This window comes from Kribbella sp. CCNWLW201 (genome assembly GCF_037203805.1).
In the GTDB taxonomy this organism is placed as follows: Bacteria; Actinomycetota; Actinomycetes; order Propionibacteriales; family Kribbellaceae; genus Kribbella.
Map to the genome: position 1 here is coordinate 167,862 of NZ_JBBCBQ010000012.1, position 57,671 is coordinate 225,532.

General features: G+C 68.7%; 48 protein-coding genes, 1 tRNA gene, 1 pseudogene and 1 riboswitch (2 of these 51 cut by a window edge). Of the genes and pseudogenes, 41 read left to right on the forward strand and 9 right to left on the reverse strand.

Features of this window, described 5'->3' with window-relative positions:
* The 14 genes and pseudogenes from V9K99_RS37010 to V9K99_RS42835 form a co-directional block, all read left to right on the forward strand.
* Positions 1–71, forward strand: the 3' end of a protein-coding gene (locus V9K99_RS37010; protein WP_337010590.1) for a ubiquitin-like protein Pup. It extends 139 nt beyond the left edge of the window; the window shows 71 of its 210 coding nt (coding positions 140–210); its start codon lies beyond the left edge, outside the window; its stop codon occupies positions 69–71.
* Positions 72–79: 8 nt separating this feature from the next.
* Positions 80–919 carry a proteasome subunit beta gene (gene prcB / locus V9K99_RS37015; protein ID WP_337010588.1) on the forward strand — a complete coding sequence of 280 codons (840 nt, stop codon included), beginning with the start codon at positions 80–82 and terminating at the stop codon, positions 917–919.
* A gap of 38 nt (positions 920–957) precedes the next feature.
* Positions 958–1,797: a proteasome subunit alpha gene (gene prcA, locus V9K99_RS37020; protein WP_337010586.1), complete on the forward strand. Its 840-nt coding sequence runs from the start codon at positions 958–960 to the stop codon at positions 1,795–1,797.
* Positions 1,794–2,441, forward strand: a complete 648-nt coding sequence (locus tag V9K99_RS37025) for an NUDIX hydrolase (protein WP_337010584.1) — start codon at positions 1,794–1,796, stop codon at positions 2,439–2,441. Before prcA ends, V9K99_RS37025 begins: the two co-directional genes overlap by 4 nt.
* 167 nt (positions 2,442–2,608) lie before the next feature.
* Positions 2,609–5,233, forward strand: coding sequence for a beta-N-acetylglucosaminidase domain-containing protein (locus tag V9K99_RS37030; protein WP_337010583.1), 2,625 nt, complete (start codon positions 2,609–2,611; stop codon positions 5,231–5,233).
* A 15-nt stretch (positions 5,234–5,248) separates the two neighbouring features.
* Entirely contained in the window at positions 5,249–5,902 is a 654-nt protein-coding gene (locus V9K99_RS37035) for a GNAT family N-acetyltransferase (RefSeq protein WP_337010581.1), read from the forward strand.
* Positions 5,903–5,907: 5 nt separating this feature from the next.
* A riboswitch (ZMP/ZTP riboswitch) is annotated at positions 5,908–5,997 on the forward strand.
* 25 nt (positions 5,998–6,022) lie between these two features.
* The gene (locus tag V9K99_RS37040) at positions 6,023–6,892 is read left to right on the forward strand and encodes a bifunctional 5,10-methylenetetrahydrofolate dehydrogenase/5,10-methenyltetrahydrofolate cyclohydrolase (RefSeq protein ID WP_337010579.1); all 870 of its coding nucleotides are present in this window, start codon (positions 6,023–6,025) and stop codon (positions 6,890–6,892) included.
* A 31-nt stretch (positions 6,893–6,923) separates the two neighbouring features.
* On the forward strand, positions 6,924–7,292 hold the full coding sequence (gene aroH, locus V9K99_RS37045; RefSeq protein ID WP_337010577.1) for a chorismate mutase: 369 nt from the start codon (positions 6,924–6,926) through the stop codon (positions 7,290–7,292).
* Positions 7,289–8,353, forward strand: a complete 1,065-nt coding sequence (locus V9K99_RS37050; protein ID WP_337010575.1) for a prephenate dehydrogenase — start codon at positions 7,289–7,291, stop codon at positions 8,351–8,353. The genes aroH and V9K99_RS37050 overlap by 4 nt, the downstream gene beginning before the upstream one ends.
* A 72-nt stretch (positions 8,354–8,425) precedes the next feature.
* A complete protein-coding gene (cmk, locus tag V9K99_RS37055) occupies positions 8,426–9,112 on the forward strand; it encodes a (d)CMP kinase (protein ID WP_337010573.1) in 687 nt (228 codons plus the stop codon).
* A gap of 118 nt (positions 9,113–9,230) precedes the next feature.
* Positions 9,231–9,959, forward strand: a complete 729-nt coding sequence (locus tag V9K99_RS37060; protein WP_337010571.1) for a lysophospholipid acyltransferase family protein — start codon at positions 9,231–9,233, stop codon at positions 9,957–9,959.
* The gene (der, locus tag V9K99_RS37065; protein ID WP_337010569.1) at positions 9,952–11,331 is read left to right on the forward strand and encodes a ribosome biogenesis GTPase Der; all 1,380 of its coding nucleotides are present in this window, start codon (positions 9,952–9,954) and stop codon (positions 11,329–11,331) included. Before V9K99_RS37060 ends, der begins: the two co-directional genes overlap by 8 nt.
* Positions 11,332–11,400: 69 nt before the next feature.
* Positions 11,401–11,475: transfer RNA gene (locus V9K99_RS37070), tRNA-Pro, on the forward strand.
* A 482-nt stretch (positions 11,476–11,957) separates the two neighbouring features.
* Positions 11,958–12,221 (forward strand): annotated as a pseudogene (locus V9K99_RS42835) (group I intron-associated PD-(D/E)XK endonuclease); the annotation flags it as partial.
* 117 nt (positions 12,222–12,338) lie between these two features.
* Here the strand turns inward: V9K99_RS42835 and V9K99_RS37075 are convergent.
* Entirely contained in the window at positions 12,339–14,522 is a 2,184-nt protein-coding gene (locus V9K99_RS37075; protein WP_337010565.1) for an MMPL family transporter, read from the reverse strand.
* Between the two features lie 65 nt (positions 14,523–14,587).
* Entirely contained in the window at positions 14,588–15,136 is a 549-nt protein-coding gene (locus V9K99_RS37080; protein ID WP_337010563.1) for a TetR/AcrR family transcriptional regulator, read from the reverse strand.
* A 117-nt stretch (positions 15,137–15,253) separates the two neighbouring features.
* On the opposite strand from V9K99_RS37080, the gene V9K99_RS37085 reads away from it, so the two are divergent.
* Positions 15,254–16,198, forward strand: coding sequence for a S1C family serine protease (locus tag V9K99_RS37085; protein WP_337010561.1), 945 nt, complete (start codon positions 15,254–15,256; stop codon positions 16,196–16,198).
* Between the two features lie 25 nt (positions 16,199–16,223).
* The gene (locus V9K99_RS37090; protein ID WP_337010559.1) at positions 16,224–16,847 is read left to right on the forward strand and encodes a tetratricopeptide repeat protein; all 624 of its coding nucleotides are present in this window, start codon (positions 16,224–16,226) and stop codon (positions 16,845–16,847) included.
* Here the strand turns inward: V9K99_RS37090 and V9K99_RS37095 are convergent.
* Positions 16,836–17,969: a helix-turn-helix transcriptional regulator gene (locus V9K99_RS37095; protein WP_337010557.1), complete on the reverse strand. Its 1,134-nt coding sequence runs from the start codon at positions 17,967–17,969 to the stop codon at positions 16,836–16,838. The two genes, V9K99_RS37090 and V9K99_RS37095, sit on opposite strands and share 12 nt — an antisense overlap.
* Before the next feature lie 87 nt (positions 17,970–18,056).
* Between V9K99_RS37095 and V9K99_RS37100 the strand changes: the two genes are divergently transcribed.
* Together V9K99_RS37100 and V9K99_RS37105 are read left to right on the forward strand one after the other, a co-directional pair.
* Positions 18,057–18,545 carry a cupin domain-containing protein gene (locus V9K99_RS37100; RefSeq protein WP_337010555.1) on the forward strand — a complete coding sequence of 163 codons (489 nt, stop codon included), beginning with the start codon at positions 18,057–18,059 and terminating at the stop codon, positions 18,543–18,545.
* A gap of 8 nt (positions 18,546–18,553) precedes the next feature.
* A complete protein-coding gene (locus tag V9K99_RS37105; RefSeq protein ID WP_337010553.1) occupies positions 18,554–18,877 on the forward strand; it encodes a nuclear transport factor 2 family protein in 324 nt (107 codons plus the stop codon).
* A gap of 74 nt (positions 18,878–18,951) precedes the next feature.
* Here V9K99_RS37105 and V9K99_RS37110 read toward each other — a convergent pair whose 3' ends face one another.
* Positions 18,952–19,452, reverse strand: a complete 501-nt coding sequence (locus V9K99_RS37110; RefSeq protein WP_337324173.1) for an Imm7 family immunity protein — start codon at positions 19,450–19,452, stop codon at positions 18,952–18,954.
* Positions 19,368–20,027 carry an MBL fold metallo-hydrolase gene (locus tag V9K99_RS37115; protein WP_337010550.1) on the reverse strand — a complete coding sequence of 220 codons (660 nt, stop codon included), beginning with the start codon at positions 20,025–20,027 and terminating at the stop codon, positions 19,368–19,370. Before V9K99_RS37115 ends, V9K99_RS37110 begins: the two co-directional genes overlap by 85 nt.
* A 214-nt stretch (positions 20,028–20,241) precedes the next feature.
* Between V9K99_RS37115 and uvrA the strand changes: the two genes are divergently transcribed.
* From uvrA to V9K99_RS37185, 14 genes are all read left to right on the forward strand, one after another.
* Positions 20,242–23,268: an excinuclease ABC subunit UvrA gene (uvrA, locus tag V9K99_RS37120; RefSeq protein WP_337010548.1), complete on the forward strand. Its 3,027-nt coding sequence runs from the start codon at positions 20,242–20,244 to the stop codon at positions 23,266–23,268.
* A 139-nt stretch (positions 23,269–23,407) separates the two neighbouring features.
* A complete protein-coding gene (locus V9K99_RS37125) occupies positions 23,408–23,746 on the forward strand; it encodes a hypothetical protein (RefSeq protein WP_337324172.1) in 339 nt (112 codons plus the stop codon).
* A 16-nt stretch (positions 23,747–23,762) separates the two neighbouring features.
* Positions 23,763–24,068: a hypothetical protein gene (locus V9K99_RS37130; protein WP_337010544.1), complete on the forward strand. Its 306-nt coding sequence runs from the start codon at positions 23,763–23,765 to the stop codon at positions 24,066–24,068.
* A 93-nt stretch (positions 24,069–24,161) separates the two neighbouring features.
* Positions 24,162–24,608, forward strand: a complete 447-nt coding sequence (locus V9K99_RS37135) for a DUF6507 family protein (protein ID WP_337010542.1) — start codon at positions 24,162–24,164, stop codon at positions 24,606–24,608.
* Positions 24,605–24,886, forward strand: a complete 282-nt coding sequence (locus tag V9K99_RS37140; RefSeq protein ID WP_337010540.1) for a hypothetical protein — start codon at positions 24,605–24,607, stop codon at positions 24,884–24,886. The genes V9K99_RS37135 and V9K99_RS37140 overlap by 4 nt, the downstream gene beginning before the upstream one ends.
* Before the next feature lie 62 nt (positions 24,887–24,948).
* Complete coding sequence (locus V9K99_RS37145; RefSeq protein WP_337010538.1) at positions 24,949–31,467, forward strand: toxin glutamine deamidase domain-containing protein; 6,519 nt, start codon at positions 24,949–24,951, stop codon at positions 31,465–31,467.
* Positions 31,467–31,940, forward strand: a complete 474-nt coding sequence (locus tag V9K99_RS37150) for a hypothetical protein (protein WP_337010536.1) — start codon at positions 31,467–31,469, stop codon at positions 31,938–31,940. Before V9K99_RS37145 ends, V9K99_RS37150 begins: the two co-directional genes overlap by 1 nt.
* Before the next feature lie 273 nt (positions 31,941–32,213).
* Positions 32,214–32,552 carry a hypothetical protein gene (locus V9K99_RS37155; protein ID WP_337010535.1) on the forward strand — a complete coding sequence of 113 codons (339 nt, stop codon included), beginning with the start codon at positions 32,214–32,216 and terminating at the stop codon, positions 32,550–32,552.
* 16 nt (positions 32,553–32,568) lie between these two features.
* Positions 32,569–32,874 (forward strand): hypothetical protein, encoded by a 306-nt coding sequence (locus tag V9K99_RS37160; RefSeq protein WP_337010534.1) that lies wholly within the window; start codon positions 32,569–32,571, stop codon positions 32,872–32,874.
* Between the two features lie 97 nt (positions 32,875–32,971).
* Positions 32,972–33,346, forward strand: coding sequence for a DUF6507 family protein (locus V9K99_RS37165; RefSeq protein WP_337010533.1), 375 nt, complete (start codon positions 32,972–32,974; stop codon positions 33,344–33,346).
* On the forward strand, positions 33,343–33,618 hold the full coding sequence (locus V9K99_RS37170; protein WP_337010531.1) for a hypothetical protein: 276 nt from the start codon (positions 33,343–33,345) through the stop codon (positions 33,616–33,618). Before V9K99_RS37165 ends, V9K99_RS37170 begins: the two co-directional genes overlap by 4 nt.
* Before the next feature lie 130 nt (positions 33,619–33,748).
* A complete protein-coding gene (locus V9K99_RS37175; RefSeq protein ID WP_337010530.1) occupies positions 33,749–40,255 on the forward strand; it encodes a toxin glutamine deamidase domain-containing protein in 6,507 nt (2,168 codons plus the stop codon).
* The gene (locus V9K99_RS37180) at positions 40,249–40,776 is read left to right on the forward strand and encodes a hypothetical protein (RefSeq protein ID WP_337010528.1); all 528 of its coding nucleotides are present in this window, start codon (positions 40,249–40,251) and stop codon (positions 40,774–40,776) included. The genes V9K99_RS37175 and V9K99_RS37180 overlap by 7 nt, the downstream gene beginning before the upstream one ends.
* Before the next feature lie 6 nt (positions 40,777–40,782).
* Positions 40,783–41,058: a hypothetical protein gene (locus V9K99_RS37185; protein ID WP_020384847.1), complete on the forward strand. Its 276-nt coding sequence runs from the start codon at positions 40,783–40,785 to the stop codon at positions 41,056–41,058.
* Positions 41,059–41,098: 40 nt separating this feature from the next.
* Here the strand turns inward: V9K99_RS37185 and V9K99_RS37190 are convergent, their stop codons facing one another.
* The gene (locus V9K99_RS37190; protein WP_337010525.1) at positions 41,099–41,980 is read right to left on the reverse strand and encodes a hypothetical protein; all 882 of its coding nucleotides are present in this window, start codon (positions 41,978–41,980) and stop codon (positions 41,099–41,101) included.
* Between the two features lie 168 nt (positions 41,981–42,148).
* Between V9K99_RS37190 and eccCa the strand changes: the two genes are divergently transcribed.
* The 6 genes from eccCa (at position 42,149) to V9K99_RS37220 (ending at position 51,375) form a co-directional block, all read left to right on the forward strand.
* Positions 42,149–46,108, forward strand: coding sequence for a type VII secretion protein EccCa (gene eccCa, locus V9K99_RS37195; protein ID WP_337010523.1), 3,960 nt, complete (start codon positions 42,149–42,151; stop codon positions 46,106–46,108).
* Positions 46,109–46,226: 118 nt separating this feature from the next.
* Positions 46,227–46,631 carry a hypothetical protein gene (locus V9K99_RS37200; protein ID WP_337010521.1) on the forward strand — a complete coding sequence of 135 codons (405 nt, stop codon included), beginning with the start codon at positions 46,227–46,229 and terminating at the stop codon, positions 46,629–46,631.
* Between the two features lies 1 nt (position 46,632).
* A complete protein-coding gene (locus V9K99_RS37205) occupies positions 46,633–47,682 on the forward strand; it encodes a DUF6177 family protein (RefSeq protein WP_337010518.1) in 1,050 nt (349 codons plus the stop codon).
* Between the two features lie 28 nt (positions 47,683–47,710).
* On the forward strand, positions 47,711–49,033 hold the full coding sequence (gene eccD / locus V9K99_RS37210; protein ID WP_337010516.1) for a type VII secretion integral membrane protein EccD: 1,323 nt from the start codon (positions 47,711–47,713) through the stop codon (positions 49,031–49,033).
* Between the two features lie 12 nt (positions 49,034–49,045).
* Positions 49,046–50,638, forward strand: a complete 1,593-nt coding sequence (locus V9K99_RS37215) for a hypothetical protein (RefSeq protein ID WP_337010514.1) — start codon at positions 49,046–49,048, stop codon at positions 50,636–50,638.
* A 185-nt stretch (positions 50,639–50,823) separates the two neighbouring features.
* Positions 50,824–51,375: a Rieske (2Fe-2S) protein gene (locus V9K99_RS37220; protein WP_337010512.1), complete on the forward strand. Its 552-nt coding sequence runs from the start codon at positions 50,824–50,826 to the stop codon at positions 51,373–51,375.
* A 55-nt stretch (positions 51,376–51,430) separates the two neighbouring features.
* On the opposite strand, the gene V9K99_RS37225 is transcribed toward V9K99_RS37220, so the two are convergent.
* Both V9K99_RS37225 and V9K99_RS37230 read right to left on the reverse strand, forming a co-directional pair.
* On the reverse strand, positions 51,431–52,651 hold the full coding sequence (locus tag V9K99_RS37225; RefSeq protein ID WP_337010510.1) for a S8 family peptidase: 1,221 nt from the start codon (positions 52,649–52,651) through the stop codon (positions 51,431–51,433).
* A 150-nt stretch (positions 52,652–52,801) separates the two neighbouring features.
* Complete coding sequence (locus V9K99_RS37230) at positions 52,802–53,257, reverse strand: DUF6194 family protein (protein ID WP_337010508.1); 456 nt, start codon at positions 53,255–53,257, stop codon at positions 52,802–52,804.
* Between the two features lie 82 nt (positions 53,258–53,339).
* Here V9K99_RS37230 and uvrC point away from each other — a divergent pair, with 82 nt between their 5' ends.
* From uvrC to V9K99_RS37245, 3 genes are all read left to right on the forward strand, one after another.
* Entirely contained in the window at positions 53,340–55,370 is a 2,031-nt protein-coding gene (gene uvrC / locus V9K99_RS37235) for an excinuclease ABC subunit UvrC (protein ID WP_337010506.1), read from the forward strand.
* On the forward strand, positions 55,370–56,233 hold the full coding sequence (gene rapZ / locus V9K99_RS37240) for an RNase adapter RapZ (RefSeq protein WP_337010504.1): 864 nt from the start codon (positions 55,370–55,372) through the stop codon (positions 56,231–56,233). The genes uvrC and rapZ overlap by 1 nt, the downstream gene beginning before the upstream one ends.
* Positions 56,234–56,343: 110 nt before the next feature.
* Positions 56,344–57,258, forward strand: coding sequence for a gluconeogenesis factor YvcK family protein (locus V9K99_RS37245; protein WP_337010502.1), 915 nt, complete (start codon positions 56,344–56,346; stop codon positions 57,256–57,258).
* 1 nt (position 57,259) lies between these two features.
* Here V9K99_RS37245 and V9K99_RS37250 read toward each other — a convergent pair whose 3' ends face one another.
* A protein-coding gene (locus V9K99_RS37250) for a hypothetical protein (protein WP_337010500.1) crosses the window boundary here: on the reverse strand, positions 57,260–57,671 show its end. The gene runs 980 nt beyond the window's last position; the window shows 412 of its 1,392 coding nt (coding positions 981–1,392); its start codon lies beyond the right edge, outside the window; it ends in the stop codon at positions 57,260–57,262.

A 57,671-nucleotide genomic window follows, 5' to 3' on the forward strand; every position in this document is an offset into this window, starting at 1 on the left:
AGATCGACGAAGTGCTCGAGGAGAACGCCGAGGAGTTCGTTCGCGGATTCGTGCAAAAGGGTGGGGAGTGAACCGCTCGATGACTTTCGATGCCTCCGGCCGGTTGCCGGAAGCCTTCCTGACCCCAGGTGGCTCGTCGTTCATGGACTTCCTGGCCGGGCACGCGCCCGACCTGTTGCCGGGACGGCGCAGCCTGGGGTCGGCCGACTTCTCCGCCGACGTCCCGCACGGGACCACGATCGTCGCGGCCACCTTCCCCGGTGGCGTCGTGATGGCCGGCGACCGGCGCGCCACGATGGGCAACATCATCGCCCAGCGTGACATCGAGAAGGTGTTCCCGGCCGACGAGTACTCCGCGGTCGCGTTCGCCGGCTCGGCCGGTTTCGGGATCGAGATGGTCCGGCTGTTCCAGGTGGAACTGGAGCACTACGAGAAACTCGAGGGCACCACGCTCAGCCTGGACGGCAAGGCCAACCGGCTGAGCGCGCTGATCCGGGGCAACCTCGCGATGGCGATGCAGGGCCTGGCCGTGGTGCCGCTGTTCGCGGGCTACGACGAGGAGATCCAGGGTGGCCGGATCTTCTCCTACGACCCGACCGGCGGGCGGTACGAGGAGACCCACTTCCACAGTGTCGGCTCGGGTTCGCTGTTCGCCCGCGGCGCGCTGAAGAAGCTCTACCGCGAGGACCTGTCCGCGACCGAGTGCGTCACGGTCCTGATCCAGTCGCTGGTCGATGCCGCCGACGACGACTCGGCGACCGGTGGGCCGGACATGCTGCGGCGGATCTTCCCGGTGGTCGGCGTCGTCACCTCCGACGGGTACCAGCGGTTGCCCGAGGACGAGGTGGCCGCGATCGTCGACGCGGTGTGGGCCGAGCGGCACAACCGGCCCGACGGCCCGGCCTCGTCCCTCACCTGACCCCCTCCCCATCGACTGATTAGAGGACGACACCTTCGATGAGCGTTCCGTTCTACGTCTCGCCCGAACAGCTGATGCGGGACCGGGCCGACTTCGCCCGGAAGGGCATCGCCAAGGGCCGCAGCGCGATCGCCCTGCAGTACGCCGACGGCATCCTGTTCGTCGCGGAGAACCGGTCGCCGGCGTTGCACAAGGTGGCCGAGATCTACGACCGGATGGCGTTCGCCGCGGTCGGCCGGTACAACGAGTTCGAGAACCTGCGGATCGCCGGCGTCCGGCTGGCCGACATGCGCGGGTACTCCTACGACCGGCGCGACGTGACCGGCCGGGCGCTCGCCAACGCCTACGCGCAGACGCTCGGCGCGATCTTCTCCTCCGGCGGTGAGAAGCCGCTCGAGGTGGAGATCCTGGTCGCGGAGATCGGCGCCAGCGCCGCCGACGACCAGATCTACCGGCTCACGTACGACGGCTCGATCGCGGACGTCCGCGGGTACGCCGTGATGGGCGGGCCGGCCGAGCAGGTCGCGGACTACGTCGGCGAGCACTACCAGGAGGGCATCTCGCTGGCCGGGGCGCTCCGGCTGGCGGTGGACGCGCTCGGGCACGACAGCAACGAGGTCCGCGAGCTGACCCCGGATCAGATCGAGGTCGCGGTCCTGGACCGGACCCGGACCCAGGTCCGCAAGTTCAAGCGGATCTCGGAGGAGACGCTGGCGCGGATCCTGTCGGAGTCCAGCCCGGACACGACCCCGACGGAGCCGGCCGCCGACAAGGCGGACACGAGCCCGGACGCGACCGACGACACCCCGGTCGCCCCGGCGGAGGACGACGTACCGGTGGCTCCCCCGGAGGAGCCGGACGACAACCGACCGCTGTGACAGATCGCGAGCCGGCCGCCGTGGACACCACGTCCACGGCGGCCGGTGCCGTCCCGCCTGGCGACCGCGCGGTGGTAGATGACGTGCGGGCTGGGGATCCGGTGTCTTGGGAGTTGCTGGGGGAGCGGCCGGGGTTCAACGGGTTTTTGACGGTGAACCAGCGGCGGTATCGGCTGCCGGACGGGCGGGAGGTCGACTGGGATGTGTTCGGCCCGAAGACGGCCTCCGGGATCACGTCCGGGATCACCGTGCTGCCGCTGACGCCGGAGGGCCGGATCGTCACCATCCGGATCTTCCGCCCGGGGCCTGACCGGGTCGTGACGAACCTCCCGGGTGGCCTGGTCGAGGTCGGCGAGGATCCGGCCGTGGCCGGCGTCCGCGAACTCGAGGAGGAGACCGGCTACACGTGCGAGTCGTTCGAGCTCGTCGCCTGGAACTGGTCGGCGGCCTCCTCGGTCTATCGCAAGTACGTCGGGATCGCCCGCGGCTGCCGTCCGGACGGTCGCCAGGCCCTGGACGAGTTCGAGGACTGCATCCCGGTCGAGCTCACCGTGGCGCAACTCCGCGCCGAGCTCCGCACCCCCGGCGCCATGACCGGCATCGACGCGGCCTACATCGCCCTCGACCACGCCGGCCTGCTCTAACTGCCCGTTACGTCCGAAGAACTGTGGCCTATAGCCCTCACTTCTTCGGACGTTACGGAGGGGAGGGGAGGGAAGTGACTGGAAGTGGTCAGGGTTAGGGGTTGACGCGCAGGTCTGCGCACTGAGTGGATGGGTGGTGCAAACGCCTTCCGCCCGAGGAGTTGCTCATGCGCCGTCTCGCCCTGCCCTTGCTGCTCGCACTCGTCGTCCAGACCATGACCGTTCAGACTGCCGCGGCCGACACCACGGAAGCGCCCGTGACACCTGAGCCTCAACAGACCATCGGCCGCGGGGATGGGTTCGCCCTCGGCCGGACAGTCGGCCTGGTCCATGGCCCGACCACGGACCCCGACGCCGAGCGCCTCGTCCGCGAGACGCTCGAGCAGGCCGGCGTACGAACTGTTCGTGATCAGCCGGCCGCCGTGACGATCTGGCTGGGTGGGAGCGAGCAGACGCTGCGGAAGCTGAACGTCGAGCCCGCCAAGGGATTGCCGGCTGAGGGTTATGTGCTCGCCATCGGTCAAAAGCACGTCGTACTCGACGGCGTCGACACCGATGGGACGTACTACGCCGCGCGCACCTTCGCACAACTTGTCCAAGGCAACCAGGTGGACGGCGTCGAGATCCGGGACTGGCCGACGATGCGGTACCGCGGCTCGATCGAAGGGTTCTACGGTACGCCGTGGTCGCACGCCGACCGGCTCGATCACCTGGACTACCTCGGCGCGCACCGGATGAACACCTACGAGTACGCGCCCAAGGACGACCCGTACCACCGTGAGCAGTGGCGCGACCCGTACCCGGCCGACAAGCTGGCCGAGCTCGGCGAACTGATCGAGCGGGCCCGGAGCAACAAAGTCGACTTCACCTTCGCGCTCTCGCCCGGCCTCTCGATCTGCTACACCTCGGACAGCGACTACCAGGCGCTGATCGCGAAGTTCGAGGCGCTCTACGCGCTGGGTGCGCGGGCGTTCAACGTGCCGCTCGACGACATCGACTACAACACCTGGCACTGCGCGGCCGACCGGGAGAAGTACGGCACCGGCGGCGGTGCGGCCGGCCAGGCGCAGAGCGAGCTGCTGAACCGGATCCAGCGCGAGTGGGTAGCCAGTAAGCCGGATCTCGCCCCGCTGCAGATGGTCCCGACCGAGTACTACAACGTGTCCGAGACGCCGTACAAGAAGTCATTGCGGGAGCAGCTCGACCGCGCGGTGGTCGTGCACTGGACCGGTATCGGTGTCATCCCGCGCACGATCACAACCGCACAAGCGGCGCAGGCGAAGGCGGTGTTCGGGCACGACATCCTGATCTGGGACAACTATCCGGTCAACGACTACCTGGCAGGCCGGATCCCGTTGGCCGACTACAGCGGCCGAGAGCCCGGGATCGCCGAGCATGTCGCCGGCGTGATCTCGAACCCGATGAATCAGGCCGCGGTCAGCAAGCTCGCCCTGTACTCGTTCGCCGAGCTCGGCTGGAATCCGGCCCGGTACGACGAACAGGCGTCATGGCACCGGGCGATCGCCGAACGAGCCGGGGGAGACCGCAAGACGATCGCGGCCCTCGGGGTCTTCGCCGACCTGAACACCTACGACTCGACGCTGCACCCGGAGAGCGCGCCGGTGCTGGCCGCCCGGACCGCTGCATTCTGGAAGACCTGGCAGACCGGGGATCGCGACAGTGCGATCGCGGCGATCAAGCCGTACTTCACCGCGGTCGAGAAGGCGCCCGCGCAGCTACGCCTGGGTGTGAAGGATCCAGCGTTTGCTGACGAGGCGAAGGCTTGGCTCGACGCCACTGTGCTGTGGGGGCAGGCGCTGCAGCGATCGCTGCAACTCCTCGATGAAGTGGCCGAGGGCAAGGGCGCGGCAGCGTGGACGAGCCGGCAACGGATCGACCGGCTGGTCACCCAGGCCAAGGCGATCCGCGACACCCGCCTGCCGCACTCCAACACCTACCCGCGCATCGGTGAGGGTGTGGCCGACGCGTTCCTCACCGAGGCCGGCCGGGTCCACGACCAGTGGATGGGCATCGAGCCGGGGCGTACGGCGTCCAGCTCACAGGGCACGTACGCCGAGAACGTCCCCGACCGCATGATCGACGGCGACGAGTCGACCTTCTACTGGAGCAACGGCGCGCCGGTGGCCGGTGACGAGATCCGCGTCGACCTCGGCGCACCACGGGCGATCGGCGACATCGCCGTACTGATGGGGAAGTCCGGCAGCCCGCAGGACTACATCCACTCCGGCGCCCTGGAGTACTCCACCGACGGGTCCAGTTGGACCGAGCTCACGCGGGCCACCACGGCTGAGGTCCGCTTCACCGCGAACGCCACGGCTCGGTATGTCCGCTACCGAGCCCTTGCCGACAACCCGTCGTACTGGCTCGTGGTTCGTGAGTTCTCGATCCAGGTGACCGACGGCTCCGAGTCGGTGCTCACGGCAACAGGTACGCCGGCTCCCGCGGACGGCTCGGCCTTGTCCAACGCAGTCGATCGCAACGTGACCACCAGCTACACCGCCGTGACAGCACCCATCGAAGGTGATGCGCTGGTCATCACACTGTCGACGCCACGCCCGGTGGATCGGCTCACCGTCCTCCAGGCCGACGGCTCCGCTGCCCTCGGCCGACTCGAGGTGAAGACCGCGGCGGGGTGGAAACCAGCGGGTCAGATTCAGGCCGCCTACACCGCTGTCGCGATCCCGTCGGCCACTGTCGAGGCGGTTCGGATCAGTTGGGCGGCCGGCGCCGTACCGCCACGGGTCCATGAGGTGATCCTGCACCGAAACTAGGTTGCCCGGGATCTGATGTCGGCCCAGGATGGCGGCGTGCTGATCGACCACTGGCCGCTGCGCCGCCTCCGGCTGACCACCGAACGCCTTGTCCTCCGGCAGCCGGACGAGGAAGAGCTGGCCGCGCTCGCGGATGTCGCCGCAAACGGCGTCCACAAGCCAGGGGAGCGGCCGTTCTTGACCCCGTGGACAGAGGTGCCACCGGCCGAACGCGCCCGGAGCGTGATGCAGGGGTACTGGAGCACTCTGGCCGAGTGGACTCCGCAGGACTGGGCGTTGAAGCTCGGTGTGTTTCGCGACACGACGCCGATCGGCATGGTCACCCTGCGCGCCCAGGACTTCGCCGTCCTCCGCGAGGTGAAGACGACCTCTTGGCTCGGCCTGCCACACCACCGCCAGGGGTTCGGCACCGAGGCACGGCAGGCGCTGCTGCAGCTCGCCTTCGACGGGCTCGATGCGGTGGCGGCGCTGACCGAGGTGTTCCAGGACAACGCCGCCTCCCAGGGCGTCTCCCGGAAACTCGGCTACCGGCCGGACGGCATCTCCCGCGACGTCCTCGACGGTCAGCCGGTCATCTCGGACCGCCTCCGCCTGACGCGCGACGACTGGTCCGGTGCACAGGTCAGGGTTGACGGGCTGGAGGGCTGCCGGGAGTGGTTCGTCGCGTAGGCTGGTCCGCGGACCGCGACTGGCGTTGAGGTGGAGGACCACCGGGGAACGGTCTGCCGGTAGATCTGGCTGAGCCGCGCGCCTGGGCACCCTTCTCGCTGCCCGAAGGAGCGCGCCGGAATGACCAAGTTGATGATCGGGACCGACCTTGCCGCCGAGATGGTGGCGAAGGCGGCCGCCAGGGCTCGGGACCTGCAGGAGAAGACCGGCGTGCAGCCGTGTCTGGCGACCGTGCTCGTGGGGGACGACCCTGCGTCGGCGACGTACGTGCGGATGAAGCAGAACCGGAGCAAGAAGGCCGGCATCGGGTCGCGGAGCGTCGTACTGCCTGCCGAGACGACGACCGAGGAACTGGTCGCTGAGCTGCACAAGCTGTCCGCGGACCCTGAGGTGCACGGGATCCTGCTGCAGCACCCGGTGCCGGCGCAGATCGACGAGCGGGCCGCGTTCGAGGCGATCGACCCGGCCAAGGACGTTGACGGGGTGACCATGCACGCGTTCGCCGCGATGGCGTTCGGCGAGCCCGGGTTCCGGTCCTGCACGCCCGGCGGCATCCTGCGGCTGCTCGAGGCGTACGACGTACCGATCGCCGGAGCGCACGCGGTCGTGATCGGCCGCAGCCCGATCCTCGGCAAGCCGGCCGGGATGTTGCTGCTGGCATCGAACGCGACCGTCACCTACACCCACTCGCGGACCACGAACCTGCCCGACATCGTCCGGACCGCGGACATCGTGGTCGCGGCGGTCGGCAAGCCGAACTTCGTCCGCGGCGACTGGCTCAAGCCGGGCGCGGTGGTGGTCGACGCCGGGTACAACGAAGGCAACGTCGGCGACGTCCACTTCGACGAGGCCGCCGCGGTGGCGAGCCTGATCACCCCGGTCCCGGGCGGGGTCGGGCCGATGACGATCGCGCTGCTGCTGGAGCAGACGGTCGACGCCGCGGAGGCACAATCCGAGACGGCTGTCCACTCCGTGGTTACTCTGCCCTAGGGTTGGGGTAGACGACTAAGGAGGCGGAGACGTGGCGGTACGGGCGATCCGGGGTGCCACCCAGCTGGAGGTGGACGAGCGCGAGCATCTGCTCGAGCGGTCCGCCGAGCTGGTGAAGGCAGTCCTGGAAGCGAATGATCTGGACCGGGAGGACCTGATCAGCATCCTGTTCACCGTCACGCCGGACCTGCGCTCGGAGTTTCCCGCCGTGGCGGGCCGGCAGATCGGACTGACCGACGTACCGCTGATGTGCATGCAGGAGATCGACGTCCCGCACGCTCTGCCGCGGGTGGTCCGGATGATGGTGCACGCCGAGTCGGCGCGCTCCCGCGACAAGATCCAGCACGTCTACCTGCACGGCGCCGTCGCCCTGCGTCCAGATCTCACAGGCGCCCAGTGACCGAGCTTCGGGGTCCGGTTCGGATTGTCGGCGCCGGACTGATCGGTACGTCGATCGGACTCGCGCTGGGCCGGTTGGGTGTGGTGGTGGAGTTGGTCGACGCCGACCCTGACACCGCGTTGATGGCTGAGCGGATCGGGGCCGGCTCGCGGCTGGTCCAGATCGAGCCGCAGCTCGTGGTGGTCGCCGTACCGCCGGATCACGTCGGTCAGGTGGTCGCCGAGCAACTCGAGCAGACCGACGCGATCGTCACCGACGCCGCCAGCGTGAAGTCGAAGCCGCTCGCCGACGCGTCCCGGTTGACCGCTGATCTCAGCCGGTACGTCGGCAGTCACCCGATGGCAGGTTCGGAGCGGAATGGGCCACTCGCCGCGCGCGCGGACCTGTTCGACGGCGCGACCTGGGCCATCACCCCGCACGAGACCAGCGCACCCGAAGCGGTCGAGCTGGTCCGGCGGCTGGCCGAGGCGTCCGGTGCGCGGACAGTCGAGCTGTCAGTCGAGGACCACGATCTCGCCGTTGCCCGGGTATCGCACCTGCCGCATCTGATGTCGGCGCTGGCCGCGGGGACCCTGGTGGACGCGCCGAACTCACACCTGCAGCTGTCCGGGCAGGGCGTCCGGGACGTGACCCGGATCGCGGCCGGCGACCCGAAGCTGTGGACCCAGATCGTGTCCGCGAACTCGACCGCGCTGACCGGCCTGCTCGAGCAGATTCGCGGTGAGCTGGACCGCGTGCTTGTTGCGCTAGGCAAGGAAGAGGCGGCCGAGGAGCTGACCTCGATCCTCGGCCAGGGTGTCTCAGGTGCGGTCCGGGTACCGGGGAAGCACGGTGCGCCGCACATCGACCTGGTCACCGTTCTTGTCACCATTCCCGACCGGCCGGGGCAGCTGGCCCGGCTGTTCGCGGACGCCGCCGAGTCCGGTGCCAACGTCGAGGATCTGCGGATCGACCACAGCCCGGGCCGCCCGGTCGGTGAGGTCGAGTTGGCCGTCAAACCCGGTTCGGTCGACCAGTTGGTCGACGTACTCACTGAGCGTGGCTGGGTCGTTCACCGCTGACCGCCGTACACGAGTCACCTGCGGGCCGGTCCTGATCGGGGGATTGTCCCCGTCCACGGGTAACCTCTGGGCATGATCATCGCTGTGGACGGGCCGAGTGGCTCGGGTAAGTCGAGCACGGCCCGAGGGGTCGCCACCAGGCTCGGGCTGCGTTATCTCGACACCGGGGCGACGTACCGCGCGGTGACGTGGTCGGCGCTGGAGTACGGCCTCGACCTGGACGACACGGCAGCTGTGGCCCAGCGGTGCCGGGAGCTGCGGCTGGAGGTCAGCACCGACCCCTCGAAGCAGTACGTGATCGCCGACGACATCGACGTGACGGCCGCGATCCGGGAGCCGCGGATCAGCGAGACCGTCAGCAAGATCGCCACCAACCTGGACGTCCGCAAGGAGCTGATCCGGCGGCAGCGGGCCATCATCGACGACGCCCAGCCGACCGGCGGGATCGTGGTCGAGGGCCGTGACATCGCCACCGTGGTCGCGCCCGACGCGGAGCTGAAGGTGCACCTCACCGCCGACCAGGACGCCCGGCTGGCCCGGCGCGGCGCCGAGCTCGAGGCCGGGGCGGTGACGCACGAGCAGTTGCGGGACCAGATCGTCCGCCGGGACGCCGACGACGCCACCGTCTCGCAGTTCCTGGTCGCCTCGGACGGCGCGGTCACCGTCGACTCGACACATCTGTCTCTGGAGGAGGTCATCGACGTGATCAGCAGACTCGCCAAGGAGGCCGAGGCCGCCCCCCGCGACCGGGAGTCATGACAGTACTTTTGGCCGGGCCTCCGGCGCCGGCAGGGTCATGGGGCCTTGGCTCCCGCCCTTCCGTCGCCACTCCAGTCGCTTCGCTCCCTTCGCTCCTCAGTCCAGGGCGGGAGGCCCCATGACCGCGGAACTGACGGGGCACCTCGAGCTGCCCCGCACCGACGACCTGCCGCCGTTGCCCTACCGGCTCGCGTTGCCCGCTCGGAGGGCGGCCCGGCCGTACTTCCGGCGCAGGTACAAGCTGACCATTCATCACGAGGACCGGTTCCCGCGGACCGGTCCGGTGCTGATGACCCCGAACCACCTGAGTCTGCTCGACGGGCCGCTGCTGGGTGCGATCGCGCCCCGGATGCTGCACCAGCTCGGCAAGATCGAGGCTTTCGGCGGTCTGCAGGGGCGGCTGCTGCGGATGTTCGGCCAGATTCCGGTCGATCGGTCGACGTACGACGTCCTCGCGGTCCGGCAGTCGATCAAGGTGCTCCGGGACGGCCGGGTGCTGAACATCTACCCGGAGGGGACCCGCGGCGCGGGCGATTTCAGCCGGATCCGGACCGGCGTGGCCTACCTGGCGATGGTGACGGGCGCCCCGATCCTGCCTGTCGCACTGCTCGGAACGCGCCTTCCGCACGGTGATGTGGAGGGTTTTCCACCGGCCGGGAGCCGGGTGGACGTAGTCTATGGCGAGCCCTTCACGATTGACCGCGTACCCTTTCCCAGGAGGCATTCCGACGTACGAGCGGTTGCCGACCAGATCGGCGACGTGCTGCGGGCCCATGTCAGGGCGGCCGTCGAAGTGACCGGGCACCCGCTCCCGGGTGAGCCAGACAAGAAGGATCCTGATGAGTGACCTGCCCACCGGCTACGACTTTGCCGAGCCCACGCACGACCGTGAGGACACGGGCCCATTGCCCGTGCTCGCGATCGTCGGCCGGCCGAACGTGGGCAAGTCCACGCTGGTGAACCGCATCATCGGCCGCCGCGAGGCCGTCGTCGAGGACACCCCGGGCGTCACCCGGGACCGGGTCTCGTACGACGCCAACTGGGCCGGCCGCGGCTTCACCGTCGTCGACACCGGCGGCTGGGACCCGGACGCGGTCGGTATGGCCGCGCTGGTCGCCGCCCAGGCCGAGGTCGCGATCAACGCCGCCGACGCGGTCCTGTTCGTGGTCGACGCGACGGTCGGCATCACCGACGCGGACGAGGCGGTCGTCCGGGTCCTGCGGAAGTCCGGCAAGCCCGTCGTACTGGCCGCCAACAAGGTCGACGACCAGCGGGTCGAGTCCGAGGCGATGAACCTGTGGAGCCTCGGCATCGGCGAGCCGTTCCCGGTCTCCGCGATGCACGGCCGCGGCACCGGCGACATGCTGGACGCCGTCCTGGCCGCGCTGCCCGAGGCGCCGCCGGAGCGCGACGGCGAGGCCGGCGGACCGCGCCGGGTCGCGATCGTCGGCAAGCCGAACGTGGGCAAGTCCTCGCTGCTGAACAAGGTCGCCAAGGAGGACCGGGTCGTCGTCAGCGACGTCGCCGGTACGACGGTCGACCCGGTGGACGAGCTGATCACCCTCGGCGGCAAGGAGTGGCGGTTCATCGACACGGCCGGCATCCGGCGCAAGGTGAAGAACGTCCAGGGACACGAGTACTACGCCTCCCTGCGGACCAACGCGGCAATCGAGCGGGCCGAGGTCGTCGTGGTCGTGATCGACGCCTCCGAAGTGATGTCGGAGCAGGACCTGCGGATCATGAACGCGGTCGAGGAGGCCGGCAAGGCGCTGGTGATCGCCTACAACAAGTGGGACCTGGTCGACGAGGACCGGCGCTACTACCTGGAGCGCGAGATCGACCGCGACCTGGTCCAGTTCCGCTGGGCACCGCGGGTGAACATCAGCGCGCTCACCGGCCGCCACATGGAGAAGCTGGTGCCGGCCATCGAGGCCGCATTGGACGGCTGGCAGACCCGCGTCCCGACCGGCCAGCTGAACGCCTTCCTCGGCCGCCTGGTCGCGGCTCACCCCCACCCGGTGCGCTCCGGCAAGCAGCCCAAGATCCTCTTCGGCACCCAGGCCACCACGATGCCGCCGACCTTCGCGATCTTCACCTCCGGCCAGATCGAACCGTCGTACCAGCGCTTCATCGAACGCCGCCTCCGCGAAGACTTCGGCTTCGTCGGCAGCCCCGTCCACGTCCAGATCCGAGCCCGCCAAAAGAACAAGAAACGCTGACCGGACCCTGGTCGGAGCACCAGATCGGATGAGGTAAGGTTTACTCCGCTCACCTCTCGGGGCGGGCATCGGGCTGTAGCGTAGCTTGGTCAACGCGCCAGTCTGGGGGACTGGAGATCCCGAGTTCAAATCTCGGCAGCCCGACCCCACAAAGAGGGGCACCGATTTTGTCGGTGCCCCTCTTTACGTTTGTCCCCATGGCAGCAACGAAGGACAGGCGAACCTGGAACGATGCCCAACTGCGACAGGCGGTGGCGGACAACCAGTCCTGGCGTGCGGTTGCCCGCGCCCTGGGATTGAAGGCGACGTCCGCAGGCGTGATCCGGACGATCAAGCGCCATGCGGATCGTCTCGGCCTGAACGCGACGCACTTCACCGGCCAACGTCGGTGGTCAGACGGTCAGCTGCGCTCAGTGTTGCTGGGCTCGAGTTGCTGGGCGGAGGTGCTGACCGGGCTCGGTGTCATCGACAACGGCGAGAACCGGGTTCGAGTCAAGGGACACGCTGTCCGGCTGGGCTTGGATTGCACACATCTGACGAAGCTGGAACGACCGGAGACACCGGTGGATGTGTTCAACGAGCCGATGCGGCCGGAGATGCTCCGATATGCGGCGTCGGCGGTGGCGATGGCCTGGTTCAGCTTGCGTGGGTGTGCAGTGGCGCTGCCGGTCGAACCTCAGGAGTATGACCTGCTGGTGACGACGACCAAAGGCATCCAGCGTGTTCAGGTGAAGACGTCCGCGTCCCGCAACGGCAAGGGCCGCTGGCAGGTCGGCATTGGGTGGCGCCCCTACGTGCTCGACAAGACGGCCGGCAAGATGCCTTACGACCCTGACTCGCTGGACCTATTCTTCATCGTCCTCGGCGACGGCAGCATCTACGTCATCCCCAGTTCCGTCGTGGCGGGCCGGGTGGCCATCGATCCAGAGAACTACACACCGTACCGGGTGGGGGATGCGTCGAGTCTGCTGCGTGGGGCATCAGCCGGCGCTGATGCCCCACGCGGGTCAGCTCACGTTCGCGAGTTCCTTGGATTCCGGCGCTTCCGTGACACGAAGGGATTCGCCTTCGATGTCTACCTTTGGGGTTATGCGGTCGAGCCACTTCGGGAACCACCAGGCTCGGTCGCCGAGGAGGCTGAGCACGGCGGGGACGAGGGTCATGCGGACGACGAAGGCGTCGATCAGGACGCCGATGGTGAGGCCGAAGCCGATGGCCTTGATGATCGGGTCGTGCACCATGATGAAGCCGGCGAACACCGAGGCCATGATGAGCGCCGCCGCCGTCACCACCCGGGCGCCGTGGCCGAGGCCCTCGACGGTCGCCTCGGTCGCGTGCTTGCCGTGCACGAACTCCTCCCGCACCCGGGACACGATGAACACCTCGTAGTCCATCGCCAGCCCGAACAGCACGCCCATCATGATGATCGGCAGGAAGCTGACCAGCGGCCCCGGTGAGTCCACGCCGAGCAGCGAAGCACCCCAGCCCTGCTGGAACACCGCGACCGTGATCCCGAACGTCGCGCCGATCGTCAGCACGAACCCGAGCGTCGCCTTCAGCGGCACCAGCAGCGACCGGAACGCCAACAGCAAGAGCAGGAACGACAGGCCGATGACGACCAGCAGGTACGTCGGCAGCGCGTTGGACAGCTTGTTCGACACATCCACCCCGACAGCCGTGTTGCCGGTCACCGAGATCGTCGTGTCACCGGTGGCGAGCGGCTGGATGGCGGCACGCAGGTTCTTCACCAGGTCCGCGGTCTCCTCAGTGGCTGGACCGCTGGCCGGGATCACCTGCAGCAGTCGCGTCGACCCGTCCGCACTCGCCGGACCGGGCTGCGCCGCGACCATGTCCTTGAGTCCCTGCGTCTTCGCCAGCACCTGCTCGACCACTGCACCAGAGGTCGCCGCGCTGTTGCTCTTCACAACGACCACGAGCGGACCGTTGGCACCCGGGCCGAAAGCGGCCGCAGTGAGGTCGTAGGCGACCCGCTGGTTCGTCCCAGCCGCCGCCGACGCGCCGTCCGGCAACGCCAGCTGCATGTCCTTGACCGGGATCGCCAGAAAGCCGAGCCCGATGATGCCGAGAGCAACGATCGGGACGCGGAACCGGGTGGTGAACCGGCCCCAGCGGAACCCAAAGCCTTCGGTCGGCGAGGTCGGCGCGGCCGCCGTCGGTGCCTTCCGGAGCTTGCGGGGGAGGATCCGCTTGCCGACGAACCCGAGCAGCGCCGGCAGCAGCGTCAACGCGACGAGTACGGCGGTGAGTACGGTCGCCGCGGCCGCGAAGCCCATCGCAGTGAGGAACGGAACCCCGACCACACTGAGCCCGGCCAGCGCGATCACGACGGTCGCGCCGGCGAACAACACCGCCGAACCCGCGGTCGCGGTCGCCCGGCCGACCGACTCCTCCTCGTCCATGCCCTCGGCCAGCTGGGTCCGGTGCCGCGAGCTGATGAACAACGCGTAGTCGATCCCGACCGCCAGCCCCAGCATCAGCGCCAGGATCGGCGCCGTCGACGACACATCGGTGAACGCGGTGACCAGGAACAACCCGGCCATTCCGGCCAGCACGCCGAGCAACGCGGTGAGCAACGTCATCCCGGCCGCGACCAGCGAACCGAAGGTGACGACCAGTACGACGGCCGCGACCGCGACTCCGATCACTTCGGTCGCCCCGACCTCGGGTACGCCGCCGACGATCTGGCCGCCCGGGACCACCTGAAGATCCCCGGAACTGAGTCCGCTGAGACCGTCGTACGCCTCGGTGCTCTCCTTCGCGAGCTCGTCGGCCGGCTTGTCGAACTGGACGCTGATCAGGCCGGTGGCGCCGTCCGGGCTGATCGCCTTGCTGGTGAAGGGATCGATCGCGGCGATGACTCCGGAGACCTTGGCGACCTGCGCGACCGTCGTACCGACGGCGGCCTTCACTGCCGGGTCGGCGAGGGTCTTGCCCTCGGGTGCCTTCACCACCACGGTCGAGGAGGCTCCGCTCGCGGCGGGCAGCTCGGTCTTGAGGGCGTCGAGTGCGCGCTGCGACTCGGTGCCGGGGATCGAGAAGGTGTTCGTCGTCTTGCCGCCGAGGGTCAGCGCGCCGACCCCCAGCAGGACGAGGAAGACCGCCCAGACGGCGGCGACGAGGCGCCGGCGCTGGTAGGAGAACCGGCCGAGCCGGTACAGCAGATTGGCCATCGGGGGATGCGTCCGTTCGTGTGCAGGGGAGAGAACAGGCACCCGCAGGCGCCGGGCAGCCGGGATCAGGCGCGTTTGAGGAGTCGTCGCAAGGCGGTGTCGCAGAGGGTTCGGAGTTCTTCGTCGGTTCGTTCGCCGGGGTGGCGGCACTCGCCGAGCAGGCCGTTGATAGCGAGGGTGGCGAGGTCGCGCTCGAGCTGGTCGTCGCTGCCGGCCAGGTAGCCGGACAGCTGCATGCCGTCGGTGATCAGTCCGCTGATCTCCGGGATCTCGTCGATCACCGGAAGGATGTCCTGGACGACCTGAACCACTCCGCGGTGCTTCACCGCGAGGTCAGTGAACTGCTGGATCGCGATCTCTTGTGCCACCGCCCGGGGCACGCCGTCGACGGTCTTGATCAGGATGGCCAGGTCGGCAGCCGCCGGTTCGAGTACGGCGGCGAGCACGGCCGGCTTGCCGTGGAAGTGGTAGAGCACGGTCGCCTTCGAGCAGCCGGCCGCGGTGGCGATGTCCTGCAGGGACGTCGAGTTGTAGCCGCGGGCCTGGAACAGGTCCATCGCCTGCCGGACGATCTCGTGCCTGGTCCGCTCCCGGGCGGGGGTGGTGACTGCCATGTCAGCCATCATCCTGACCGATCGGCCAGTTTTCAACCGATCGGTCAGTTCTGTGGTCCGGCTCACGACTCTGGCCCGACTTTGCTTGCGGTGTAATCCTGTAATTGGGAGGCGAACATGGCCGAGGAGACTGCTGGGGACGACGTACTGGACGCTTACTCCCGGGTGGTCTCGGGTGTGGCGGAGCATTTGATCCCGCGGGTCGCCAGCCTGCGGATCGCGAGCCGCCGGGGTGACTCGTCCGGGTCGGCCGTGGTGCTGACCGAGGACGGCCACCTGCTGACGAACGCGCACGTGGTCGGCGGCGGCGAGCAGGCGACAGCGGAGTTCGCGGACGGTACGGCGGCCCAGGCGCGGGTGATCGGTGTCGACCGGCTGTCGGATCTCGCCGTACTGCGATCCGACCGGGAGATCCCCGATCCGCCGGAGTACGGGGACGCGGACCAGGTGCGGGTCGGGAACCTGGTGGTTGCGGTCGGCAACCCGCTGGGCCTGTCCGGGAGTGTGACGGCTGGAGTGGTCAGTGCGCTCGGCCGGTCGCTGCCGGTGCGGACGTCGAACGCGACCCGGATGATCGAGGACGTCATCCAGACCGACGCGGCGCTGAACCCGGGGAACTCCGGCGGAGCGCTTGCCGACGGCAACGGCCGGGTGATCGGCATCAACACCGCGGTGGCCGGCATCGGTCTCGGCCTCGCGGTTCCGATGAACACGACCACTCGCCGGATCATCTACGCGCTGCTGCACGACGGTCGAGTACGGCGTGCTTACCTCGGGCTGGTCACCACGCCCGCACCGCTACGCCCACAACTCGCCGAACGCTTCGACCAGCGCACCGCGCTCCGCGTCGTTGAGGTGATCGCCGGAAGCCCCGCGGCCCAGGCCGGCCTCCGCCAAGGTGACCTCGTCCTCGCCGTCGACGGCGCACCACTGCGGGACGCCCAGTCCCTCCAACGTCTCCTCTTCGAAGACGCCATCAGCCGCCGCACCGAAATCACCGCCATCCGCAACGGCGCCCTGGTCGACGTCGTAGCTCTACCCGCCGAACTCACGGACCGATAGCCCGGATCAGCTTAGGATCGGTCGGGTGGATGAACGGGTGCGGCTGGCGGGGGAGTTGTTTGGGCGGGCGCTCTTCAACGGGGAGGCTGATGCGCTGGCGGATGCCGATCGAGAGCTGGATGCGGCCGAGGCCGACCTGGTGCTTGCTCGGGGGAAGGTGCTGCATGGGCGGTTCCTGGCGAACCGGGTCGAGGATCCGCGTGAACTGGAACTGTTCGAGCGGGCGCTGGCGCTCTACAACGCCGTGGAGGACGAGCGGGGTCAGGCCGAGGCGTTCTTCTGGATCGGCTGCTTCCACCAGGTGGTCCGCGACGACACGGAGCCCGCGGTCTCGGCGCTGACCCTGTCGCGTGCGCTCGCCAGCAAGACCGGCGACGATCTGACCTTGTCCTACGCCCTCCGCCATCTGGGCACCGCGGCTCACATGGCGGGCAACCTGGACGAGGCCCGGGCGCTCCTCGAGGAGTCGACAGCACTACGTCGTACCCTCGGCTTCACCGCCGGAGTCGCCGCCAACCTGGTCGGGCTGATCTATCTGAGCGACGGCGACGACGCGCGGGCCCTGGCCGACGAGGCGGCGGAGCTGGCGGCCTCGGTCGGCGCCGCGACCATCAGCGCACAGGTCGAAGAGGCGCGGTCACGTCTCTAGCGGCCCGCCGCGGAGTGGCCGGCCGTCGATCGCGCGGCGCTCGTTGTCGCGGACACGCGGCTCGTAGTGGGCGAAGAAGATCTTGCCGACCAGGTCGCGCCGGCTGCGGACGCCGGTCTTGTCGAAGATGTTCTTCAGATGCTGCTGGACGGTATGTGCGGAGACGACGAGCCGCTCGGCGATGTCGGTGGTCGAGTTGCCCTGCAGCACCAGCCGAGTGATCTCCTGCTCGCGATCCGTCAGTCCGTACGCCGACATGAGCAGGGGAGCTATGCGGCCAGGATGGGCCGGCTCGACGATCACGGCGACGCGGCGGGAGCTCGACGAGACCAGCGAGGATCCGTGCAGCACGACCCAGCGCCCGGACCGCGACAGCACCCGGGATACAGCGACTTCGCCGGCGTCCGGGTAGGTCGCCGTACGCAGAGCCCGGCCGGCGACCGCAAGCACCGCCGAGGGCAGCCGGCCCGCGGCCAGGTCGCCGTCGGGTAGTTCGGCGATCCAGTGTTCGACGCCCGGTGTGGCGGATTCGATCTCCCAGTCCTCGGTGATGACGATGAGGCCGGGCGCGTCGGTGCCTTGCGGATCGGTGGCCTCGCCGAGGAGCAAGGAGCCGCGGGCCCCGGCCGCCAGCACGGGTGCGACGGCTCGGATGAAGGCGAGGTCGTCGGCATCGAAGAGCGGCTGGCCCACTTCGCGGTAGAGGCCGAGTGCTCCCCACACTTCGCCGGTCCTCGTTCGCAGACACGCGATCAGCTCCTGGTCACCACCGAAGGCGATGTTCTCGTGCCAGCGCGGGCTGCTCGCCGGGTTGCCACCGGTGGCCTCGTGCAGTGTCGAGATGCCTCGCTCCGATCGGGCGACGTCGACGAGTTGGTTGACGTCGTCGGCGTAGTACTCCTGGGCGAGCCATTCGGGCGGAAGCTCCGGCATGCCTTCGTTGAAGTGACTGGTGACCAGTAGCGAGGCCGGATCGAGCGTGTACCAGCAGGGTGCCTGGTAGTACGGGACTGCGCCGGCGATGGCCTCGGACGACTCGCGCCAGAACGTGACGAGGTCGAGCCCCCGTCGGGTCAGCGCCCCTATCCGGTCGCTCGCACGCTCTTTCGCGTACCCGCTCACACCATCACAGTACGGCGCCCCGACCCGGCCTCGGGATACCACATATCTGGAATGGTCGGCCGGTGGTCCCGTTCTTAGCGTCGAGGCATGACACAAGCACGAGTGGTAGGGCCGTCCGAGGGCGTGACGACGACAGACGAGCAGGGGACCAGGGCCGACCGGTACCTGATCGACAGTGTGGATACCGGTGGCCAGTTCTCGCTGGTCGAACACACTTTGGGGCCGCGGGTGCTCGCGGCGCCGGTCCATCTGCACACGCGGGAGGACGAGTACAGCTTCGTTCTCGCGGGGCGGTTGGGAGTGATGCTCGGTGACCAGGAGGTGTTCGCGGAAGCGGGCACGCTCGTCTTCAAGCCCCGCAGGCAGTGGCACACCTTCTGGAACGCCGGTGACGAGCCGCTCCGGGTGCTCGAGATGATCTCGCCCGGAGGCATCGAGGCGCTGTTCCGCAAACTGGCCGAGCCAGGCGGTGAGTACGACCCGGAGACGCTCCCGGCGCTGGCCGGCAGCTACGGCTGCGAGGTCGACTTCGAGGCGACGATGCCGATTGTCGAGCGCCACCAATTGATCTTCTAGGTGAACCCGTGAGCGCGGCCCGAACCCCTGAGGAGCTCGAAACGCTCCTCGAGGACGCGTTCGTCCTACATGACCACGAGGCGCTCGCCCAACTGTTCGAGCCGGACGCCGTCTTGCACCGACCGGGGCAGCGTGGCGAGGCCCACGGCCGGCAGCAGATCGAGTGCCTCGTGGCCGACCTATGGGACCACCAGAGCCAGTACGTCGCCAACCCCAGAGCGGTCCTCCAGCTACGGGGGACCGCCCTGATCATCAGCGAGCCAGCCATCAACGTCGTACGACGAACTCCAGACGGCACCTGGCGCTACGCCATCGTCTACCTCAGCCACTGACCTCCAGGGATCGGGATCTGCTAGTCGGTCACCGTCTCGGAGACGTGGCCGGGGTGGCCGACGGAGCGGGACGGTCAAGCGCCATCGAGGTCGTCCTCCACCACGCCTACGTGCGGTGAGAGATACGGATCTGCCTCTGGAACTACGGAGCCGCGCTTCATGACCCACGCGACCCAGCGGTTCTCGTTCGCGCCTTGGGCTTCGTCGTCGTAGACGTGTAGCAGGCCGTACGACCACGGCGCCGCATCAGCGATTCTTCGGAACGCCTCGACCACAGTGTCTTGGCGGTGATTGCGTAGGCCTGCCATCCACAGGTGAGCCGAGCCGTTGGCGATCCGTAGATCGGCTGTCTGCAGGTCGCTCTGTAAGCCGGCGAGTTCCTTGAGCACGGCGTCGTACGCGTCCTGGCTCAGGTTGTCGGCCTTTCCGCCGAGCGCGTCCTGGGAGTCCCGGACCGTGGCCCAGCCGTGGTACTCGAATACGCGTGTGCCTACCAGCCGCGCGCTCGCCAGTCGGGGAGGTTGGGGCGTTCCTTGCCGAGGGTGGTGTCGGAGCCGTGGCCTGGGTAGACCCAGGTTTCGTCGGGGAGGGCGTTGAAGAGCTTGGCCTCGACGTCGTTGATGAGGGAGGTGAACCGCTCGGCGTCGCCCTGGGTGTTGCCGACGCCGCCGGGGAACAGGGAGTCGCCGGTGAAGAGGTGGGGGGCGCCGGCCGGGTCGTCGTACAGGAGGGCGATCGAGCCCGGGGTGTGGCCGACCAGGTGGATGACCTTGAGCGTGCACCGGCCCACCGGGATGGTCGCGCCCTCGTCGACGAGCTCGTCGGTGGGTACGTCGATGCCCTCGGCGTCGTACCGGCCGGCGACCGTCGTCGCGCTGGTCCGGGCCACCACCTCGGCGAGGGCCTGCCAGTGGTCCTGGTGCCGGTGGGTGGTGACGACCCGCTCGAGCCCGCCGTCGCCGATCAGCCTCAGCAGCGTCTGCGCGTCGTTGGCCGCGTCGATCAGCACCTGTTCGTCGGTACGGCGGCAGCGGAGCAGATAGGCGTTGTTGTCCATCGGCCCGACGGCGACCTTGGTGATCATCAGGTCGGCCAGCTCGTGGGTCTGCACGGGTCCGCCGACCTTGACGTTTCCGTGGTACTCCGGCATGCGCCCTCCCGGGGAAGTCGGTATCACCGCCGATCCTTGCATCAAACCGGTCGCCAGGTCATGTTTGCCAGAACCACCCTTCTCGATCGAATATACTTTCGAAGCGCGTCTCCTCGGGACCTCCCGATCCGGCGCCGGAAGTTTTTGTCGGTGGGCCTCGTTAGCATGACCGGGCATGCCATGGAACCCCTCGAGAACGGCTGAGAGTGAGCTTGTGTCTGACCGTCTGATCGTGCGCGGAGCGCGTGAGCACAACCTGAAAGACGTCTCGGTCGACCTGCCGCGGGACGCCATGATCGTTTTCACCGGCCTGTCCGGGTCCGGCAAGTCCAGCCTGGCGTTCGACACGATCTTCGCCGAGGGCCAGCGGCGGTACGTCGAGTCGCTGTCGGCGTACGCGCGCCAGTTCCTCGGCCAGATGGACAAGCCGGACGTGGACTTCATCGAGGGCCTGTCACCGGCCGTCTCGATCGACCAGAAGTCCACCTCGCGGAATCCGCGCTCGACCGTCGGCACGATCACCGAGGTCTACGACTACCTCCGGTTGCTGTTCGCCCGGGCCGGCCGTCCGCACTGTCCGGAGTGCGGTGAGCCGATCGCGCGGCAGACCCCGCAGCAGATCGTCGACCGGGTGCTCGAGCTGGACGAGGGCACCCGGTTCCAGGTGCTCGCGCCGGTCGTCCGCGGCCGCAAGGGGGAGTACGTCGACCTGTTCCGCCAGCTCAGCGGCCAGGGCCTGTCCCGGGCCCGGGTGGACGGCGAGACGATCCAGCTGATCGAGCCGCCGAAGCTGGACAAGCAGAAGAAGCACACCATCGAGGTCGTCGTCGACCGGCTCGCGGTGAAGCGCTCCGCGCGGCAGCGGCTGACCGACTCGATCGAGACCGCGCTCGGCCTGGCCAGTGGCCTGGTCGTGCTGGACTTCGTCGACCTGCCGGAGAACGACCCGCACCGCGAGCGCCGGTTCTCCGAGAAGCTCGCCTGCCCGAACGATCACCCGCTCGCGATCGACGAGCTGGAGCCACGGTCGTTCTCGTTCAACTCGCCGTACGGCGCCTGCCCGGTGTGCACCGGTCTCGGCACCCGGATGGAGGTCGACCCGGAGCTGCTGGTCCCGGACCCGTCCAAGTCACTGGACGAGGGAGCGATCCAGCCGTGGTCGGGTGCGAACGTCACGCAGTACTTCGAGCGGCTGCTCGAGGCGCTGGCCAGGGACCTGAAGATCAAGACCAGTACGCCGTTCGGCGAGCTGCCGGCGAAGGCGAAGAAGTCGCTGCTGACCGGGCACGACCGGCAGGTGCACGTCTCGTACAAGAACCGGTACGGCCGCGAGCGGTCCTACTACACCACCTTCGAGGGTGTGATCCCGTACGTCGAGCGACGGCACGCGGAGGCGTCGAGCGACACCAGCCGGGAGCGCTTCGAGGAGTACATGCGCGAGGTGCCGTGCCTGGCCTGCAACGGCGCGCGGCTGAAGCCGATCTCGCTCGCGGTCACGCTGGGTGGGAAGAACATCGCCGAGATCAGTGCGATGTCGATCGACGAGGTGCACGAGTTCCTCGTCCAGATGGACCTGTCCCCGCGGGAGAAGCAGATCGCGGAGCGCGTGGTCAAGGAGATCGGCGAGCGGCTGCGGTTCCTGCTCGACGTCGGCCTGGACTACCTGGCGCTGAGCCGGCCGGCGGGTTCGCTGTCCGGTGGCGAGGCGCAGCGGATCCGGCTCGCGACCCAGATCGGCTCGGGGCTGGTCGGCGTACTGTACGTGCTCGACGAGCCGTCGATCGGTCTGCACCAGCGGGACAACCGGCGGCTGATCGACACCCTGGTCCGGTTGAAGGAGCTCGGCAACACGCTGATCGTGGTGGAGCACGACGAGGACACCATCGACCACGCCGACTGGGTCGTCGACATCGGCCCAGGTGCCGGTGAGCACGGCGGTCAGGTGGTCGTCTCCGGCACGGTCGAGGACCTGAAGAACCACCCCGACTCGATCACCGGTGCGTACGTGTCCGGCCGCCGGGAGATCCCCATCCCGCCGGTCCGGCGACCGCTCACCGAGGGCCGCGAGCTCACCGTGTACGGCGCCCGGCAGAACAACCTCAAGGACATCGACGTGACCATCCCGCTCGGGGTGTTCGTCGCGGTCACGGGGGTGTCCGGCTCGGGCAAGTCGACGCTGGTCAACGACATCCTCTACACCTCGCTCGCCCGGCAGATCTACGGCGCCCGCACGGTGCCCGGACGGCACACGAAGATCTCCGGGATGGAGCTGGTCGACAAGGTCATCCACGTCGACCAGTCGCCGATCGGCCGGACCCCCCGGTCGAACCCGGCCACCTACACCGGCGTGTGGGACCACGTCCGCAAGCTGTTCGCGGAGACGCCGGAGGCGAAGGTCCGCGGGTACCAGCAGGGCCGGTTCTCGTTCAACGTCAAGGGCGGCCGGTGCGAGGCCTGCTCGGGTGACGGCACGCTGAAGATCGAGATGAACTTCCTGCCGGACGTCTACGTCCCGTGCGAGGTGTGCCACGGCGCCCGGTACAACCGGGAGACGCTCGAGGTGCACTACAAGGGCAAGACGGTCGCGGACATCCTGGACATGCCGATCGAGGAGGCGTCGGAGTTCTTCGCCGCCATCCCGGCGATCTCGCGGCACCTGACGACGCTGACCGAGGTCGGTCTGGGGTACGTCCGGCTTGGCCAGCCCGCGCCGACGCTGTCCGGTGGTGAGGCGCAGCGGGTGAAGCTGGCCTCGGAGCTGCAGAAGCGGTCGACGGGCCGGACGGTGTACGTGCTGGACGAGCCGACCACCGGTCTGCACTTCGAGGACATCCGCAAGCTGCTCGGCGTCCTCGGCGGCCTGGTCGACAAGGGCAACTCGGTGCTGGTGATCGAGCACAACCTCGACGTGATCAAGACCGCCGACTGGATCATCGACCTCGGCCCGGACGGCGGCCGACGTGGCGGGACGCTGGTGGCCGAGGGTACGCCGGAAGACGTCGCGACGAACCCGGCGTCGTACACCGGCGAGTTCCTGGCCGAGATCCTGGCCGGCCGCGCCGCCAAACCCAGCGCCAAGAAGCAGGCGGCCGCGGCGAAGACGGCCGCGAAGAAGGCTCCGGCCAAGAAGGCACCGGCAAAGAAGGCCGCAGCCAAGACGACGGCAGCCAAGACGACGACAGCAGCCAAGAAGACGGTCGCCCAGAAAGCGACCAGAAAGCGCGCAGAAAGCCGCAGTTGACATCGTTCGGGTACGGCGACTGCGCGTAGGACGTCCCGACCCGGCGACTCCCATGCACCAGCGCTCCTGCCCCGGCCTTTGCCGGGGCAGGAGCGCTTCGTAGTTGCTGCTCACCTACTGGTGCCTCGAAGGAGAGATAGTGACCGGACGCTGGGATATGGGCCAGGACACCCTGAGCCAGTTGAGCAGGAAGACCTCGACGGGAACCGAGGACCTCGGTGGTCTGGTGCAGCGGCTGGTCGCGGCGGCGGAGCCGCTCGAAGGCAAGATGAGCGGTGCCGGCAAGCAGATGTTCGACTCCTTCAAGGCCAACGTCGACAGCATCGCCGCCGACCTGAACGCCGGCCTCGCAGCGATCAACCAGGGCCAGTCCGGGATGGACGCCGCCTTCCGCACCGGTGACACCGAGATGGCGGACACCGCGAGGAAGAACACGGCCGCGGCCGACTTCGACGGCGCCAAATTCGGCAAGCGCTGAGAGCGGGGAATCGACGATGGCAAACCGCAACAGTTACGACACGTCCGCCTCCGGCGAGGTGCAGTCGACCATCAACAGCCTCTCCGGGCAGATCTCGAGCCTGATCGCGACGCACAGGCAGAACGTCACCGCGGCGTTGTCGGACGCCTCGGCGAGCGGCGTGACGGAGAACTACCGCGCCGTCGAGGACGACTTCAACTCCGCGGCCGACTCGACCCTGGCGATCATCGATTCGCTGAAGTCGACGCTCGAAGCCAACGACGCGACGGCCGCTGCGACCTTGAAGAAGGCATCCGACGCCGTCGACGGCATCGGCGGCTGACCTACCCCACGTCTTCACGGCCCTGGACGTCACCCGGACACGGAGTGCGTCCAGGGCGGTTCTGACACGTGGCGACCGATCTGAGGAGCGACAGTGGACTGGGACATCGACGTCGAGGGCACGTACAAGGTGCTCACCGACACGGCGGCCGCAGCGGAGCCGTTCAACGAGTTGCTGACGGCGTACAACGAGAGCCTGACGGCTCTGATGCACGGAACGACGTACGTGGTCCTCGGCGCAGGCGATCGTCGGGCTGGGGCACGCGGCGGTCCGAACTTCCTGGCAGGGGACGTGGCGGCGCTGGGTTGCCTCAACGTCGTCACGGCGGCCATCGGTGAGTACGCCGAGCACTGGGCGCCGACCCTGGAAGACGCGGCGACGCAGGTCACAGCCTCGCTGACCGGTGCGCAGAATGCCGTCCTGGCCTACATGGAAGGGCAGGAAGGGATGGCCATGAACGCGCAACGGGCCGCTGCGAACGGGTTCGTCCCGGACCCGACGGATGCGATGGCGACCAAGGACGGGGACGTTGCCGTATGACCGATGAGCAGTCGGCGACGGTGCCGGACGAGGTTGCCCAGGCGGCGCGGGTGCGGCTGGCCGAGTGGCTGACCGCTCAGGCGCCGCGGCCTGAGTTGGGTGCGACGGCGGAGGAGTTGGCGGACTGGTCGGCGTATCGGGCGGAGGAGTACGTCGTTTTGGTTCCGCCGGGTTATGCGAATCAGTTGTTCCTGGTGGCTGATCACGGCATCAGTTCGTTTGCGCCGAGTTCGCAGACGCTCGAGCAGGCGATGGTGTCGGCCCGACCCCAGTCGTGACAGTGGTAGCGCCGTACCAGAAGTGATCGTTGACCCAGCGTGTGATCGAGGACTGAGCTGACATGATCCAACCGGAAGGCATCCCGGTCGAGGAACTGAACCACGTGGTCGAGGCCCTCGAGGCCAACATCTCGCCGCTGAGCGCGCTCGGAGAGCCATTCACCGACGTGGGCAGCGATATCCACAACACGTTCCAGGGGTTGAACGAGGTCTACGAAGCACCTGAGCGGGAACTGCTGGTCAGCTCGACGCTGAAGGTCAAGACGAACCTCGACGAGTTCGGCCCGAGCCTTCCGGCGATGGCGGGGCACTTGGCCACCCTGGCCGACGAGCTGCGCAGCCGAGCGAGAGAGCTAGAGGTTCTCCGGAGCTTCGCCACGTCGTGGCATGAGTCGAAGGAGGAGGAAGGCGAGGACTGGCAGCAGAACCAGGGATTGGTCGACATCAACAACGACCTGGTTGCTGCCGTCAACCGGATCATGACGGAGGAGTTGCCGGAGCTCTGCTTCACCGCTGCCAACGAGATCGTCAAGCTGCACGGCGGCGACACCTGGGACCCGGAGACGGGCCTGCGCGAGGGCGAGGAGGCGCCCCCGGCATCGGGGGACGAGGCGGAACCGGAGCCGCCGCCGTGGGGTGACGAAGAGGACGTCGACTATCCGCCCTGGGCGGATGTCGCCATGTTCCCGGGGAACTTCTGTCTCGGCGTGCTCACGGTCGCCGGCCAGACGCTCGAGGGCATCCTGACGCTGGTGCCGGTACTGCCTGCGCTGAACAGCCAGCACCCCGGCTTGTCGGAATGGTTGAAAGACACGTTCAACTACGACATGCCGACCTGGGAGGACTCGAGGAACGCCTGGAAGGGCGTTGGCATGATGTTGGTACAAGTGGCTCTGGCTCCGCAGCAGTTCGGAGCCTGGGTCGGCGAAGAGGTCTTCGGCATCGAGCGGTCCGAAGAGATGAAGGCGTCGACGGAGACGGGCCTGTCGATGGTGGACCAGATGTTCGAAAGCTACGTCGCCTGGGACGAATGGAAGGAGAACCCGGGCAAGGCCTTGGGGATGGTGACCACCAACGTCTTCCTCACCGTCGTCAGCTTCGGCGCGGGCGCAGGAATCAAGGCTGCGGCAATGGCCGGCAGGTACGGTGTCGCGGCGGCGAGAGTCGCCAAGGCGGCCAACTTCGTCGACAACTTGCGGGTCACCGTGCATGACACCGCCCTCAGCGCGGCGCTGAAGATCCCGACGGTCCGCGACGTCGTCAACGGCCTGTCGGAGATCCCGATCCTCGGCGAAAACTTCAAGTTCCACGGCAACCCGCCGGTGGACGTGACGGCGGACGCCCCGGACCTCACCGACTCGACGTCGGCTACATCGTTCGACTCGCCCGACGTCACGACCGACACCTCATCCTTCGAAACCTCGTCCCTGGACAGTCCGACGATCGACACGCCCGATATCGACGCTCACGACACCACGTACACCCCAAGCACCGACTCCACGCCAAACCACACGGACCCGGGCGCGACGACGCCGGCCTCGCCCGCGGACCCAGGAAGCACGACGCCGGTTTGGCACACGGACCCCGGCACGACGACGCCGGTCTGGCACACGGACCCCAGTACGACACCGACCACACGTCTGCCGGATTCGACCACGCCGCCGACCACACGCGTGCCGGATTCGACCACGCCGCCGACCACACGCGTGCCGGATTCGACCACGCCGCCGACGACTCGCCCGCCGGACCCGACGCGCCCATTGGATACGTCGCGCACTACAGAGATGGATGCGCCGAGGAGTCCGGAGAGCACGCGTACGTCGGAGTCGGATGCGGCGGAGAGTCCGGAGAGCACGCGTACGTCGGAGTCGGATGCGGCGAAGAGTCCGGAGAGCACGCGTACGTCGGAGTCGAATGCGCCGAAGAGTCTGGAAACGACGCACACACCCGAGACAGCGCGCAAGGCGCAGACGGGCACCTCGAATACACCGCGTACGACGCACCCGCCGGAGAACACTCCGACGACTCCGACCACGCATTCGCCCGAGGGCACGCCGCAGCCGGCAGCCGCCAGAACCGCCGACCCCGTCGTGCCACCGGTCATGCCGATGCACCCCGGCGTACCAAATCACACCGGTACGCCAAACAACCCAAGCACCCCGAACACGCCCAACGCCCCGACCACGCCTCACGCCCCGACCACGCCCAACACCCCTGGCGGGCCGAGGCCGGAGAAGCCATGGGAGCCGTTCGCCCCCCTGCAGCAGCGCCCGTTCGGGCCACCGCCCTCGCGGCACCCGGACGCTAACAAGCCGACCGACCGCCCGAGCGATCCCAAGCCGGTCGATGTCCCGAACGAGCGCGAGCCGGTCGACGCCGCGAACGACCCCAACTGGGATGACCGGCTGCGGCGGCAGGTCGAGATCGACAAGCTCAAGCCGGCGCACACACTCCCCGCGCCGGGCAAACCGCGGTCGGACATCGACCCGAACCAGTACATCGCGCCCGACCCGACCGATGCCCGCCGGTTCGAGTTGGTCGACGCGGTCGGGAACCAGCCGCTGCGCAACGTGAGGGCCTGGATGGGCAAGGTCAATCCGTACCACAGGCTGAGCAAGGTGTTCCAGATGAACTGCGGGGACGGCTCGCGCAAGACCTCAGCCATCTTGAACGGTGACTCGCCGGAGCTGGCCGCCGGAAGGAAGTTTGCCGGCGGCGAGAATCCGGAAGCCACGCTCGAGTGGATGGATCTGGATGACTTCAAGCCGGGGAACAAGATGGCGGCGCCGGACACGCCGCACAACCCGGCCGACTTCACCAACGCCGCCTACCGCAGGGTGTACGACGAGCTGATCGGTAAGCCCGCGGGCACGCACGCGCAGATCTTCGTCACCTGGAAGTCCACGATGCCTGGTATTCCGGGCAATGGGCACGTCTTCAACGCGTTCGTCGACCAACGGGGCCGGGTCAACTGGCTCGACACGCAGCCGCCGGGCGGCAAGCTGATGGACGCGTACCCGGACTGGGCCGGCTGGAAGAAGCCGCACCCCATCAATCCGCACCCCGGTGACATCACGTCCATCCAGTTCGCCACCCGGATACCGGGCGGCAAGTGGGACGGCGTACCGCGGACGCCGAACACACCCCCGGCGTCACAGCTGCAGTTCCAGCGCCCGCAAACACCCCTCGGCGACCGGCGCTACATGGTGGATCCGGCGAGCCTGCCGATCAGCAGCCGCATCGAACCCCCGCCCTCAGGCGGCACGCCGTACACAAGTGCACCGTCCCGCGCGTCGGAGCCGAACGTTCCGGAGCCGGTTACGCCGGACATGCATACACCGGACACGAATGTGCCGGAGCCGGGGATGCCCGACTCTTCGGCTCCGGAGTCGGATGCGCCCGAGGCCGCCGAGCAGTACGGCGGTTTGCGCGACTTGTTCAAGCGTCGGAGTGGTTCGGACGCAACGCAGCCGGTCCCGGAGAACCCGATCCGCAGCGCCGGGCAACCGGCGTCGCCAGGCAGGCGCGTGCCGTCGGAGCTGGCGGACCGCAACTTCCGGGCTTCCGATCAGGACAAGGAAGAAATGATTGGTACGGATCCGTCGTACAGCCGGAGCAGGGTGGCGGACAAACGGGAACGGGGGCGGTTGGAGCTCGGTGGCCTCGTCGACGACCTGTCGGATGCTGAACTCCTCGCCATGGACAAGATGCTGCAGATGGATCACCGGACCATCAACAAGGACCTCCGCGCAGGTGATCCGGACGCCGAGCGGCTACCCGTGGTCCGCAACGCGGTTTCAGCGCTGAACAAGCTGCCGGATTTCCGGGGTGAGATCCACCGTGGCATCGAAATCGCTCCGGAGGAGCTGCAAGAGTTCGTGAACCGCTACAAACCCGGCGCGACCGTGCCGGAGGTGGCCTTCACGCACTCGGACAAGTCGAAGGGCTCTGCGCATGGCGGCAACGTGCATCTGGTCATCGACGCTCGGCATGGCAAGGACTTGTCGTTCATGCGGGAGCGCTCGGTCAACCAGAACGAAGTCATGCACCCGCCGCACACCACGTTCTATCCGACTCGTCTCGAGTACGACGAGTCCACGGGCAAGGTGGAGCTGTGGGTCCGTGACCACGGAGGGCCGGCCGATCCTCCCCCCGGCGGCTGGCCGGAGCTGCCGACCGTTGGAGGCGTCGACCCGAGGCACACTGCCGTACGGGAACAGGTTGAGGGGAACCTCCGTCCGGTGACGCCTGATGCTCCGCAGGAGGCGGTGGATCCGTTCGCCAACCCTGACGTGCAGTACAAGCCGACTGAGCCGGGTAGCCAGGCGTGGCAGCAGCCACCTCCTCCTGAGCAGCTGTCGGGTCCTTATGGTTCTGGCCAGTACGGTTCTGGACAGTCACAGCACCCGGCCGATCCGTATGGTTCCGGGGATTCGCAGCAGCCGGTGGATCCGTTCGCCAATCCTGAGGTGCAGTACAGGCCGACTCAGCCGGGTAGCCAGCAGGGGCAATTCGGGCCAGAACAAGGTCAGGCGCCGTACCAGCGCGCGTCGCCGGAGCAGTCCTTCGGACCAGGGCACGGGCAACCAGATTCGCCCTACAGCCCGACCCAGCAACCGCCCTTCCCGCCGCAGCGCTCAGTGCAGCCGGAGCAGCAACCGTTCCCACCCCAGCACCAGCCGGGATCGCCGTACGGTCCGCCGGCTCAACACCCGGTTCAGCCGCCGCAACACCAGCCGGGGTCGCCGTACCAGCACCCGGGGCAGCCGTCGTACCAGCAGCCCGGACAGCCGCCGTACCAACACCCCCCGCAGCCGGGGTCGCCGTATCAGCAGCCAGGGCAGCCGGATCCTTACGCGCCGCCGCGTCAGCCGGATCCGTATGGTCCGCCGATGCAGCGGCCGCCTTGGTCGCCGCAGCAGCCGGAGCGGCCGCAGTACAGGCCGGAGGAGCACGGGCCGAGTGCTCGACAGATGCCGGAGGAACCGAGTCTGCCGGAGCCGAGGCGCGCGCCGGATCCGGGTGACGCCGTGTCGCCGGGGAGCAAGTTCCTCGACGACGTTCAGGCACACCGTCCGGACACCACTCCGAACGCGCCCGACATCAGGCCGGAAACGCCGGGCACCCCGGCGGGCAGACCAGAGGATCACGGGTTCGACGCCCCAGACCAGGTACGTCGCGCCGCGTCGCCGGAGGCGGAGGCTCGGTTCCTGGCGGAGCTGCGCGAGGCGTCGGCGAGGTGGGATGGTCAGGATGTCCAGGACCTCAATGAGTTCGGTGGTTCGACGGCCAACCTGATCAACCGGATGCTGCGGAACCCCGCGCAGGGCATGGATCTCATCCGGAGCCAGACACCGCATCTGACGGAGTGGATAGACCGGGTGGACGGCCTGATTCGGGATGCACCGAGGGTGGCGGAACCGCGCACGCTGTTCCGTGGTCTCGCCGCGCCTCAGCACGTTCGGAGCAAAGCCGACTTCCGGCAGTGGGTGCAGGAGACGTTCGGAGGCGGCCGGTTTAACAACCCGGGCTACACCTCGACGACGATGAATCCGGAGCGGGCTGCGGACTTCGCGAACCAAGGTGGCGCCAAGTTCGGTGTCGTGGTGGAGATCCGCTCGCCGCAAGGTCTGCCGCTGGGCAAGGTCACGCACGACCGGGTGATTCTGGACGAGGTGCACGAAGGCGAGTACGCACTGCCGCGTGACTTCGGCGGCAGGATCGTGGGCATCAGCGACGGTGTGCCGTTCGACCGCCGGGGCGGACAAGAGCCGTACGTCGTCATCCACGTCGTCGACGACTCCCTGCCCAGCGGTCCGCTGCCGGACTCGCACTCACCCGACACACCCGGCGCACCAGGTTCATACCCGCCGGGCACGCCGGAGGGCCCGCATCCAGACCAGCCCCAGACGCAGGCCCGGCAACAGCCGCAGCCGCAGCAGGGTGGGCCGTCTGAGCAGTACGGCGGTCAGTTGCCGCATTCGCAGGATGGTGCGCAGCCGTCACAGCCTCAGTACGGCGGTCAGCCGCCCGGTGGATCCCCGCCGGCGGCCGGCGGGCAGGATTGGCGGCCGGGTGACAGCGGTTTCGGGGTGAGCAACAAGCCGGGCTTCGATCCCGCGTTCCATCACAAGGCGCTCGGGGACGAGTTCGCGCCCGGAGTCCACGACCCGGACGGGAAGTTCGTGTCGAAGGAGCGGAAGATCGCCGACGACCTCGAGCAGGAGGGCTGGCGGGTCGACGCACGCCGGGAAGATCACACCGTTGAACACCTGAAGAACCCGGAGGCGATGGTTCGCAAGGATCCAGCCGACGAGGGCCGGATCACTGAGTTCAAGACGCTGGAGCCGACGCCGAACGGCAAGCCGGTGAACGCGGCGAAGCGGAACATCAACGACGCGAGTGACCAGGTTCCGCCTGATGGTGAGGTGGTCATCGACGCCAGCAAGGTCGGCCTCACTGAGGCAGAGGCGGAACATGCGTTCCGCAAGGCGCGCGGCCAGCATGGCAAGACGGTCGCCGCGCAGGTGCATATCATCCTCGGCGACGGCCGGATCGTGACCTATCCGAAGGAGAGTTGATGGCCACGCGGGAGAACATCTTCCTGCAGTCGGGGTCGACGGTTCAGGACGAGGCGAACCTGCTCCAGGACCTGCTCGGACTGGAGCCGATCCCGGACACCTCCGGGGCCGGGCCGGATCAGCACGGCCTGCGTGGTCCGGCCCGGACCGGCGCCGGTGTCGTGGGCTTCGTGGTCCAGCCGAACTACCACGTCGAGACGGACCCGGAGCCGGACGACGTGCAGGCGATCGACACCTATCCGATGGAGATCGACATCTGGCTGGGCCGGGACGAGGCGGTGCAGTTGCAGGAGGCGCGGCTGGTGTTCGACCGGCTGGTCGAGGCGCGCCCGGAGGTGCCGATGCTGCTGTGCCACGACCTCGGTCGGCTGGTCGCGGCCTATCTTCCGGGCCGGGGCATCCATGAGTTCCCTGCCGGTACGACGATGGACGCACCGGACGCCGACCAGTGGCGCGACTGGGTACAGCCCTGAGGATGGTGACCGGCACGAGGCCGATCGACGAGGCCGCGCTGGACCTGGCGGACCAAGGGAGCTGAGCAGGGTCGACGTACGTGGTGGGCGGCGGGCTGTTGGGTAGGTCACAGTGAATGGTGGTTGACTGAGGCAACCAACTTCGAGGTGGTTGTTGCGGGAGCCTTTCGATCCTGGTCGAAAGGATCACAGGTGTGCCGTGGGGCCCGCGGGATGACCCGGGGCCCCGACTATCGTGTGCGTGCGGCGCAACCCCACCTCGAAGGAGAGACAGTGACCGGACGCTGGGACATGGGCCAGGACACCCTGAGCCAGTTGAGTAAGAAGACCTCGACCGGGACCCAGGACCTCGGCGGCCTGGTGAAGCAGCTGGTCGCGGCGGCGCAGCCGTTGGAAGGCAAGATGAGCGGCGCCGGTAAGGCGATGTTCGACTCCTTCAAGGCCAATGTCGACGGTATCGCCGCCGACCTGAACGCCGGGCTCGCGGCGATCAATGAGGGCCAGTCCGGCATGGACGCCGCCTTCCGTACCGGTGACACCGAGATGGCTGACACGGCGAAGAAGAACCAGGGCGCGGCTGACTTCAACGCCGCCAAGTTCGGTAAGCGCTGAGAGAGAGGGATTGACGATGGCAAACCGCAACAGCTACGACACCGCCGCCTCCGGCGAGGTGCAGTCGACCATCAACAGCCTCTCGGGCCAGATCTCGAGCCTGATCGCGACGCACAAGCAGAACGTGACGGCGGCGCTGTCGGACGCCTCGGCGAGCGGCGTGACCGAGAACTACCGCGCGGTCGAGGACCGCTTCAACACCGCGGCCGAGTCGACGCTGGCGATCATCGCGTCGCTGAAGGAAACCCTGGCGGCGAACGACGCGACCGCGGCTGCGACGCTGAAGAAGGCCTCGGCCGCCGTCGACGGCATCGGCGGCTGACCCAGCTCCGGACATCTTCACGGCCCTGGACGTCACCCGGAAACGGGAGTGCGTCCAGGGCAGTTCTGACCCGTGGCGACAGATCTGAGGAGGGACAGTGGACTGGGACATCGACGTCCAGGGCGTGACCAAGGTGCTCACCGACACGGCGACCGAAGCGGAGCCGTTCAACGGCTTGATCACGACGTACGGCGAGAACCTGCAGGCCATCATGGACGGCCTGAACTACGAGTCCTTCATGGTCGTCGCGGCGGCCGTCGGTGAGTACTCCCAGCACTGGGCGCCGACGCTGCAAGCCGCGGCGACGCAGGTCAGTGCCTCGCTGACCGGTGCGCAGAACGCCGTCAAGGCCTACATGGAAGGCCAGAACGAGATGGCCATGAACGCGCAACAGGCCGCAGCGAACGGGGAGGTCCCGGACCCGCCGGGAACACCACAGACCAAGCCGACCGGGGAGAACATCGCGGTATGACCGATCAGCAGCCGGTGCCGGACGAGATTGCCCAGGCCGCGAAGGTGCGGCTCGCCGAGTGGCTGACCGCTCAGGCGCCCACGCCGGAGCTGGGGGCGACGCCAGAGGAACTGGCGGACTGGACGGCGTACCAGGCGGAGGAGTACGTCGTCCTCGTGCCGCCCGGGTACGCCAACCAACTGTTCCTGGTGGCCGATCACGGCATCAGTTCCTTCGCGCCGAGTTCGCAAACCCTTGACCAGGCGATGGTGGCGGCCCGGCCGCAGTCGTGACAGCGGCCGCCGCACAACTCGCCGTACGACGCGCGCGTCGTACGGCGTCGCCGTGACCACGTGACCCCGTACCCCCTCGCCGTACCAGAAGCAGTCGTTGACCCAGCATGTGACCGAGGACTGAACTGACATGATCAAACCCGAAGGCATCCCGATCACGCAGCTGAACAACGTGGTCAAGGCCCTTGACGAGAACGTGTCGGAGCTGAGCGGACTCGGTCAGCAGTTCAGCGACATGGGCAACGGCGTCCACAACACCTTCCAGGGCCTGAACCAGGTGTACCAGGCGCCCGAGCGGGAGCTGCTGGTCGGTTCGACGAAGAAGATCCAGGACAACCTGACCGAGTTCGGCCCGAGCCTGCCGGCGATGTCGGGACACCTGACCACCCTCGCCGACGCGGTGCGCACCAGAGTGGGCACGCTGGACGACATCCGGGAAGAGGCCTACCAGTGGCACCGCCGCAAGGACGGCAACCCGGAGTGGCAGAACGATCAGGACATGATCGACGACAACAACCGGATGGTCCAGGACGTCACCCGGATCATGACGGAGGAGTTGCCGGACCTCTGCTTCACCGCGGCCAACGAGATCGTCAAGCTGCACGGCGGTAAGACCTGGGACCCGGAGACGGGCCTGCGCGAAGGGGAGCAGCCGCCCCCGCCGCCGGAGAACGAGGAGGAGCCCCCGCCGCCCGCGTGGGGGACGGAAGAGGAACGGGACAAGCCGCTCTGGCAGGACATCGTCGAGTTCCCCGGCAACGTCCTCCTCGGTGTCGTCACCGTCCTCGGTGAGACGGTCGAGAGCATCCTGACGCTGGTGCCGGTGCTGCCGCTGCTGGACATGATCCCCGGCTTCTCGGAGACGATGAAGGACTGGTTCAACTGGGACGTCCCGACCTGGGAGGACGCGGGTAACGCCTGGAAGGGCCTGGGCATCTTCGTCGGGCAGATCCTGACGGCTCCGGTCCAGCTTGTGGCGTGGGGCGCCGAAGCCCTCTTCGGCCTCGAGCGGCCCGGATGGATGAAGGAGTGGAGCGAGACGGGCCTCGCGATGGGCGAAGGCATGCTCAAGGGGTTCGTCGCCTGGGACGAATGGTCGAAGAACCCGGGCAAGGCGTTCGGGATGGCGCTGACGAACATCGTCGCCACCGTCGCCTCTGGTGGTTCGGCCGGTGCGGTCAAGACCGCGGCGCTGGCCGGCAAGTTCGGCGCCGCGAGCGCTGCGGTGGCGAGGGTTGCCAAGGTGGCCGAATTCGCGCAGACGACGCGGATCACCATGCACAACGCCGCCCTCGGCGCGGTGACGAAGATCCCGAAGGTCAGCGATGTGATCTCGGGGATGGCGAAGATCCCGATTGTCGGCGACACCTTCAAGATGCAGGGCCTCCCGAAGGTCGACGTGTCGGTGGACACCCCGGACCTCTCCAGTACGTCGCACCCCTCGATCGACACGTCGTCGGTCGACAGCCCATCGGTGGACACGTCGTCGGTCGACGCTCCGTCGGTGGACAGCCCGTCCGTGGATGCTCCGTCCGTGGACAGTCCGTCGGTCGACACGCCACACGTCGACAGCACCCACACCCCGAGCGTCGACTCCCCGTCCCACACAGACCCGGTTTCCCCGCCGGTGTCACACACGGACCCGACCACCACAACCCCGGTCTCGCACACCGATCCCGGCACAACTCCCGGTACGACGAGTCCTGCTTCGCACACGGACCCTGGGACAACGTCGCCTGGTACGCGTACGCCCGATTCGACGACGTCGCCTGGTACGCGTACGCCCGATTCGACGACGTCGCCCGGTACACGTACGCCGGATTCGACCACGTCGCCCGGTTCGCGTACGCCCGATTCGACGACGTCGCCTGGCACGCGTACGCCGGATTCGACCACGTCGCCCGGTTCGCGTACGCCGGATTCGACCACGTCGCCCGGTTCGCGTACGCCGGATTCGACCACGTCGCCCGGCACGCGTACGCCTGACTCGCAGACCACTCCGGGCACTCGCACGCCTGACTCGACGACCACGCCGGGCACGCGCACCCCCGAGACGAACGCGCCGCATACTCCGGAGACCTCGCGTACGCCGGAGACGAATGCGCCGCGCACTCCGGAGACCTCGCGTACGCCGGAGACGAACGCCCCGCGCACTCCGGAGTCGCCGCGCACACCGGAGACGAACACGCCGCACACTCCGGAGTCGCCGCGTACGCCGGAGACGAATACGCCGCACACTCCGGAGACCTCGCGCACTCCGGAGACGTCGCGTACGCCGGAGACGAATACGCCGCATACTCCGGAGACCTCGCGCACACCGGAGACGAATGCGCCGCACACTCCGGAGACGCCGCGTACGCCGGAACCGGCAGCCGCCAGGAACGCCGATCCGGTGCCACCGGTCATGCCGATGCATCCCGGCGTACCAAGTCATGCCGGCACGCCCAACGTGCCCACAACCCCGCACGGCACACCCAACGCTCCGAGGCAGCCGAACACCCCGGGCCAGCCGAACACCCCGCATCAGCCCAACACCCCGGGGCAGCCCAACAGGCCGCACGACGCCGGGAACGACCCCAGGTACGACGACCCGTTGGCGCGGCAGATCGAGATCGACAGGCTGAAGCCGGACTACGTCCAGCCGGCGCCGAACAAGCCCAGGACTTTGGTCGACATGTACGACCACATTCCGCCGGACCCGATGGACCCGCGCAAGTTCGAGCTGCAGGATGCCGTCGGCAACGATCCGGTCGGCAACGTGCTCAAGTGGGCGCACAAGGTGAACCCGGACAACGGGTTGTCGCCGGCCTACGGGATGAACTGTCCCGACGTGTCGCGCGCCCTGTGCGAGATCCTCAACGGCGAACCTCCGCGGCTGGCAGCCGGGAACAAGTTCGCGCGTGGTGAGAACCCGGACACGACGCTCGAGTGGATGGGCTTGAGGGACGTTCCGGCGGCCAACAAGTTCCAGCGTCCGCCGGGCCGTGACGGTGACTGGTCAGTGGACCAGGCGGCGTACCAGAAGGTCCGTGACGCGCTGCAGGGCCGGCCGCCGGGCACTCACGCCAACATCGGCGTGTACTACGTCGGCGGTGGTGGGCACCGCTTCACCGCCTACGTCGACACGGACGGGTCGATGAAGTGGCTGGACGGTCAGCCGTCGGAGGCGGCGCGTAAGCTGCCCGAGGGAAGTCCGCAGCAGCTGGCCCAGATCCAGCGCGACATGGTCAAGAACAGCGGCGATGTGCCGCTGGCGACTCACATCCAGCAGCTCGACTTCGCCGTACGCGAGCCGGGCGGCAAGTGGGAAGGCGTCCCGCGGACGCCGGCCGACCCGCCGGCCTCACAAACCCGCTTCGGCGCGCCGCGCCCCCTCCACAGCTCGCAAACACCCGACCTGCCGGACAGCTCGCACACACCGGATGTTCCGGAGGTCCCGCGCACGCCAGATGCGCCGGAGAGTCCGCTCCCGCCACAGAGATCCAGTACGCCGGGAGATCCGCACCAGCCGTCGATCGCGGACCGACTGAACCCGGAGGGTGACCGGCCCACCCGCAGTGACTGGGACGACCTGACTGAGCTCAATCCACCGTCCTCTCGTACGCCGGAGGCGCCGGAGAGCCGCGTACCGGAGACGAATGCGCCCGAGATGAATGCGCCGGAGTCCCGCGGGCCAGAGGCGAACGCTCCGGAGGTGGGCACGCCCGGCTCACGCCGCACACTGGACGACCTGACAGAGCTTCATCCACCGTCCTCTCGCACACCGGAGACCCGGGTGCCGGAGTCGCCGGATGGGTCGCCGGATGGGCGCACGCCGGAAGCGCCGGAGAACCGTGTGCCGGACGCGCCGGATGGACGTACGCCGGAAGCGCCCGAGAGCCGGGTGCCGGAGTCGCCGGACGGGCGTACGCCGGAAGCGCCCGAGAACCGTGTGCCGGACGCGCCGGAGAACCGTGTGCCAGAGTCGCCGGATGGGCGGGCGCCGGAGGGGCGTACGCCGGGAGCGGCGGAGAGTCGGGTGCCGGATGGTCCCTTGAGGCGGGTGCCGGGGGAGCGGTATGCGGGGTCGGAGTTGGCGGATGGGGACTTCCGGGCTTCTCGGCGGGATGAGGACGAGTTCCTGCGTACGGCGGGGTCGTACAACCCGGATGAGATGCGGCTGCACCGGGAACGTGGCCGGGAGCAGCTCGGTGACGGGATCGACGAGCTGACGGACGTCGACATCCGTGCGATGGAGAAGTTGTTGAAGATGGACCACCAGGACATCAACAACGACTACCGGGCGGGTGACCCGACCGTCGAACAGCGGCCGATCGTCCGCGTCGCGGCGTCCGCGATGAACAAGATGCCGGATGCGGTGGGGGAGATCCACCGTGGCCTCAGCTTCGACACGCCGGAAGAGTTGGCGGCGTTCCTGAACCGGTACGAGCCCGGTGGTTCCGTGAACGAGGCCGCTTTCACCCACTCGGACAAGGATCTGGACGGCGCGAAGATGTTCGGGCGGGATGTGATTCTGCACATCGATGCCCGCCACGGTAAGGACATGACCTTCCTGCGCGATCCGCACAACGGCGCCAAGGAAGTCATTCATCCGCCGCACACGACGTTCTATCCGACTCGGCGGTGGCAGGACGAGGACGGCAAGTGGCATATCGAGATGCGTGACTACGGCGGGCCGGCGGAGATCCCGCCTGGCCAGCGGCCGGAGCCGGTCGTCATCGAGCCAGACGCCGGGCGTTCGTACTGGGCGCAACGTGCTGCGAACCGCAACTCGCCGGGGACGCCGCAAACTCCCTGGCAGCCGACGGCGCCGTCTGGTCAACCGGACTACGGCCCACCCTCGGACTGGTACCAGCAGAACCAGCCACCGACCCCGCAGCAGACGCCGACCTACCACCCAGGTCAGCAACCACCTGCCCCGCAGCAGCCGGTGAACCCGTACAACCCCGGTCAGCCACAACAGCATTTCGGTCCGGGCCAGCCGCAGCAGCCGGGGTATCACCCGGGGCAGCCGCCGGCTCAGCAGCCGGGGTACCACCCTGGGCAGCAGCCGGGTCAGCCGCCGTATCCGCCGCGTCAGCCGGAGGCGCCGTACCAGCAGCCGGGTCAGCCGCCGCATCAGCAGCCGGGTCAGCCGCCGCATCAGCAGCCCGGATACCAACCGGGGCAGCCGTACGGGCCGGGGCAGCGGCAGCCGGAGCAGCCGGGGTACCCCAGTCAGCAGCCGCGTCAGCCTGGGCAGCCGCCGTACGGCCAACCGCACCACCAGCCGGGGCACCACCCGGGTCAGCAGCCGTCGGCGCCGCACTACCCGGAATCGCACCCGGGCCGGCAGCCGGAGTCGCCGTACCAGCAGCCCGGTCAGCCACCGCACCAGCAGCCCGGTCACCCGGGGCAGCCGGATCCGTATCAGCAGCCGGGTCACCCCGGTCAGCACCCGGACCCGTATCGGCAGCCTGGCCATCCCGGTCAGCAGCCGGGGCAGTCGCCGTACCAGCAGCCTGGGTATGACCCGAGGCAGCCGCAGCAGTTCCCGCCGCGGCACCCGGAGAACCCGTATCAGCAGCCTGGCCATCCCGGTCAGCACCCGGACCCGTATCGGCAGCCGGGTCAGCCGCCGCATCAGCGGCCGGAATACCAGCCGGGGCAGCATCCGCAGGGTCCGGGGCAGCCGGATCCTTATGCGCCGCCGCGTCAGCCGGATCCGTACCAGCAGCCGGGACAACAGCCGCATCAGCAGCCGGGGCAACCGCCGTACGGACAGCCGCACCAGTACCCGGGTCAGCAGCCGTATGGGCAGCCGCATCAGCCGGGGTCGTTCGGGCCGGGGCAGCAACCCGGGCCGTACGCTCGGCACACGCCGGACCAGCCGGATTACGGGCAGCCGGGTCAACAGCCGGGGTCCCACCCCGGGCAGCAGCCGTACCAGGGCGGTCAGCCGCCGCAGGGTGGTGGGCAGCCCCAGCAGTACGGCGGCCAGCCGTCGCAGTCGGGGCCGCAGGGTGGGCAGCCGGCGGGTGGCTCGCACCCGGCGAACGCGAACGCGGGCTACCCCGTGCGGCCGCCGGACGTGAACGAGTTCACCATCAACGGCACACCCGAGCTGGAAGACATGTACCGGCAGATCAGGAACTCGACGGACGACGTTCCGAAGGTTGCCGATGCGGCCGGTGTGGATCCAGCCCTGGTGGACGTGGCCAAGCGGAACGTCTTCGTGAACACCCATGACGTCGCGATCGCGCCGGGGGACATGCGGCACGGCAACTTCAGGCCGCTGCAGGAGATCGCTGACCTGTGGAAGGCCGCGATGGACGGCACGCCGTTGACCCATGCCGAGACGAACGCGCTGCGAACCCTGATCGCCCATGAATATGTGGAGGCCAGGCTGCTCGAGACCGGCGTCCCCTACAACCGGGCCGACCCGAGGGCGTGGGACGAGGACGGCGGTTACAAGTTCGAGCCCGAGTTCGCGGGTCCGCACGAGGTGGCACCTCGGTCACTGCAGCGGTCGGACGGAGTCGACCTGCTGCGACACTGGAACAGGCTCGAGCTGACACCACCGCCTGGTGGTCTCGCACCCGACCTGTCCAACCTTGACGAGTTCGTCCAGTACACGAGAGAGGCAATGGGATGGTGACCGACACGGCCGCTGCGGAGCGGATGGTCGACCGCCTTCTCGCCGTGAAGTTCGACGACGACGCGGCGTTCGAGCATCGGCGTTCCCGCTCCCGGCTGGCGCGCGAGTTCCTCCGGCGTACGGCGCAGTGGGCGCAGGCACTCGGAACGGAGAAGAGCTGGCCGTTCGGTGATCTGGCCGGCGCTCTGGATTCGGAGGTCGCGGTCGACCCGGCGCTGCTGGCGCGGCTCGAGATCGATCCGTCGGCTGGCAAGGAGTTCCCGATCTGGCCGGAGGTGGGCGCGGTGATCGTGCGCTGGGCGGCGCTCGGCGACCTGCCGCGGCAGCGGTTCGCTGCGCTCGACGATCCGTACGAGCCACTGCTCGCGTTGTTCGAGCGGGGCGGCGGCTACTCGCTGGGGCATGGGTCCATCGAGCTCGGGTATGGATCGTTCCCGCTGCTGACGCTGGCCGACCGGGCTGCGCTGGAGCCGAGGCCGATCGACCCGGCGACACTGGACCAGTTGGATCTGGAGGGCTGACGCGCGATGTCGGGGAACTACGGGACGCAGGTCATCGAATCGGTTGCTGTTCGGCGGCGGCGGTTGCGGGAGGCCTGGTTGTTTGGGGCCGAGCGGGCCAAGAACACGTTGAACGAGCAGACCGGGAAGGTCCTCGCCAGCGTGATGATCGGGGCGGTCGCGTGTGCGGGGTGCGCGGGTGTGTCGTACTTCAAGTCGGCGCAGGCGAAGGAGAAGCAGAACCAGCAGCCGACGCCGACCGCGACCACGTCTGGCCCGGTCAGCCCGTCACCGTCGAAGTGAGCGACGCAGCGGCTCTGGATGCGCTGGTTCGGGGGAGAAGCTAGCGGCCGAAGAGGTGACGCAGCCAGGTCCTGCGCGGCTGAGGTTTCAACGCAGCTGGGAGTACGGCGCTCGGCGGTGTGGCCAGCGTGACGGGTACCTGGACCATCTGATCGCCCTGGAGCCAGTAGAGATCCGGCGAACACTGGTCCGGCGCACCGCGGTAGCTGTCGGCGATCCACCGGGCCAGCGCGTCGGCACGGGCCTGGCCGGCGTCGGCGGGGCAGTAGGCGACCGTGCTCAACCGCGGCACGCCGATCAGCACCCCCGCGCCTATCGATGCTTGTGGCAACAAGTGGTCCCGGTCGACGATCGCCATCGACACCAGCCGGTCGCCGTCGCGGCTGAGCACCGAGAAACCGTCGTGCTGCTGCGGTTCCAGGTCCGCGATCTCGGCCAGGCTGAGGCTGACCGGCGACGGTACACCGGGATCGCCGAGTCCCAGCATCGACCGCCGTACGACGGTCAGCCGCCGGAACTCGTCGCCGGTACGGATGAACACCACCACCTCGAAGTGATCGCCGAACGGCAGCAGCGCGTCCGCGACCGGACCGCCGGTGCGCGCAGACCAGCCGCGTTGGACGAGTAACGCACGCTGGCGTTCGGCGACATCGCCGTACCGATGCTCCTCTGTGGCGAGCTCACCCTCGGCGACGACGGCCCGCAGCCAGGCCTCGATCTGTTCCGGCCAGCGCTGTTGTGGTAGCTGGAGGCAACGATCGACGATCTCGCTGACGCCCACCACGGCGGACATCTGCAGGGCGCCGCGGCCCCAGCCGACCTCGACCGTGCGCTGCTCGGCGTCCACCACGCAGCCCGGTAACCAGATCGGCGCCAGATCCGCAATCATTTCGACGACCGCGGAATCGTTCGTGCTCGTCATCCCTTGACCTCACCCACCATTAGAGTGTCTCGCACGTCCGTCGGTAAGAAGTACGCAAGTCCCCCCGCGCATCGCGGGCTGGTCCAGCGGAGGAAAACCTTAGTGGCAAGCCGGATCGTGCATCGCCCTGCGCGGCGTACACCTGCCCCCGGGGTGCAGCAGCAGCGCGTGATCGAGCCGGCGCCGAGTCTCGGCGGCGGTGGCGCGGGCGGGGGCGGCAACGCGATGCAGATGCTGTTGCCGATGGTCGGCAGCGTCGGCTCGGTCGCGATGATGACGATGGGCCGGTCCGGCCCGATGGTGATGGTCGGGATCGGGCTGCTCGGGCTCACCCTGATCGGCTCGATCGGCGGCATGCTGACGTCCCGCGGCAAGGGCGGCAAGGATCGCAAGCACCAGCGCGCTCGCTACCTGGACTACCTCGAGCGGATGCGGGACGACTTCTCGAAAGAGGAGCGCACCTCCCGGGCTCAGGCGCTCGAGCTGAACCCGCCGCCGGACGCTCTGCTCGACTGTGTGACGGACGTCTCCCGGCTGTGGGAGCGGCGTCGTACCGACAGTGACTTCCTGCAGCCGCGCTGCGGCAGCGGCCGGGTGCCGGTGGTGCCTGCGGTGGTGGGCGCGGGAGGTTCCGCGATGGAGCCGCCGGACCAGTTCATGATGGCCGAGGCCAACGCCCTGGTACGGCGGTTCACGCTGATGCCGGACATGCCGTTGACCGTGCCGTTGGACCACGTCGGCAACGTCAGCATCGTCGGGGACCGCGAGGGCGTCGTCCGGGTGGCTCGGTCGCTGCTGGTGCAGACCGCGGTCTTCCACGCGCCGGAGGACGTCAAGCTGGCGGCCGCCTTCCCGCGGGCCGCGCTGCCGGACTGGCACTGGATGAGCTGGCTGCCGCACGTCCAGGACCCCGAGCGCAAGCAGGGCCCGATCCCGTTCCGCCGAATCGCGGAGACACCTCAAGAGCTGTCGCAACTGCTCGCGGACGATCTGGGGGAGCGGGTCCAATGGGCGACCGAGTCTCGTCGCGGATCGGTGGACTTCGAGGACCGCCGCCGACTCACCCAGCGGCTGCTGGTGTTGCACGACACGTACGGCGACGTGGCCGCCGAGATCCGCCCACAGGCGGACGACTCGCTCGTCCCTGGGGAGCTCGGCGTCACCGTTCTGCACCTGGTCGCCGACCGGCTGCAGGAGCCGAGTTCGGTGACGATGCGGATCACGGTGTTCGGCGACGAGATCCGGGTCGAGGATCTGCGCGGCCAGTACCCGATCGCCGCCAGCGGCCAGGTCGACCGGATGGAAGCCGCGGTCGCCGAGGGCATCGCCCGTGAGCTCGCGCCGCTGCGGTTGTCCGAGGAGTCGCTGGAGGAGGACGCGCAGCGCGACAACGTGGACTTCATGGGCCTGATCGGCATCACCGACGTGGCCCGGCTCGACTTCCGGCAGCTGTGGCAGCCGCGTCCTGATCGGGCGTTCCTGCGGGTGCCGCTCGGGGTCGACGACAACGGCGGCATCGTGCTGGTCGACCTGAAGGAGTCCGCCCAGCTCGGTATGGGTCCGCACGGTCTGATCGTCGGTGCGACCGGCTCGGGTAAGTCCGAAGTACTGCGGACCATGGTGCTGGCGCTGCTGGCCACGCACACCCCCGACGACCTCGCCTTCGTGCTGGTCGACTTCAAGGGCGGTGCGTCGTTCGCGCCGTTCGAGGGGGTGCCGCATGTGGCCGGCATCATCACCAACCTGCGCGACGACGCGAGCCTGATTGAGCGCGCGTACAAGAGCCTCGAAGGTGAGGTGGAGCGTCGCCAGCAGGTGCTGAAGGACGCCGGCAACAAGGCCAACATCACCGACTACCGGCTGCAGCGCGAGCAGCAGCCGGACCTGCCGCCGCTGCCGCACCTGTTCGTGATCATCGACGAGTTCGGCGAGCTGCTGACCGAGCGGCCGGACTTCATCGACCTGTTCCTCTCGATCGGCCGGATCGGCCGGTCCATCGGTGTCCACCTGCTGCTGTCCAGCCAGCGGATCGAGGCGGGCAAGCTGCGCGGCCTGGAGACGTACCTGTCCTACCGGTTGGGTCTGCGGACGTTCTCCGAAGAGGAGAGCCGGACGGTGCTGGACACGCCCGACGCGTTCCACTTGCCGCCGCTGCCCGGGTTCGGGTTCCTCAAGGTCGACACGAGCGTGTACCAGCGGTTCAAGGCGGCCTACGTCTCCGGGCCGTACGTCGCTCCCTCCGGTGAGGTCGTCGAGGACGAGGGCGCGGAGGTCCGGCCGCTCGCGCTGGCGCCGTACCAGCAGTCCGAGGCGGAGCTGCAGGCGCGGCAGCCGGTCGAGGCGAAGGCGACCGAGCGTACGACGGGGCCGACGGAGCTGGAGGTGTTTGTCGACCAGGTGCGCCGTACGGCCCAGCCGGTGCTGAAGATCTGGCTGCCGCCGCTGCCGACGGCCTGCACCTTGGACGGTCTGGCCGGTCGCGCCGACTTCGTCAACGGCCGCGGTCTGCAGCTGGCCGTCCGGTCACCGCAGATGAAGCCACCGGTCGGAGTGATCGACGACCCGAGCAACCAGCGCCAGGAGGTCTTCCGGCTGGACCTGACCCGGGCCGGTGGTCACGCCGCGATCGTCGGCGGTCCGCAGTCCGGCAAGACGACCGCGCTGCGGACCCTGGTCACCTCACTGGCGCACACGCACACCCCGCAGGAGGTCGCGATCTACGCGCTCGACCTCGCGGGTGGCGGTATGCAGGCGCTGTTGGAACTGCCGCATGTCGGCGGCGTCGCGCTGCGCACCGACCGGGAGCGGGTCCGCCGGACGGTCGAGGAGATCCGGGGGATGATCGACCACCGCGAGCGGGTGTTCCGCAACCACGCCATCGACACCATGGAGAGCCTCCGCAAGGACCACGCGGAGGGCCGGATCCCGGAGCTGCCGGTCGCGGACGTCGTACTGGTGATCGACAACTTCGGTGCGATCCGGACCACCTTCGACGAGCTGGACGAGCCGATCACCGACATCCTGCAGCGCGGCAGCAACTACGGCGTGCATGTGGTGACGTCGATGATGCGCTGGAACGACGTCCGGATGCAGAACCAGGCGATGTTCGGCACGATGCTCGAGCTGCGGCTGAACGACCCGACGGACTCCAACATCGACCGGCGGCTGCAGGAGGTCCTGCGCAAGGCCGGCCCGGGCCGGATGCTGGTGCCCGGGAGCACCAAGCTGTTCGCCCAGTTCGCGCTGCCGCGAGTGGACGGCGTCGCTGCCGACGACGACCTGGCCGAGGTGCTCGGCGCGCAGGCTTTGTCGGTCCGGTCGACCTGGCAGGGGCCGCGGGCGCCGCAGATCCGGATCCTGCCGCTGAAGCTGCCGCGCGACCAGGTCGCCGACGAGGTTCGGCAGCCGGCTGTCGTCCCGATCGGTGTGGACGAGCGGGCGCTGGCGCCGGTGTATCTGGACCTGGCCGGCCGGGACAGCAATCTGGTGGTGTTCGGCGACAGCGGCTCCGGCAAGACCAACATCGTCCGGCTGATCGTGCAGCAGCTGATCGAGCGGCACAAGTCCGACCAGCTGGTGTTCGCGGTGATGGATCCGCGGCGCGGTCTGCGCGAGTACGTGCCGGAGGAGTACGTCGGTGGCTACGCGCCGACCGGCCGGGTCGCCGCCGGTCTGGCCGCGGGGGTGTCGCAGGAGCTGGCGAAGCGGATGCCGGACGACACCGGAGCGATTCCCGAGGCGGGCCAGGGTGGGCCGCGGATCGTCGTACTGGCGGATGACTACGACCTGCTGACGTCGGGTGGGCAGTCGCCGATGGATCCGTTCCTCCCGTACGTCGCCTCCGGCCGGGACATCAAGTTGCACTTCATCGTGACCCGGCGTGCCTCGGGTGCGTCGCGGCAGATGTACGAGCCGTTCATGTCCGCGGTGCTCGAATCCGGAGCGGCCGGGCTGGTGCTGTCGGGTGACCGCAGCGAGGGACAACTCTTCACAGGTGCGCGCCCGGGCGACTATCCGCCTGGTCGCGGCTTGTTCGTACGACGAGGCGACGGACCACAGCTGGTCCAGACGGCGCTGGCCGACGCAGTCCAGCCCGCCAGCCAGAGCAGCGGAGGAACAACGACATGACAGTGCATATGGCCGGGCCTCCGGCACCGGCGGGGTCATGGCGCTTTGACTCCCGGCCTTCCCTCGTCGCTCCAGTCGCTTCGCTCCCTCCACTCCTCAGTCCAGGCCGGGAGGCCCCATGACATACGACCTGGTGGCACTCGTGGACGGGCGCCCGTCGAGCGAGGACGTCCTGGCGGGACTTGCCGCCGCGGGGGATGAGCTGGGAGTTCGCGCGGTGAGCGGCGGCGCCGTCATCCAGTTGTGCGGTGAGGACCACCTGCCACTGGTGTCGGTCGAGCTGCCGCTGCTGATCCAGGTGCCGGGCGAGGTGGAGCGGATGCTCGGTACGTCGGTCGGCACGGTCGAGACGCCGGCCTGGTGGGTGGAGATCCGTGCGACGGCTCGCGACGGGGCCCGCGAGGTCGCGGAGCAGTACGCGAACACGCTGATCAGCCGGCTGGGCGGCAAGGTCTGGACGTCGGCCGGGGTCGAGACACCCAAGACCGGGACACCGCAGGGCGCGAGCGAGGGAACCGACTGAGATGCCGAACGAACTGGTCTTCAGCCCGGGCGTCGACCTGATCACCGACCAGGTCGCCGTCGTCATGCAGGACCGCCCCGTGATCGGGATGTCGGCCTGGCTCAGTGACGCGATGGCGTCGGCCAAGATGGCCAAGCGCGACGTGCAACTGGTCACGCCCAAATCCTCCAAACTGACCTGGCCGGTCCGCTCGACGCTGTTCGCCGGCGTGCGCTCGAAGTGGGTGGTGACCGGCTCGGACGGCGAGTACTTCGACGGGTTGAACGGCGTCCGGCTGAAGTGGAACGGCGACCTGTTCATCGCCCGGTCGACGGCCAAGCCGGGCGAGCAGAGCTCCGACCTGCACCCGGACTACGTCGTGCCGGAGAAGCCGTTCGCCCAACTGCAGTTCACCGTGCGGGTCCGGCACAAGCCGACCGAAAGCCTCGTGCTCGGCCGGGTCGCCGAGCGGCTGTTCACCGCGACCACGGGGAGTGGACCGGCCGGCTGGGCGACGTCCGAGCCGGTGACGCAGCCGTGGAGCCCGGAGGCCCTGACCGAGTACTGCCGGGGCCGGGCGCCGTCTCCGACCTGGCTGATCCTGGCCGGGCAGCCGGGTGCGGAGTTCAAGCCTGCGGTCGGCACGCTCGAGGCGCGCCGGGTGCAGTCGGGGCTGGACGAGACCGTGACGCTGGCGGTCGCCCAACCCGGGCTGGACTTCCCGGACGCGAACAAGGTCGGCGTGTGGATCGACGAGATCGCCGACAACTTCGAGCTGATCTCCGCGATGGTGATGGGGTCGTACGGCGCTGCCGACGGCACGTACCAGCCGCGGTTCGCCGGGATGGCCTCGCCGATCGGGGTCGCCGCCGGGAACGAGGCGGTCCGGACGTCCAGTGTCGCGGAGATGGTCAAGGTCGAGGGGATCAGCCGCGCGATGGCGATCGGCCCGGCGCACGCGCCCGCGATCTGGTACCCGATCGGGAACGGTCGCGAACCGCGCGACTGGCATAAGTACTCGACGCTGATGAAGAAGCTCATCGCCGCCGACGCGACGGCGGGCAAGAAGTGACGCAGGAACAGAACAGGAGCACGTGTCGATGAGCATCTACAGCCGGGTCACGGTGATCGGGCAGCGGAAGCGGATGGATGCCGTGCTGCCTGCCGACGAACCGCTCGGCGTACTCCTGCCGGACCTGCTCCGGATGCTGGAGGAGCCGCTGCAGCAAACCCCGCAGCGCCACTTCCTCACCACCGCGACCGGCGTCCTGGTGCCGCCGGAGGGGACGCTCGCATCGGCGCAGATCATCGACGGCTCGGTACTGCGGCTGGCGTCCGAGGGCGAGTTGCCGCCACCGCCGACCGTGTACGACGTGACCGAGGAAGCGGTCGAGGACCTCAAGCGCCGCGGTGCGACGTTCAAGCCGTCACACCGGCGCGTCCTGGCCGGCGCGGGCCTCGTGTTCTCGATCGTCGCCGGTGCGATCTCGTTGCTGGTCGCCGCGCCGAACGCGTTGACCGGCGTGATCCTGCTGGTGCTCGCGGCGATCTGTGCTTTCGTCGGCATCGCTCTCGGCCGGTCCGGCAACAAGGTGGTCGCGATCCCGCTGGTCACGGTGGCGACCGTCGTACTGGCGCTGACTGCGGCTTTCTGGGCACTGGACGCGGGTTGGGAGCTCGGGCTGGGGATCACGGTCGGAGCGCTGTGTCTGGCCTTCGGTCCGATGTTCTACGCGGCTGCCGGTGTGGCCGGTGGCGGTGTCGTGGCGGGTGCGACGTCCGTGTTGTTCGTGGCGGTGTGGATGGTCGGTGCGGGTACGGGTCTCGCTGCGGATCGCACCGGTGCGCTCGCGGCGTTGCTCGCCGTGCTGCTGCTTGGACTGCTGCCGCGGTTGGCGCTGGCGTTGTCCGGGCTTTCCGGTCTTGATGATCGGCGCGCCGCCGGTCAGGAGATCATGCGTGGTGACGTGCAGAGTGCGCTGAACGCAGCACACCTCGGACTGGCGTTGGCGGTCGTGCCGATCGCGGTGTCGTCCGCGGTGGCCGGGATCATGTTGCTGCGGCAGGGCGGGGCCTGGGCTGTTGCGTTGGCGCTCGTGCTCGCGTTCCTGCTTGCGTCGCGGTCGCGGCTCTATCCCTTGGTGAGCGAGGTCGCCGTACTGTTCGCGGCCGCGTTCACGATCGTGTCGGGGTGCGTGCTGATCGCGGCGGTGAACGGTCAGGGCGGTGCGTTCATCGCGCTCGGGCTGCTGGTGCTGGTGGCGATGTTCTGCGCTTTCGGTCTCAGTTTCGCACCGGCGGAGCATGTCCGGGCGCGGCTCACCCAGCTGCTCGACTATCTTGAGGTCGGGGCGATCATCGCGACGGTCCCCCTGGCGCTGGGAGTGTTCGGCGTCTATTCGAACCTGCTGAACGCATTCTGACGACCGGATGGAATGACTGAATCGAACTGGCAGGGTGACATGCTGCGCCGGATGGCGGAGCAGTCACCGGCCGAAGACCCGGACCGCCCGGACACCCCGCCCGCACCGGCTCCCGCCGGGCCGGGCGACCCTGCCATGCCTCCTGCACCACAGCAGGTAGGTCCACCACAGCAGGGAATGCCACCGCAGCAGGGTGTTCCACCGCAGCTGGGTGCTCCGGGGCAGCCAGTCGTCCCGCCGCAGCAGGGGCCGTATCAGCAGCAGCCTCCTCCTGCTCCTCCGCAGTACCAGCAGCAGCCTTATCCGCAGCCGCAGTACCCGCAGGAGCAGTACCCACAGCAGTACCCGCCGCAGCAGCCGTACCCGCCGGAGCAGTACGCGCCCCAGCCGCCGTACCCGCCGCAGGAGCAGCAGCCGTATCCGCCGCAGCAGCCGTACCCGCCACAGCAGCAGGGGTATCAGCAGCCGCCGCCGTACCAGCCGGGGCCGTACGACCAGCAGCAGTACGCCCCGCCGCCACCCCCGTACGAGCAGCAGTACCCGCCGCAGCAGGGCTACCCACCGCAGCCACCTCCGCCGTACCAGCCTGCGCCGTACGAGCAGTACCCAGCGCAGCCGCCGTACCAGCAACCCCCGCCGTACGAGCAGCCGCCGCCGTACTACCCGGAGCCGCAGTTCGAGGAGCAGTACCTGCCTCCGAACCAGCAGCATCCCGGGCAGATGCCGCATCAGGACTTCTACGAGCAGCCGCCGCAGCAGGAGGCTCCGCCGCCGCAGGATGCCGGCGGCTGGGGTCAGCCGGTGCCCGCGCAGGACGGCGACTCGGTGTTCCGCCGGTTCCGGCGGATCGCTTCCGAGGCGGCGTACCTGGTCGGTGCCTCGGGCCGGATGCAGCGCGACGTCGACAACATCGCGACCATCCGCCGGCCGATCGCGATCATGCGCCGCGTTGGCGTCCTGAGCCCCGTCGACAACGGCGGTACGTCGACAGTCACCGCACTGCTGTCCACCATGCTCGCCGCCCAGCGCTCTGACCGTGTCGTCGCGGTCGACTGCGACCCGGTCGGCGCAGAGCTGTCGCGGCGCCTCGAGTTGTCCGTTGGTGCCGGCCCGATCGAGCGGGTCAGCCTGCTCCGCAGCGAGAGCACCGCAGAGGCCGTTCGTACGACGCTCGCCGAAGCGCAGGGCCAGGGAGCGCGCGACGTCGGCCTTGCCGTGGTCGACTGCCCGGGCACCTTGTTCGACGAGATCCCGGCCGAGATGGCAGGCACGGGGCACTGTGCCGTTGTGGTGGTGCCGTCGGTGCAGCACGTGGCGAACTACTGCCTGTCGCAGCTCGACCAGCTGACCCCGGACGGCCAGGACGTGCTGCTCAACCGCGGTGTCGTGGTCATCAACGTGGTCGAGAACGTCGACCCCGCGTCGGCCAACTGGCTGGTCGAGGCCTTCCGGCAGCGCGGGATGGAGCCGGTCGTCCTGCCGTTCGACCTGCACATCGCCCAGTCCTGGCCGCTGCACTCCGAGGAGCTGCAGTCCGACACTCGCCGGGCAGTCCTCGACCTGGCGGCCCGCGTGGTCGAGACGGTCACTCGTACTGCCAGCTGACACACAGCCGGTTCACAGAAACCCTCAAACGGCAGTTGAATCCGACAAACTTCGTCAAACGCTGAACCGTTCTGCCGATCTGCTCGTTTGACCGGGTATCCGCCCCGCGTTTGACCGGTGGGGTAGAAACAAGGAAAGCCAAGCGTTCAACTACTTTGACCGGAAGCTCCTGGAGGTCCAGATTCATGAGCGATGACACCATGGCCCCACCCACTGCGCCATCGGCACCGGAAGCGACTCCGGCCGGTGAGCTGCGCGACCGGAGGTCGGTGCTCCGTTGCGCCGCGATGGTCGCGCTGGCCGGCGCGAGCGCGCCGATCCTCGCTGCCTGTGGCGGGGGAGACGACGCGGGTTCGGCCGGCACCACCGGGACCAGCTCGGCCCCGGCAACCAGCGCGCCGACCTCGGCCACGAGTTCGGCCCCGTCGTCGAGCGCTCCGGCGAGCGGGACGGTGCTCGGCCCGACGTCCGACGTGCCGGTGGGCGGCGGGAAGGTGTTCACCGACGCGAAGGTCGTGGTGACCCAGCCGAGCGCGGGTCAGTACAAGGGCTTCTCCGCCGTCTGTACCCACCAGGGCAACCCGATCGGCTCGGTGGAAGGCGGCCAGATCGTCTGCCCGTTCCACAACAGCCACTTCAGCATCACCGACGGCAGCCCGGTCAGCGGGCCGGCGCAGACCGCGCTCCCGGCCGTCAACGTCGCCGTCCAGGGCACGAACATCGTCCAGACGGCCTGACGGCGGGCATGAGAAGAGCCCGACCCTCGGGGGCCGGGCTCTTCTCGTCAACTGATCAGCGCTGCGCCGGGTCGACCTTCCCGACGAACAGCAGCTTGTTCGGCGAACCGGTGCCCGGGTCGCCCACCTTGTCCGGCGTCGACGCGCCGACCAGGGCGGTCGTCACGTCGGCGGGCGTGGCGTCCGGGTGGTCGGCCAGGTAAAGCGCGATCCCGCCGGCCACGTGCGGCGTCGCCATCGACGTACCGCTCATCTTGGCCGTGGACTCCGGGTCGGTGATGCCGACCGACAGGACGTCGACACCGGGTGCGAACAGGTCGACGCACTTGCCCCAGTTCGAGAACGACGCCTTCTGGTCCTGGTCGTCGGTCGCGCCGACCGTGATCGCGGACGGCTCCTTGGCCGGCGAACCGCCGCAGGCGTCCGAGCTCTCGTTGCCGGCGGCAACCGCGTAGGTGATGCCGGCGTCGACCGACGCCTTCACCGCCGCGTCCAGCGCGTCGTCGGCGCCACCGCCGAGGCTCATGTTGGCGACCGCGGGCTTCTTCGCGTTCTTGGTCACCCAGTCGATCCCGGCGATGACGGACTCGGTCGAGCCGGAGCCCTTGCAGTCCAGCACCCGGACGCCGAAGATCTTGGCGCCCTTGGCCAGGCCGTACGTCGTACCGGCGATGGTGCCGGCCACGTGGCTGCCGTGACCCATGCAGTCGACGCCGTTCTGGCCGTCGCCGACGGTGTCGGTACCGACCGAGGCGCGGTCGCCGAAGTCCTTGTGCGCGGCGTAGATACCGGTGTCGATCACGTAGACGTTCACGTTCTCGGCGGTGGTGGACGCCTCGTACTTCTTGTCCAGCGGCAGGTCACGCTGGTCGCTGCGGTCCAGTCCCCACGGCGGGTCGTCCTGGCTGACCGTGATCTTCTGATTCTGCTGGACGAACGCGACCCGCTTGTCGCCGGCCAGCTTCTTGGCCTGCTCTTCGGTCATGCTGGCCGAGAAGCCCTTGACCGATGCGTCGAACTGGTCGCGCACCTTCACGTCGTACGTGCTGGCCAGGCTCTGGTTGGTGGCCCGGGTCTCGGCCTGCGAGCGCTGGCCGCCGAGGACGACGATGTAGCTGCCGGGGATCGCGGTCGAGCTGCCGGCACCGCGGATGGTGACACCGGCGTCCTCAGCGGCGTTGCTGCCGGCCGCGGTGGCGACGATCCCGGTGACGGCCAGGGCGGATGCGGCGACCGCCCCGAGAACGGCGCGTGGTCTCTGTAGGGATGGGAACATGGGCGGAACTCCCTCGAGTCAGCGCAAGGCCCAGTTGCCTCACGCAAAGGTCCTGCGCATCTACCCTGGGTCACACGCTACGGAGTCCGCTCATCCCAACCGGGGGTCAGACGACGCTTATGGGGCAAGCCGCAACACGACCGCAACGCGTCAGTGTGTTTGCCGCGCCCGATGCTTGTCGTACTTGCGTACGGCGAAGTCGTACGCCTCGGCCAGCAGCGGCTCGAGCGCAGCGACGTCGGTCGGCGAGACGATGGCGACCCAGTGCTGCGAGGCGTAGAACGGATGCGGCATCAGTTTGTCCCGCTCGGCGTAGTCGTGGCCCGAGTCCAGCACCCAGTCCGCGTCCCGTTCGGTCGGCACCGGGCCGAACAGCGAGGTGTACGTCGCCTTGGTCAGGCCGATGTTCAGCCGCCAGGCACCCCGCTCGTCGAGCCGGGAGACGTTCTCGTAGTGGTCTCCGGTCACTATCGTGGCGAACGGCTGCTGTCGCTCCGGCGGCAGGTCCGCCTCCGGGTCGTACAGGTAGAACAGGTCGCCCTGTGCCTCCAGCAGCCGGATGCCGTCGTACCCGCGGATCAGCAGGTCCATCTCCTCAACTGTCATGCCTTCAAGTGTGTCATTGAACCGGCAATGGAGACTTTGCCGGAATTCCGACTTTGTCCGTGCGGCGAACTAGGGTGGATGAGTGGCTGATCCGTCCTCCTACCGTCCCGCTCCGGGGTCGATCCCCGACTCGCCTGGTGTGTACCGCTTCAGCGATGCCGCCGGGCGGGTGATCTACGTCGGCAAGGCGAAGAACCTGCGGGCCCGGCTGTCGTCGTACTTCCAGGACCTGGTGAACCTGCACCCGCGGACCCAGGCGATGGTGACGACCGCGGCGAAGGTCGAGTGGACCGTGGTCGCCAGCGAGGTCGAGTCGCTGCAGCTGGAGTACTCCTGGATCAAGGAGTACGACCCGCGCTTCAACGTGAAGTACCGCGACGACAAGTCGTACCCGTGGCTCGCGATCACCCTCAACGAGGACTACCCGCGGGTGATGGTCGGCCGGGGCCAGAAGAAGAAGGGCATCCGGTACTTCGGCCCCTACAGCCACGCCTGGGCGATCCGCGAGACCGTCGACCTGCTGCTGCGCGTCTTCCCGATGCGCTCGTGCAGCAAGGGCGTGTTCAACCGGCACCGCCAGATCGGCCGGCCCTGCCTGCTCGGCTACATCGGCAAGTGTGCCGCGCCCTGCACCGGCCAGGTCAGCATGGAGGAGCACCGCAAGATCGTCGAGGACTTCGCCGCGTTCCTGTCCGGCCAGACCGCGACGTACGTCCGCCGGCTGGAGAAGGAGATGAAGGCGGCCGCCGCCGAGCTCGAGTACGAGCGGGCCGCGAAGATCCGGGACGACCTGGCCGCGCTGGAAAAGGCGCTGGCCAAGAACGCGGTCGTCCTCGGCGACGGCACCGACACCGACGTGATCGCGCTCAGCGAGGACCCGCTCGAGGTCGCCGTACAGATCTTCTACGTCCGCGGCGGCCGGATCCGTGGTGAGCGCGGCTGGATCGCCGACAAGGCCGACGGGACGGCGACCACCGGCGACCTGGTCGAGCGGTTCATCCAGCAGACGTACGCCGGTGATTCGGGTGACGCGATCCCGCGCGAGATCCTGGTGCCGACCGAGCCCGAAGACGCCGAGGCGCTGACCGAGTGGCTGTCCGAGCTGCGCGGTTCGAAGGTGTTCATCCGGGTGCCGCAACGCGGTGACAAGAAGGCCCTGATGGAGACCGTCGAGCGGAACGCGCTGCAGACGCTCACCATGCACAAGACCAAGCGGGCCAGCGATCTGACCACCCGCAACCTGGCGCTGGAGGAGATCCAGGCCGGCCTCGACCTGCCCGAGGCGCCGCTGCGGCTGGAGTGCTACGACGTCTCCAACCTGCAGGGCACCGAGGTCGTCGCCTCGATGGTCGTGTTCGAGGACGGCCTGCCGCGCAAGAGCGAGTACCGGCGGTTCGTGATCAAGGGTGTCGACGGACAGAACGACGTCGCCTCGATCGCCGAGGTGCTGACCCGGCGGTTCAAGCGGCTCCTGGACGAGCGGGCCACCCTGCAAGACGACGAGGACCCGGCGGCGAACCTGATCGACCCGGAGACCGGCCGGGCCCGCAAGTTCTCCTACGCACCCGGACTGGTCGTGGTCGACGGCGGTCCGCCGCAGGTCGCGGCCGCCCGGCAGGCGCTGGACGAGCTCGGCCTCGGCGACATCCCGGTCTGCGGCCTGGCCAAGCGGCTCGAGGAGGTGTGGCTCCCGGACGAGGAGGACCCGGTCATCTTCTCTCGGACCTCGGAGGGTCTCTATCTGCTCCAGCGGCTGCGCGACGAGGCCCACCGGTTCGCCATCACCCACCACCGCAATCGGCGCTCGAAGTCGATGGTGGAGTCCGTCCTGGACGAGGTCCCGGGGCTGGGAGAGGTGCGCCGCAAGACGTTGCTGAAGCATTTCGGCTCGCTGAAGAAGCTGCGCCAGGCGACCGTCGACGAGGTCGCCGACCTGCCCGGATTCGGGCGCCGTACGGCGGAATCCGTCGTACTCGCGGTGAACCTTGCGGCAACGAAGGCCGACACCGGCCGGGCGCCGACGGTGAACACGGCCACGGGCGAGATACTGGACGATGACGTCCCGGCGCCGGCCGGGGCGGCCGACGGGGATCCAGGGAGAACTGAGAACTGATGGACGACGCAGGCAACCTCGTCATCGTGTCCGGTATGTCCGGCGCGGGACGGAGCTCGGTCGCGGACGTGCTCGAGGACCTCGGCTGGTTCGTGGTGGACAACCTGCCGCCGATGTTCCTCACCACCATCGTCGAGCAGGTCGTCGGCACCGGCGCGTCACCGCGGCTCGCGGTCGTCGTCGACGTCCGGACCGGGCTGTTCTTCGACGAGCTGAGTTCGGCGATCCACGACCTGCGGCTGAAGGGGTACCGGCCGCTGACGCTGTTCCTGGAGGCCTCCGACGACGTGATCGTCCGGCGGCAGGAGAGTGTCCGCCGGCCGCACCCGCTGCAGGGCGAGGGCCGGTTGCTGACCGGTATCCAGCGCGAGCGCGAGCTGCTCGGCGACATCCGGGCCGGCGCCGACCTGGTCATCGATACGTCGAACATGAACATCCACCAGCTCGCCGCGAAGATCGTGAACGCCTTCGGCGACGAGGAGAACGCCGAGCTGCGGGCCACCGTGGTGTCGTTCGGTTTCAAGTACGGCATCCCGGTCGACGCCGACGTGGTGGCCGACATGCGGTTCATTCCGAACCCGTACTGGCAGCCCGACCTGCGTCCGATGACCGGGCAGGACCGTCCTGTGTCAGACTTCGTCCTCGGCCATCCGCTGGCCCAGCAGTTCCTGCAGAACTACGTGGACGTGCTGGACACCCTGCGGACCGGCTATCTGAACGAGGGCAAGCGCTTCGTCACCGTCGCGATCGGCTGCACCGGGGGTAAGCACCGCAGCGTCGCGATGGCCGAGGAGATCGCCCGGAGGCTGCGCGAGAAAGGGTCGCCGACCTTGGTCGTACACCGGGATCTGGGGCGTGAGTGAGCCAGAACTCGTGGGACAGCTCTGCCCGCGGAGAGCGCGGGCCGGGGAGCTCCGGCGTGTCATCTGGGGGGCGACCCCCAGACCCCCGCTCGGCGCCTAGGGTCGTCGCCTTGGGCGGGGGGCATGGACTGGCAGCCTCTCTGTCCGCGCTTCGTCATGTCACCGACCAGCTGACCGCGGTCGTCACCGTCGCCGACAACGGCGGCTCGTCCGGCCGGTTGCGCCGTGAGCTCGGCGTCCTGCCACCCGGTGATCTGCGGATGGCGCTGGCCGCGTTGTGCCGCGACGACGAGTGGGGCCGGACGTGGGCCGACGTACTGCAGCATCGGTTCCGCAGCGACGGCGAGCTCCACGACCACGCCGTCGGCAACCTGTTGATCGTCGCATTGTGGGAGTTGCTCGGCGAGGCGGTGGACGGTCTCGACTGGGTCGCGCGACTGCTGGGCGCACAAGGCCGGGTGTTGCCGATGTCCTCGGTACCGCTGGACATCACTGCCCGGGTGCTCGGGCTGGATCCTGACCATCCGGAGGCGATCACGGAGATCCGTGGTCAGGCCGAGGTCGCGACGACCGAGGGACATGTCGTCGACGTCGCGCTCGATCCGGCCGACCCGCCGGCCTGCCCCGAGGCCCTGGTGGCGATCGCGGAAGCCGACTGGGTCGTCGTCGGGCCGGGCTCGTGGTTCACGTCAGTGATCCCGAACCTGCTGGTCCCGGCGTTGTGCCGTGGTCTGGAGCAGACCAGCGCCCGCCGGGTACTGACGCTGAACCTGGGGGAGCAGAAGGGCGAGACCGACGGCTTCTCGCCGGAGACCCACCTCGAGGTGCTGGCCGCGCACGCACCCGACCTGCGGATCGACGTGGTCCTCGCCGACGAGGGCCACGTCCCCGATCCGAAGTCGTTGCACCGTACGGCGGAATCCCTCGGCGCCGACCTGGTCATCGCCGACATCGCCGACGATGACCGTCACCTCCACCACGCCCCCGACAAGCTCGCCAAGGTCTTCCGCGAGATCTTCGCCTAGCTCACGAGGCGTCGACCTGCATCCGCTCGTCGTACACCAACTTGGCCTGCGCGTCGAAGCCGCGGACGCGCACGTTCTGGATGTCGGAGTTGCCGCCGGTGAGGCCCCAGATGTAGTAGCCGCCTCCCAGCAGGGCTCGGGTCGGTCCGGTCTTCGGCAGGTCGACGACGATCTGCGCGACGCCCTCGGGGACCATGGCGAACTCGAAGCCGTTCGCGAACTTGCCGTCGGCGTTCACCGCGCTCCGGGTGTAGTCGGACTCACCGCCCTTGGTGGTGGGCTTCGTCATGTGGCACCAGACGGCGACCTTCTGGTCCGGTGAGATGAGCACGGCGGTGAGCTTGTCGCCGGTGCCGGTCTTCAGCGCCACGGACCAGGAACTCGTGATCGGACCGGCGTCCTTGGCGCGCTGG

Bases quoted from the DNA above. Each gene is read 5' to 3' on its own strand.
- prcB (WP_337010588.1), top strand. From the start codon at position 80: ATGACTTTCGATGCCTCCGGCCGGTTGCCGGAAGCCTTCCTGACCCCA.
- prcA (WP_337010586.1), top strand. From the start codon at position 958: ATGAGCGTTCCGTTCTACGTCTCGCCCGAACAGCTGATGCGGGACCGG.
- V9K99_RS37030 (WP_337010583.1), top strand. From the start codon at position 2,609: ATGCGCCGTCTCGCCCTGCCCTTGCTGCTCGCACTCGTCGTCCAGACC.
- V9K99_RS37035 (WP_337010581.1), top strand. From the start codon at position 5,249: ATGTCGGCCCAGGATGGCGGCGTGCTGATCGACCACTGGCCGCTGCGC.
- V9K99_RS37040 (WP_337010579.1), top strand. From the start codon at position 6,023: ATGACCAAGTTGATGATCGGGACCGACCTTGCCGCCGAGATGGTGGCG.
- cmk (WP_337010573.1), top strand. From the start codon at position 8,426: ATGATCATCGCTGTGGACGGGCCGAGTGGCTCGGGTAAGTCGAGCACG.
- V9K99_RS37060 (WP_337010571.1), top strand. From the start codon at position 9,231: ATGACCGCGGAACTGACGGGGCACCTCGAGCTGCCCCGCACCGACGAC.
- der (WP_337010569.1), top strand. From the start codon at position 9,952: ATGAGTGACCTGCCCACCGGCTACGACTTTGCCGAGCCCACGCACGAC.
- V9K99_RS37075 (WP_337010565.1), bottom strand. From the start codon at position 14,522: ATGGCCAATCTGCTGTACCGGCTCGGCCGGTTCTCCTACCAGCGCCGG.
- V9K99_RS37080 (WP_337010563.1), bottom strand. From the start codon at position 15,136: ATGGCAGTCACCACCCCCGCCCGGGAGCGGACCAGGCACGAGATCGTC.
- V9K99_RS37085 (WP_337010561.1), top strand. From the start codon at position 15,254: ATGGCCGAGGAGACTGCTGGGGACGACGTACTGGACGCTTACTCCCGG.
- V9K99_RS37100 (WP_337010555.1), top strand. From the start codon at position 18,057: ATGACACAAGCACGAGTGGTAGGGCCGTCCGAGGGCGTGACGACGACA.
- V9K99_RS37115 (WP_337010550.1), bottom strand. From the start codon at position 20,027: ATGCCGGAGTACCACGGAAACGTCAAGGTCGGCGGACCCGTGCAGACC.
- V9K99_RS37130 (WP_337010544.1), top strand. From the start codon at position 23,763: ATGGCAAACCGCAACAGTTACGACACGTCCGCCTCCGGCGAGGTGCAG.
- V9K99_RS37140 (WP_337010540.1), top strand. From the start codon at position 24,605: ATGACCGATGAGCAGTCGGCGACGGTGCCGGACGAGGTTGCCCAGGCG.
- V9K99_RS37145 (WP_337010538.1), top strand. From the start codon at position 24,949: ATGATCCAACCGGAAGGCATCCCGGTCGAGGAACTGAACCACGTGGTC.
- V9K99_RS37150 (WP_337010536.1), top strand. From the start codon at position 31,467: ATGGCCACGCGGGAGAACATCTTCCTGCAGTCGGGGTCGACGGTTCAG.
- V9K99_RS37160 (WP_337010534.1), top strand. From the start codon at position 32,569: ATGGCAAACCGCAACAGCTACGACACCGCCGCCTCCGGCGAGGTGCAG.
- V9K99_RS37170 (WP_337010531.1), top strand. From the start codon at position 33,343: ATGACCGATCAGCAGCCGGTGCCGGACGAGATTGCCCAGGCCGCGAAG.
- V9K99_RS37175 (WP_337010530.1), top strand. From the start codon at position 33,749: ATGATCAAACCCGAAGGCATCCCGATCACGCAGCTGAACAACGTGGTC.
- V9K99_RS37180 (WP_337010528.1), top strand. From the start codon at position 40,249: ATGGTGACCGACACGGCCGCTGCGGAGCGGATGGTCGACCGCCTTCTC.
- V9K99_RS37185 (WP_020384847.1), top strand. From the start codon at position 40,783: ATGTCGGGGAACTACGGGACGCAGGTCATCGAATCGGTTGCTGTTCGG.
- V9K99_RS37190 (WP_337010525.1), bottom strand. From the start codon at position 41,980: ATGACGAGCACGAACGATTCCGCGGTCGTCGAAATGATTGCGGATCTG.
- V9K99_RS37200 (WP_337010521.1), top strand. From the start codon at position 46,227: ATGACATACGACCTGGTGGCACTCGTGGACGGGCGCCCGTCGAGCGAG.
- V9K99_RS37205 (WP_337010518.1), top strand. From the start codon at position 46,633: ATGCCGAACGAACTGGTCTTCAGCCCGGGCGTCGACCTGATCACCGAC.
- eccD (WP_337010516.1), top strand. From the start codon at position 47,711: ATGAGCATCTACAGCCGGGTCACGGTGATCGGGCAGCGGAAGCGGATG.
- V9K99_RS37215 (WP_337010514.1), top strand. From the start codon at position 49,046: ATGACTGAATCGAACTGGCAGGGTGACATGCTGCGCCGGATGGCGGAG.
- V9K99_RS37220 (WP_337010512.1), top strand. From the start codon at position 50,824: ATGAGCGATGACACCATGGCCCCACCCACTGCGCCATCGGCACCGGAA.
- V9K99_RS37225 (WP_337010510.1), bottom strand. From the start codon at position 52,651: ATGTTCCCATCCCTACAGAGACCACGCGCCGTTCTCGGGGCGGTCGCC.
- V9K99_RS37230 (WP_337010508.1), bottom strand. From the start codon at position 53,257: ATGACAGTTGAGGAGATGGACCTGCTGATCCGCGGGTACGACGGCATC.
- rapZ (WP_337010504.1), top strand. From the start codon at position 55,370: ATGGACGACGCAGGCAACCTCGTCATCGTGTCCGGTATGTCCGGCGCG.